Origin of the sequence: Magnetospirillum sp. XM-1, from assembly GCF_001511835.1 — a bacterium.
GTDB lineage: Bacteria > Pseudomonadota > Alphaproteobacteria > Rhodospirillales > Magnetospirillaceae > Phaeospirillum.
This window is the reverse complement of record NZ_LN997848.1, coordinates 1,403,988-1,460,360: the sequence shown is the minus strand read 5'-3', so window position 1 is coordinate 1,460,360 and position 56,373 is coordinate 1,403,988. Positions and strand designations below refer to the sequence as shown.

Below are 56,373 nucleotides of genomic sequence, written 5' to 3'. Positions count from 1 at the left end.
CCGGGCGACGGGGCCGGGTCCATCGACTGGCGCCGTTCGGCCCGCTCCGACCACCTCTATGTGCGCGAGACGGAATGGGCGGCGTCCCAGACCGTCTGGCTGTGGCTGGACGGCTCGCCCTCCATGCGCTGGCGCTCGGACACCGGCCTTCCCACCAAGCACGCCCGCGCCAGCCTGCTGGTCCTGGCGCTGGCCGCCCTGCTGCTGAGGGGCGGCGAACGGGTCGCCTGCCTGACCGGCGAGGCGCCGCCTTGCTGGGGCAGCGGAGCGCTGGGCCGCCTTGCTTTGGCGCTGGAGCGCGCCGGCGACGCGCCCCTTTCCCCGCCCGCCCGCCTGCCCCGCCACGCCACCCTGGTCCTGGCCGGCGACTTCCTCGATCCCCTGGACGACGTCGCCGCCCACATCGAATCCCTGGCTCAGGCGGGGGCGTCGGGCCATCTGCTGCAGGTGCTGGACCCCGCCGAGGAAAGCCTGCCCTATGCGGGGCGCCTGCGCTTCCTGGGCCTGGAGGGCGAGGGCGAGCTGGAGACCGGTCGGGCCGAGGATCTGCGCGCCGCCTATCAGGAGCGTCTTGCCGCCCGGCGCGACGCCTTGTCCGCCCTGGCCCGTTCCCTGGGCTGGAGCTTCGCCACCCACCGCACCGACCGCCCCGCAGCCCCCTGCCTGCTGGCCCTGGCGCAGAAAGTGGGGGGGCTGGCCCCATGATGGTCATCGGCGGCCTCACCTTCGCCGCCCCCTGGGCCCTGGCGCTGCTGGCCGGGCTGCCGCTGCTGTGGCGGCTGCTGCGCGTGACGCCGCCCCGGCCGCGCAAGGTGTCCTTTCCCGCCCTTTCCCTGCTGCTCGGCCTCGACACGGCGCGACGCCAGGCCGAAGCCACGCCGTTCTGGCTGCTGGCGCTGCGCCTCGCCCTGGCCGCCGCCCTGATCCTGGCCGCCGCCGGCCCCAGCCTCGCCCCCCATTCCCCCATCCGTGGCGACGGGCCGCTGTTGCTGCTGGTCGACGACGGCTGGGCGGCGGCGCGCGATTGGGACAGACGGCGCGAGCATCTGGACCAGGTGCTGGCCGCCGCCGAACGCTCGGGACGCCCCGTCGTGACGCTCGCCACCGCGCCGCCCGCCGATGGCGGGCCGGTCGCCCTGGGGCGGCTGATGCCGGCGGCCGATTCCCGCGCCCTGGCGGCGGGGCTGGAGCCCCGGCCATGGCCCACCGACCGCGCCGGGGCGCTGAAGGCCCTGGACTCCCTACCCTTCGACCGGGCGGGGCAAGTGGTGTGGCTGAACGACGGATTGGCCGACCCGGCGGACGGGGCCCTTTCGCGCCGCCTGCAGGGCCTGGGCGGCGGATTGGAGATCGTCACGGGGCGCAGCGGCCGCCTGCTGCTGCCGGGAACCCAGGCCGAACGGTTGGCCCCGGTCATCCGCCGCCTGCCCTCGGACGAGGCCGAACCCGTGGACATCCTCGCCCTGGACGCCAAGGGAACGGTCCTGGCGCGGGGCGAAGGCCGCTTCGAGGCGGGCCGCGCCACCACGGACATCCCCCTCGACCTGCCCACTCAGCTGCGCAACCGCCTGACCCGCCTGGAGATCGAGGGCGAGCGCTCGGCCGGCGCCACTCTGCTGCTGGACGAAGGCAGCCGGCGGCGGAGCGCAGGCCTAGCCGGCGGCGACCCGGCTTCCGCGCCGCTGCTCGACCGCCTGTATTACGTGGAGCGCGCCCTGGCCCCCCATGCCGAGCTGAAGCGGGGCGAGGTGGCGGAGCTGGCCGCCGATCCCGCCCTGGACGTGATCGTCCTGGCCGACGTGCCGCTGCCGCCCGGCCCCAACGCCGCCCGGCTGGCCGCCAGGGTCGAGCAGGGCGCCGTGCTGCTGCGCTTCGCCGGGCCGCTGCTGGTCCAGAGTGCAACCGATGATCCGCTGCTGCCGGTCCGCCTGCTGTCGGGGGGGCGCACCCTGGGCGGCGTGCTGTCGTGGACGACGCCCATGCGCCTCGCCCCCTTCCCCGAAGCCTCGCCCTTCCACGGGCTGGTCATCCCCGACGACGTGGAGATCCGCTCGCAGGTGCTGGCCGAGCCGGGGCTGGAGCTGTCGTCGCGCACCTGGGCCAGTCTGGCCGACGGCACGCCGCTGGTCACCGCCCACCGGCGCGGCAAGGGGCTGGTGGTGCTGATCCACACCAGCGCCAACGCCGAATGGGGCAATCTGGCCCTGTCGGGCCTGTTCGTGGACATGCTGCGCCGGATGACCGCCCTGTCGCAGAGGGGAAGCGGCGCGACCGTCCAGGCGGGAAAGCTGGCGCCGGCCGAGGTGCTGGACGGGCTGGGACGCGCGCACCCCGCCGCCGGTATCAATCAGCCGCTGGACCAGGGCGCCCTGGCCGCCACCTTGCCCCAGCCCCGCCATCCCCCCGGCCTGTATGGTCCGGCCGAGGGGCGGGTCGCCTTCAACCTGGGCCCCGCCTTGGCCCCGCCCGAGCGTTTCGTCCCGCCGCCCGGCGCCACCGGCACCCGGCTGGGCGAAAGCCGGCCCGGCCTGGATTTCCGCCCGCCCTTGGCTCTGGCCGCCCTGCTCCTCGCCCTGATCGACATGGCCGCCACCTTTACGCTGCGCGGCCTTTTGTGGCGGGCCGCCCTCGTTGCCGTCGCCCTGGGGGGGCCAAGCGAGACCAGGGCCGCCTCCTTCGCCCTGGAAGCCGGGCTCGCCACCCGGCTGGCCTGCATCGCCACCAAGGATTCCGCCCTCGACCGCCTGTGCCTGGCCGGCCTGCGCGGACTGTCGGCGCGTCTGGCCGAACGCTCCACCGCCGAGATGGCCGAGCCCATGCTGGTCGATCCCGACCGCGACCCGGTGGTGTTCTTTCCCCTGCTCTACTGGCGGATCACGCCCGGCCAGCAACCGCCCTCGGAGCAGGCAGCCGAGAAGCTCAACGCCTACATGGCCAAGGGGGGCGTGATCCTGTTCGACACCGGCGACGAGGGCAACGCCGGGGCCGGTCCCGATGCGGCCGAGCTGGAGCGCCTGCGCCGTCTGGTGGCCGGATTGGCCCTGCCGCCGCTGGTCCCCATGGGGCCCGACCACGTGCTGACCCGCTCGTTCTACCTGCTGAAGGGCGTGCCGGGACGCTGGGACGGCGCCACCTTGTGGGTCAGCCAGGGGGCCGAGGCCGGCAATGACGGCGTCTCGCCGGTGGTGCTGGGCGGCAACGACTGGATGGCCGCCTGGGCGGTGGACGAGCGCGGACGCCCCACCCATGCCGTGGTGCCGGGCGGCGAGCGCCAGCGGGAATACGCCTACCGCTTCGGCATCAATCTGGTGATGTACGCGCTGACGGGGAACTACAAGGCCGATCAGGTCCACCTGCCGGCCATCATGGATCGGCTGAAACGATGAGCTTTCATACGCTCGCCTTCGCCCCCCTGTTCCCTTGGCCGGTGATTGCCGCGCTGGGAGCCGCCGCGCTGCTGCTGGTCGGCATCGGCGTCTGGCGGCGGGCGTCCGGCACCGTGCTCCGCGCCGTGGTGCTGGCCATGCTGCTGGCCATGCTGGCCAATCCCCGCCTGCTGGCCGAAAACCGCACGCCGCTGGCCGACGTAGCCCTGGTGGTGGCAGACGAAAGCCCGTCCCAGGCCATCGGCGACCGCCCGGCCCAGACCCGGGCGGCGACCGACGAACTGACCCGGCGCCTCGGCCAGATCAAGGGGCTGGAGGTACGGATCGAGCGGGTGGGGGCGGAGCCGGGCGCCGACCGGGGCACAAGGCTGTTCGAGGCCGCCGAGCGGGCGCTGGCCGACGTGCCGCGCCGCCGGCTGGCCGGAGTGGCGCTGATCACCGACGGCCGCGTCCACGACGTGCCGGCCGATTTGGGCCGCTCGCTCGGCGCGCCGGTCCACACGCTGCTGACCGGTCGGCCGGGCGAGCGCGACCGCCGCCTGGTGCCCGGGGCCTCGCCCGCCTTCGCCCTGGTGGGAGAGAACGCCACCCTGGCCTTCCGCGTCGAGGACCAGGGGGCCAAGGGCGAGGCGGTGGTGGCGGTCCGCGTCGACGGCAAACCCTTCGCGGCGATCACCGTGCCGCTCAACCGCGACGCCACCCTGGAGGTGCCCATCCTCCATGCCGGGGCCAACGTGGTGGAGTTGGAGGCCGAGGCCGGGCCGGGCGAGCTGTCCCTGGTCAACAACCGCGCCGCCCTGTCCATTTCCGGGGTGCGCAACCGCCTCAAGGTACTGCTGGTATCGGGCGAGCCCCATGCCGGCGAGCGCACCTGGCGCAACCTGTTGAAGTCCGACCCGGCGGTGGATCTGGTCCACTTCACCATCCTGCGGCCGCCGGAAAAGGACGACCAGACCCCCATCCGCGAGATGAGCCTGATCAGCTTTCCCGTGCGCGAGCTGTTCGAGGAGAAGCTCTCCGAATTCGACCTGATCATCTTCGACCGCTACCGCCGCCGGGGCGTGCTGGCCCCGGCCTATTACCGCAACCTCGCCCGCTATGTGCAGAACGGCGGCGCCCTGCTGGCCGCCGTGGGGCCGGAATTCGCCGAGGCCGACGGCATCGCCGAATCCGCCCTGGCCGACGTGCTGCCGGCGCTGCCCACCGGAGCCAAGCTGGAGCGCGAGTTCCGCCCCCGCCTGACCGATGCGGGCCGCCGCCATCCCGTCATGGCCGGACTGGCCGGCACAAGGCCGGGCGATCCGCCCTGGGGCAGTTGGATGCGCCAGATCGAGGTGGGAACCGCCAAGGGCGCCACCTTGCTGTCGGGCATCGACGACCGCCCGCTGGTGGTGCTGGACCGGGTGGGCGAGGGCCGCGTCGCCATGGTGCTGTCCGACACCCTGTGGCTGTGGGCGCGGGGCTGGGAGGGCGGCGGCCCCCATGCCGAGATGACGCGACGCCTGGCCCACTGGCTGATGAAGGAGCCCGACCTGGAGGAAAGCGCCCTGCTGGCCTCGGTGGACGGCGGGCGGCTGGAGGTGGCGGCGCGCGGCGCCACCGGACCGGTGGACGCCACCATCATCGCGCCCGACGGCGCCCAGACGCCCATTTGGCTTCAACCCGACGACCAGGGCGTGGCGCGGGCAAGCGTGGAGGCGGCCCAGACCGGCCTGTGGCGCGTCGCCACCGCCGACGGCCGGGTCGCCCTGGCCGCCGCCGGCCAGGCCAATCCAGTGGAACTGGCCGAACTGGCGGCCACGTCCGAACGCCTCGCCCCCGTCGCCAAGGCCACCGGCGGGGCGCTGGCCTGGCTGGCCGAGGGCGGCGTGCCCGAACCGAAACGGGTGGCGCCCGGCTCGGTCGCCGGTGGTCCGGGCTGGATGGGCCTGGAGGAGAAGGGCGACTATGTGGTTGACGGAATTCGCGAAATCGCCCTGGCCCCCGCCCTGCTCCTGGCGCTTTTCGGCCTCGGCCTGCTGCTGGCGGCATGGCGAAATGAAACGAGGTGACGCATTTTTTGCCGGTCATCGGCAGATTCGATTTGGAATATCGGTCCGGCCGATGTAAGGAGTTCTTACCTATAGGTTAATGGGGGGTGGGCTGGTTAGACTTGCCCCGCTCTTCGACCGGGCAGGCCATCCGAAACGTGGGGGACGTCAGGACAGTGACCGAAAAGCGACTGATCCCGGCAGCCGGAAAGCGGCTTAAGGCGTTGCGTCGCGCCGCGTCCTGGGCCATTCCCGAATGGCAGGTCTTCATCCGCCGCCCCAACGGCACCGCCGAGCATTTCACCTTCACCCGCAAGCGCCAGCTGGTCCTGCTGGGCATCATGGCCGGCATCACGGTATGGGCGGGCATCGTCTCGGCCCTGTTGACCCGCCAGCCCGACGAGATCGCCGCCAAGGAACGCCAGCTGGACGAGATGATGGCCGCCACCCGCGCCGCCCAGTACCGCCTGGCCTCGTCGCAGAAGATGGTCGCCGACATCGCCCGCGAGGTGGATCTGGTCCATTCCAACGTGGTGGTGCTGGCCGAAACCAACGCCACCCTGGCCAAGGACCAGCCGCCCAAGAAGGTCGCCGTCCCGGCCAAGCGCGGCAAGAGCGGCGAGCCGGCCTTGAGCGACGACGGAGAGGAGGCGCGCGCCGTGCGCGAGCAGGTCCGCCGCCTGGAGGGCTCGCTGGAACGCCTGCGCGTCGCCTATTCCCAGGCGGTGCAGAACACCGACGCCGCCGCCCAGTCGCGCATCTCCGACACCGAGCGCCTGCTGGCCCGCTTAGGCCTTGACGCGTCGCGCCTGTTCGAGCGCCGCGACCGCGACGCCGGCCGTGGCGGCCCGTTCATTCCGCTCAACACCCTGACCGGCGACACCGGCCTGACCGGGCTGGTCGACCGCCTGGACCGCTGGAGCGGCATCAAGGCGGTGATGCAGAAGATGCCGCTGGGCGAGCCGCTGCACGAGGATTACGACCTCAACTCCACCTTCGGCACCCGCAACGACCCGCTGAACCGCCGCACCGGCGTGCACGAGGGCGTCGACCTCGGCGCTCCGCACGGCACCCCGATCTACGCCACCGGCGAAGGCGTGGTGGAGTTCGCCGGCCCCTGGGACCGCTACGGCCTGACCGTCGAGATCAACCACGGCAACGGCGTCGCCACCCGCTACGCCCACATGTCGCGCATCAAGGTCAAGGAAGGCCAGAAGGTGACGCGCTCGACCGTGGTCGGCCTGCTGGGCAACACCGGGCGCTCCACCGGCCCCCATCTGCATTACGAGGTCCGCGTCGCCGACGTGGCCAAGGATCCCCTCAAATTCATCGCGGCAGGTGAAAATGCTCCCAAAGCTTGGTAAGGCCCTTGGGGCGGTATCCGCCGCCACCCATTCCGCCCGTCATGGCAATAACGGCCTGCCCCTGTCGGTGATCGGCGCCGACGTGCGCATCGTCGGCAACATCTTCACCCAGGGCGAGATGCAGATCGACGGCCAGGTGGAGGGCGACATCTCCTGCCACCGCCTGCTGGTGGGCGAGGGTGCGCGCATCACCGGCGAGGTCACCGCCGAGACCGTGCAGGTCCATGGCGAGCTGAACGGCAAGATCAACGCCTCATCGGTGGTGATCGCCAAATCGGCCAAGGTCATCGGCGACGTGATCCAGGACAGCCTGGAGATCGAGGCCGGCGCCTCCATGGAAGGCCGTCTGGTGCGCAAGGCCGGCTCGTCCATCAAGGCGCTGGAAGCTCCGGCCGCCAAGGGCAACGGCGCTTCCGACCCCGCCGAGGCTCCGCCGCCGGCCAAGCCCGATCTCAACCAGGAAGCCGCCGGCACGGCATGATCACCACCTATCATGCCACCCCGGGTGGCGTGACCCCAGGGAGCGTGATCACGGGCGGGACCGAGCATGTGGGCCGCGAGGCCCTGTGGATCGACCTGCTCGCCCCCTCGCCCGAGGAGATCGCCCTGGTCGAGGCCCGCACCGGGCTGGATCTGCCGTCCAAGGACCGCATGCAGGAAATCGAGACCTCGTCGCGGCTGTCGCGGCTGGGCGACGCATTGGCGATGACCGTGCCGGTGCTGACCGGCGCCAGCGGATTCGAGCCGCGCAACACCGCCGTGACCTTCATCCTGAGCGGCACATTGCTGGTGACGCTGCGCCACGACACGCCGCACGCCATGGCCACCTATTCGGCGGCGCTGCCCGCGGCGCATCCCGTCCCGGTCAACGGCGGCGATGTGATGCTGGGCCTGATGGAAGCCATCGTCGACCGCATCGCCGACGTGCTGCAGGACCTGGGCGCCGGGCTGGACGGCATCTCGCACCGCATCTTCCACCAGCCCCACGGCCCCCAGCACCGCCGCCGCCGCGCCGGCTCGCGCGAGATGGAGGCCCTGCTGCGCACCATCGGGCGGACCGGCGACCTGTCGGGCAAGGCGCGGGAAACCCTGCTGGGCCTCAAACGCGCCACCGCCTTCCTGCCCCACGGCGAGGGCGCCATGGGCCTGAGCAACCTGCCCGACCGCCTGCGGGCCATCGACCAGGACCTGCACTCCCTGGCCGAATACACCGACTTCCTGGGCAACAAGATCAATTTCCTGCTGGACGCCACCCTGGGCCTGATCGGCATCCAGCAAAATCAGGTGATCAAGCTGTTCACCATCATGTCGGTGCTGTTCCTGCCCCCCACCCTGGTGGCCAGCTGGTACGGCATGAACTTCAAGATCATCCCGGAACTGCAGTGGGAACTGGGCTACCTTTGGGCCATCGGCCTGGCCGTGGTCTCGGCGGTGCTGCCCTACATCTACTTCCGCCGCAAGGGCTGGGTGTAGCTCAGCCCCCCTTGGCCGCCTGGGCCAGCCGGGCCTGTTCCGGGGCGTAGGCCGCACCTTGCCACAGCATGGAATAGGCGATCTCCTCGTTGCCGTTCTCGCACAATTCCAGCACCGACCTGAACAGCGGCTGGAAGGTGGCGGACCGGTGGGACTGCTCGTGCTCGGCGAAGCTGTTCCAGAAGGTGACGATCAGGGCTTCGCGCCCGGCCAGCGGCGAGCCGACCGCCTGGCCCACCGTCGAGCCCTCGTTGGAGATCATGCCCGAATTCAGGCAGACGAAGCCGCCGATGAAGCCGGTTTCCGAGTGCCAGGTCTTGACGTTCTCGCACAGCAGCGCCACCCGCTCCTCCAGGTCGTCCACCGTGAAGCCCGGGCGCAGCACCACCCGGTTGACCGTCACCACGCCGCCGGGCGGAAATCCATCGATCAGCATCCACGCCTCCTATATTCGATGATGCTGATATTGTGATTGCCGGGTAGGATTCAAGAGCGGCGCGCGCCGCGATCAGCCGCCATTGAGGCGGCGGCCAAGGGCGCGAAAAGCGCCCGCCCGGCGAGGGACGAACATAAATGGTTCAAGCCCCGCTCTTGCCGCCGCCGCTATCCTCGGGAAAGATGGCGTTATTCCAGGGGGAGCGGACATGGCGGCGGACACACCCTTACCACAGGCGCAGCGGGCCTTTGCCGCCGCCGCCCAGGCATGGCGGGACGGACGATGGGACGACGCCGAGCAGGGCTTCGCCACCGCCGCCCTGCTGGCGCCCGCCTGGGCGTCGGCCCACGCCAATCTGGGCGCCGTCCTGCGCCGCCAGGGCAAGCCGGCGGCGGCGGTGGCCAGCTATCGCCGCGCCATGGCCGTGGGCGGCGACGACGCCTCCACCTTGTCCAACCTGGGCAACGCGCTGCGCGACCTGGGGCGGCTGGAGGAAGCGGAGGCCGCGCTCCGCCGGGCCGTGGAGCTGGCCCCCGGCAATGGCGGCTACGCCTACAACCTGGCCCTGGTGCTGCGCGACCGCCGCAAGCACGAAGAGGCCCACGCCATGCTGAGCGAACTGGTGGCGGCCGAGCCCGACAACGCGGAAATCCAGTGGGACCTGGCGCTGGCCGACCTCTACATGGGCGATTACGAGACGGGCTTCGCCGGTTACGAATGGCGCATCAGGCTGGCCCGCAATCCCACCCGCCCCCTGCCGGGGCCGCGCTGGACCGGCGACGATCCCAAGGGCCGCACCATCATGCTGCTGGCCGAGCAGGGCTTTGGCGACGCGCTGCAATTCGTCCGCTACATCCCGCTGCTGGCGACGCAGGGCGCCAGGGTGGTGCTGGAATGCCTGCCCGAGCAGAGCGAATTGTTCGCCGGACTGCCCGGCCTGGCGGCGCTGGTGCCCAAGGGCGCCGCCCCGCCCGTCCATGATTGCTGGGCCCCCCTGGCCAGCCTGCCCCATCTGATGAAGACCCGCTTCGAGTCCATTCCGGCCCAGGTGCCTTATCTCAAGGCCCCGCCACGCCCCAATCTGCGCCTGGAGCCGCCGCCGGGCCAGAAGCTGTCGGTGGGACTGGTCTGGGCGGGCAAGACCACGCCGCGCGACCGCTCCTGGCCGCTGGAGGACTTGTTGCCGCTGCTGGCCGATCCCCGCGCCACCTTCTATTCGCTGCAGATGGGTCCGCGCGCCGAGGACCTGAAGCGCACCGGCATCGAGCGGCTGGTGCGCGACGCCGGCCCGGTGCTCAAATCCTTCGCCGACACCGCCCATGTGATGGAGCGGATGGACCTGATCATCACCATCGACACCTCGGCGGCCCATCTGGCCGGGGCGCTGGGCCGCCCGGTCTGGGTGCTGCTGCGCTACGTTTCCGATTGGCGTTGGCAAGACGAACCGCTAACGTCACCCTGGTACCCGACCATGCGGCTGTTCCGGCAGCCCGACCCCTCGGACTTCAAGACCCCGGTGGCCGAGATGGCCGCCCAATTGGCTTCCCTCATCGACGCCCCCCTCACCGACGAAAGACACTGACATGCTGATCGCCAAGGACACCGTCGTCACCCTGACCTACCGCGTCAGCGATTCCGACGGCAACATCGTCGACGAGGGCGCCGAGCCCATCATCTATCTGCACGGCGGCTACGGCGGCCTGTTCCCCCGGCTGGAGGAAGCCCTGGACGGCAAGGAAGCCGGCCACGAGCTGCACATCAAGCTGCAGCCCGAGGACGCCTTCGGCGAATACGACGCCGAACTGGTCAGCGTCGAGGAGGCCTCGCTGTTCCCCGACAACGTGGTGGTGGGCATGCAGTTCGAGCGCGTCATGGACGGCAACCAGGACGAGGCCATGCTGTTCTCGGTCACCGACGTGGCCGACGGCAAGGTGGTGGTGGACGGCAACCATCCGCTGGCCGGCATGGCGCTGGTGTTCGACTGCACCGTGGCCGAGATCCGCGCCGCCTCGGACGAGGAGGTCGAGCACGGCCATCCCCACTTCCCCGGCCATCACCACCACTGAGTCCAGGCATCATTGACTTAGAGCCAGCCCGGAGTATGTTCTGGGCCCCGTTTTCAGACCGTTCGAGCAGGAACCCGCCATGAGCTTCGCCGCCCTTGAAAAGACCATCGACGCCGCCTGGGAAGCCCGCGACGGCATCAACCTCCAGACCAAGGGCGAGGTGCGCGACGCCGTCGAGGCGACCCTGGCCGCCCTGGATTCCGGCACGCTGCGCGTCGCCCAGAAGACCGACGGCAAGTGGCTGGTCAACCAGTGGGCCAAGAAGGCGGTGCTGCTGTCCTTCCGCCTGTCGGACAACAAGGTGATGGGCGACGGCCCCGCCACCTGGTTCGACAAGGTCCCCACCAAGTTCGAGGGCTGGGACGATTCCCGCTTCCGCGCTGCCGGTTTCCGCGCCGTGCCGGGCGCCGTGGTGCGCCGCTCGGCCTTCATCGCGCCGGGCGTGGTGCTGATGCCCAGCTTCGTCAACCTGGGCGCCTACGTCGATTCCGGCACCATGGTCGACACCTGGGCGACGGTGGGCTCGTGCGCCCAGATCGGCAAGAACGTGCACATCTCGGGCGGCGCCGGCATCGGCGGCGTGCTCGAGCCGCTGCAGGCCGGGCCGGTGATCATCGAGGACAACTGCTTCATCGGCGCCCGCGCCGAGGTGGCCGAGGGCGTCATCGTCGAGACCGGCGCGGTGCTGTCCATGGGCGTCTATATCGGCGCGTCTACCAAGATCGTCGACCGCGAGACCGGCGAAGTGTTCATGGGCCGCGTGCCGGCCTATTCCGTGGTGGTGTCGGGCACCATGCCGGGCAAGCCCCTGCCCGACGGCACGCCGGGCCCCAACCTCTATTGCGCGGTGATCGTCAAGCGCGTGGACGAGCGCACCCGCTCCAAGGTCGGCATCAACGAGCTGCTGCGCGACTGATGACCCTTTCCGACCCCGTCCCGCTGGCCCAGGCCCTGATCCGCTGTCCCAGCGTCACGCCCGACGACGCGGGCGCGCTGGACGTGCTGGCCGGGGCGCTGGAAGACCTGGGCTTTGCCTGCCACCACGTCCGCTCGGCGACCGGCGGGCCGGAGATCAGGAACCTCTATGCCCGCTTAGGGACCGAGGCTCCCAACATCTGCTTCGCCGGCCACACCGACGTGGTGCCGCCCGGCAAGGGCTGGACGGCCGAGCCGTTCGGCGGCGCCCTTGACCAGGGCCGCCTGTTCGGGCGCGGCGCCGCCGACATGAAGGGCGCCATCGCCTGCTTCGTCGCCGCCGTGGCGCGCCTCAAGGCGGACGGGGGCCTCCGGGGCTCGGTCTCGCTCTTGATCACCGGCGACGAGGAAGGCCCGGCGGTGGACGGCACCGTCAAGGTGCTGGACTGGCTGGCGGCCAGGGGCGAGCGCATGGATTGCTGCATCGTCGGCGAGCCCACCAATCCGAAGACGCTGGGCGACATGATGAAGATCGGCCGCAGGGGCAGCCTCAACTGCCGCCTGACGGTGTTCGGCAGCCAGGGCCATTCCGCCTATCCCCATCTGGCCGACAATCCCATCCCCCGCCTGCTGGAGATCCTGCGCCGGCTGACGGAGAAGCCGCTGGACGAGGGCACGCCCCATTTCCAGGCCTCGACCCTGGCGCTGACCACGGTGGACGTGGGCAACCCCGCCACCAACGTCATTCCCGCCGAGGCCCGCGCCGGCTTCAACATCCGCTTCAACGACCTGCATTCCGGTGCGTCGCTGGAAAAATGGATCAGGGACACCGTCGCCCAGGTCGAGGGCGAGTGCGAGGTCAAGGTGGAGGTGTCGGGGGAATCCTTCCTGACGCCCCCCGGCCAATTGTCCGAAGCCATCGCCCAGGCGGCCTTCGAGGTGACGGGATTGCGGCCCGAGGCCTCCACCTCGGGCGGCACCTCGGACGCCCGCTTCATCAAGAACCACTGCCCGGTGGTGGAGTTCGGGCTGGTCGGCCAGACCATGCACAAGTCGGACGAGCACGTGGCCGTCGCCGACATGGAGGCCCTGACCGAGATCTACCGCCGCGTCCTCGTGCGTCTGGCGGAAGCGCCATGATCACCGCCGGCGACATCTTCGCCGGCGTTTTCGGCGCCTGGCGGCTGGCCCGGCGCGACCCCACCGGGCTGATCTGGTTCGACGCCAGCCCGCGCGGCTTCGTCAACTCCTTCTGGGGGCCGGCGCTGATCCTGCCCGGCTTTCTGGCGCTGAGGGCGCTGGACGGCAGTTTCGAGGACGATCTGGCCCGGCCGCTGGCCGTCGAGCTGATCGCCTACGTCATCGGCTGCGTCGCCTTTCCGCTCGCCATGAGCCACATCTCGGAAGGCCTGGAACGCTCCCACCTCTATTTCCGCTACATCGTCGCCTACAACTGGTCGCAGGTCATCCAGATGGCGGTGCTGCTGCCGGTGGGATTGCTGATTCATCTGGCGCCCGGCCACGGCATGGCGCTGCTCAACCTGGCCATGACCGTGGTGGTGCTGGTCTACCAGGCCTACGTCGCCCACCAGGCGCTGGACGTCAAGCCCAGCGCCGCCGGCCTGCTGGTCCTTCTCGACCTGTCGATTGGCGCCCTGGTCCAGATGGTCGCCGCCCGCCTGCTGGCATGAAAAACGGGCCGCTTCCCGTTGGCAAGCGGCCCGTTGGCTTCATCTTGCGGGCGAGACGCCCGCGCTCCGACCAATCGGAGCGCGGCCGTCCCGGCCGCATTCGCCCCCTACTTCGCGGCGGCGAGGGCGGCGTCGTAATTGGGCTCGTCGGCGATCTCGGAGACCAGCTGGGTATAGGCCACCTTGCCGCCCTTGATCACCACCACGGCGCGGGCCAGCAGGCCGGCCAGCGGGCCGTCGACGATCTTGACGCCATAGCGCTCGCCGAAGCCCTTGTCGCGCATGTCGGACAGGGACTGCACCCGCTCGAGCCCTTCCGCGCCGCAGAAGCGCTTGTGGGCGAAGGGCAGGTCGGCGGAGACGCACAGCACGGCGACGCTGCCCAGCTTGTCCAACTCGGCATTGAAGCGGCGCACCGAGGCGGCGCAGGTGGGCGTGTCGATGCTGGGGAAAATGTTGAGGACGACGGTCTTGCCGGCCACCGCATCCAGGCTCACATCGGCGAGATCAACGCCGGTCAGGGAGAAAGCGGGAGCGGCAGCCCCCACCGACGGCAGAGTGCCGTTGGTGTTGATGGGATTGCCCTTGAGGGTGATGGCAGCCATGGCGGAACCTCTGGTTTTGTTTTTGGAAAGGCTCGACTCTGCCCCAGGCGGGCCCGCCAGGCAACCGATCGTCGGAATAAGAGGCGAGAATTTTCAGCGACGCTTGATGGCGCCCCACACCAGCCAGGCGGTGATGGCCGGCCCGCAGATCAGCAGAACCCGGTCCAGCGCCACGGCGAAGCCCCAGCGTTCGCCGGTAAGAAGCAGGGCCTGCTTGCACTTGTAGCGCTGCTGGAAGCTGCCTTCGCAGGCCTTCATGCGTTCCTGCATGGCCTTGCCGGTGTGGTTGTCGAAAATCTCGTCGGGCATGTCCTGGACGAAGAAGGTCCAGGTGGAAAAGCCCAGCCACAGGCAACAGGCCAGCGTCACCAGGATGTCGCCCAGACGCCGTCGGCGTTTTGGATCGGCCAAACCCTCGGCAATGAAATCAGGCAGCAGGAGCGACATCGGCGGCATGGGTCTGGAATCCTTCGAGCCCTGTCACGCTAACAGGTCGCGGTTAAGGGACGATTAAATCCGGCGCCCACGCCCGGGTTATCACGTATCCCCCCTTCCGCAAGTCCCTTCACTTTGCAGCGGCTCGACGATATTGTGTCGCCAAGACAGAAAACGTCACATTTCTGGGAGGCGCAACACGGCTTCCGGTTGAGATGGGGAAGCCGCCGGTGCGTTTAACTCGGACTCGAATCGTCACCCGCCTGACGGCCGGCTTTGCCGCCGTGCTGATGCTGACCGTGATCATGGCCGGAATGGCGGTCCGCACCATGCTGATCATGGCCGACATGGCGGCGGACCTCTATGCCCATCCCTTCGCCGTCACCAACGCCCTGATGCAGGTCGAATCGCAGGTCAACGCCATGCGCGCCGACATGCTGAAGATGATCTACGAGCATTCACCCACTGACGTCTCCCAATTGGCGGGGCAGGTCGCCATCAAGGAGAACGAGATGGCCGCCAGCCTGGCGGTGATCCGCGCCCAGTACCTGGGGCCCTCCGATGATGTGAAGCGCCTGTCGGACAAGCTGGCCGAGTGGAAGACGGTGCGCGACCAGAACATCCGCCTGTGCCAGGCCGGCGAGTTCGAGAAGGCCGCAGAGAACTCCCGCCGGTTCGGGGTACCGCAGATCGCCGGCCTGCGCCGCGAACTGGCCGGCATCTACGCCTTCGCCCAGGACAAGGCCGCCGAATTCAACCGCCGCATCGTCGAGCGCCGCGACGCCGCGCTCCGCGACATCGCCCTGACCCTGGCGGGCCTGCTGCTGCTCGGCGCCGTGCTGGCGCGGCTCATCACCCGCTCCATCGCGGTGCCGCTGGGCCAGTTGCGCGACGTCATGCACCAGCTGGCCGACGGCGACCTCTCCGTCGCCATCCCCAACCACTCGCGCGTCGCCGAGGTGGCCCGCATGGCCGCCGCCGTCGAGGTGTTCAAGCGGGCGGCGCAGCGTCTGGAAAGCGACGGCTGGATCAAGGACGGCGTGGCGCGCCTGTCCCCGGCGCTCCAGCAGGTGGATACGCTCGCCGAATTCGCCTCCACGGCCCTCGACTTCCTGGTGCCGCTGTCGGGCGCGGGCGTCGCGGTCTTCCACGGCCGCCCCTCGGCCAGCGGACGCTTCGTGCGCATGGGCGGCTGGGGCCTGTCGCCGTCCCACCACCAATTGCCGGACTCCTTCGCCCTGGGCGAGGGCGTCGCCGGTGAGGCGGCGCGCGGCGGCCAGCCCATCCTGATCCAGTCGCCGCCCGAATCCTGGCTGAACGTGGCCTCGGCCACCGGGGCCGCGGCGCCGGCCGAGATTCTGGTCGTCCCCGTCATGTCGCGCGGCGCGGCCCTGGCCGTGCTGGAATTCGCCAGCTTCACGCCGTTCAGCGAGGCCCAGCGGGCGGTGATCGAGGCCGCCCTGCCGGTCCTGGCCCTCAACCTGGAAATCCTGGCCCGCAACATCCGCACCCAGGACCTGCTGGAGGAGACCCAGACCCAGGCGGAAGAGCTGCGGACCTCGGAAGAGGAACTGCGCACCCAGAGCGAGGCGCTGCAGGTGGCCAACGAGGAGCTGCGCGTCTCGGAAGAAGAGCTGAAGGTCCAGCAGGAGGCCTTGCAGGCCGCCAACGAGGAACTGCGCCTGAAGACCGAGGCCCTGGAGGAACGCAGCCAGGCGCTGGAGGACTCCCGCGCCGAGGCCGACCGCCGCGCCGCCGAGGTGGAACAGGCCAGCCGCTACAAGTCCGAATTCCTGGCCAATATGAGCCATGAGCTCAGGACGCCGCTCAACAGCGTGCTGATCCTGGCCCGCGACCTGGCCGAAAACGAGGCCGGCAACCTGTCCCCCGACCAGACGGAATCGGCCCGCGTCATCCATGACAGCGGCACCCATCTGCTGGCCTTGATCAACGACGTCCTCGACCTGTCCAAGGTGGAGGCGGGCAAGATGACCCTGGCTCCGGTGGCGGTTCCCCTGGCCGATCTGGCCCAGGCAATCCGGGGGCGCTTCGCCCCGGTCGCCGCCGACAAGGGGTTGGACTTCCAGGTGGAGGTGGCGCCCGACCTGCCTGAATCGCTCTTTGCCGATCGCGGCAAGATCGAGCAGATCGTCAACAATCTGGTCAGCAACGCCATCAAGTTCACCGCCCAGGGCGGCGTCACGATCCGCCTCGCCACGGTGGCGGATGGCGGCGCCCTCACCCTGTCCGTGGCCGACACCGGCATCGGCATCGCCGAGCAGGACCGCCAGCGGATCTTCGCCGCCTTCGAACAGGCCGACAGCAGCACGTCGCGCCAGTTCGGCGGCACCGGCCTGGGCCTGACCATCTCGCGCCGGCTGGCCCGCCTGATGGGCGGTGACATCACCCTGGAGGACAACGGCGAACGCGGCAGCATATTCACTTTGACTCTGCCGCTGAACGGCGGGACGATTCCACCCCACCCTTGCGCGCCGCAATCGCCGCCCGCGATCGTCGAGGCTCCCGTATCGGAACTCGCCCCCGCCGACGCCCCCACGGCGGATGGAAAGCTGCTGCTGGTCATCGAGGACGATCCCGTTTTCCGGCGCGTCGTCTGCGAACTGGCCCAGGCGAAGGGCTTCGCCACCATCACCGCCGCCGACGGCAAGACCGGCCTGGATATGGCGCGCCTGCGCCGCCCCGGCGGCATCGTGCTCGACATCGGCCTGCCGGGCATGAGCGGCTGGGAGGTGATCGAAGGCCTCAGCCGCTCGCCCGAGACCCGGGGCATCCCGGTCCACGTGATCTCGGCCGGGGACGAACCGTCCAAGGCGGCCCGGCTGGGAATCGTCGGCCACCTGACCAAGCCGGTCAGCCGCGAGCAGATCAACGACGTCTTCGAGGTCCTGCTGCGGGCCGGATCGGCCACCGGACGCCGCCGCCTGCTGCTGGTGGACGGCAACGAGGTCAACCGCACCACCATCCGCCAGACCCTGGCCGGCCTGGACCTGGACATCACCATCGCCGAAACCGGCGCCCAGGCCCTGGAGCGGATCGCCAAGGAGACCTTCGACTGCATGGTGATCGATCTGGCGCTGCCCGACATGCAGGGCGCCGAAATCCTGGAACGGGCCGAGCGCGCCGGGCCGGGCCTGCCGCCGGTCATCGTCTATTCCAGCGCGGAACTCAGCCAGGAACAGACCCTCAGCATCCGCGAATTCACCGACAGCATCGTCATCAAGGGCGCGCGCTCGTCCGAGCGCCTGCTGGATGAGGTCGGGCTGTTCCTGCACGCCATCGAGGCCAGGGCCAACGGCAAGCCCAAGGCCAGGCCCCCCGCCGAGGCCGTCGACACGGCGCTGGCCGGGCGCACGGTGCTTCTGGTCGACGACGACATGCGCAACGCCTTCGCCCTGTCCAAGGTACTGCGCGCCAGGGGCCTCAAGGTCCTGATCGCCCAGGATGGCGCCAAGGCGCTCAGCCATCTGCAGGCCCGCGAACACATCGATCTGGTGCTGATGGACATCATGATGCCCGGCATGGACGGCTATCGCGCCATGGGCGAAATCCGCAAGGACCCGCGCTTCGCCAGGCTGCCCATCATCGCGCTCACCGCCAAGGCCATGCCGGGGGACCACGACCGCTGTCTGGCCGCCGGCGCTGACGACTATCTGACCAAGCCGGTGGACATCGAAATGCTGCGCCTGGCCATGGCGAAGGCGATCGAGCGGAGCGGCCATGCCGACCCGCACTGACCGCCTGCGCGCCCTCGAGGTGGACCTGTTCGTCGAGGCCCTGGCCCGGCGGCACGGCTATGATTTCAGCCATTACGCCAAGGCGTCGCTGCGCCGCCGGGTCTCGGCCCTGGCCATGAACCAGGGGTGTACGACCATCGCCGAGCTGCTGCCCAGGGTGATCCACGACGACAGCCTGCTGCCCACCATCCTGGCCACCCTGTCGGTGCCGGTGACCGAGATGTTCCGCGATCCGCCGGTCTTTCGGGCCGTCGCCGAGCGGCTTTTCCCGGTGCTGGCCACCTATCCCCGCCTCAACATCTGGCAGGCGGGCTCGGCCACCGGCGAGGAGGCCTATTCCCTGGCCATCCTGCTCGAGGAGGCCGGGCTGCTGCACAAGGCCCAGATCTACGCCACCGACATCAACGACGCCGCCATCGCCAAGGCCGAGGAGGGGATCTTCCCGGCCGAGCATGTGGCGCGCCATGACGCCGCCTACCGCAAGGCCGGCGGCGCCAGAAGCCTGTCCCACTATTTCAGCCTGGGCTACGGCTTCGCCAAGATCAGCGGCGCGCTCAAGGACCACATCTCGTTTGCCCATCACAATCTGGTCTCGGACGGCGTATTCTGCGAAGTGAACATGGTGATGTGCCGCAACGTGCTGATCTACTTCGACAAGAAGCTGCAGGACCACGTGCTGGGCCTGTTCGCCGCCAGCCTTTCGCGCGGCGGCTTCCTGTGCCTGGGCACGCGGGAGAACCTGGGAGGATCGGCGCAGGCGCACCACTTCTTCGCCATCGACAACGACCTGCGCCTGTTCAAGAAAAGCGGAGAGCTGGGGTGAGGCGGATCGAGGCCGTGGCCATCGGATGTTCGGCGGGCGGGATCAAGGCCCTGCACGACATCCTGCCGCACTTGCCCGCCGACTTGGGGGTGCCGGTGATCGTCGTCTGCCATTCCGGCCCTTCGGCCCGCGACCTGCTCAGTTCCGTGCTGGCCCGCGACTGCGCCCTGCCGGTGTCCGAGGCCGAGGAGCGCGCCCCCGCCTTGCCCGGCCGCGTCTATGTGGCGCCGCCCGACTATCACCTGCTGGTCGAGCCCGACGCCACCTTCGCCCTGTCGGTGGAAGCCCGCATCAATAACGTGCGCCCCGCCATCGACCCTTTGCTGGAATCGGCGGCGGAAGCCTGGGGCGAGGGATTGCTGGCGGTGCTGCTGACCGGCTCCAACGAGGACGGCGCCGCCGGCATGGCCGCCGTGCGCGAGGCGGGCGGCACCTGCATCGTCCAGGATCCCGACGACGCCGCCGCCGACACCATGCCGCGCGCCGCCATCACCCATGGCGGGGCGGACTGGATCGCGCCGGCGGACCGCATCGCCTTTCTCGTCGCCTCGCTGTGCCAGGCGTCCCTTCCCTCCCAGGACCACGCCCCATGAGCGCAATCCGGCCGAAGATCCTCATCGTCGACGACACGCCGGCCAATCTCCTGGCTCTCGGCAAGATCCTGAACAAGCTCGACGTCGAGGTGATCGAGGCCGCCAGCGGCAACGACGCCCTGATCCACTGCCTGGAACACGATTTCGCCCTGGCCCTGCTCGACGTCAACATGCCGGGCATGGACGGCTACGAGCTGGCCGGGCTGATGCACGACGAGCCGCGCACCGCCCAGGTTCCCATCATCTTCCTCACCGCCGCCTATTCCGACGAAATACACCGCCGCAAGGGCTATGACGTGGGCGCGGTGGAGTACATCCAAAAGCCCGTGGACGACTTCATCCTGCGGTCCAAGGCCCGCGTCTTCCTCGACCTCTATCTCAGCCGCCGGGCGCTGGAAGCCGAGCTGGCGCGCAGCACCGCCATGACCCAGGTTCTGAGAGAGAGCGAGGCCCGCCTGCGCCACGCGGTGTCCGAAGCCCCCATCCCCATCATGATCCACGCCGAGGACGGCGCCGTGGTGCTGCTCAGCCGGGTATGGACCGAGCTGACCGGCTATACCGCCTCGGACATCCCCACCGTCAAGGATTGGACTGCGCGGGCCTATGGCGCCAAGGGCGAGGAGATCGCCCGGCGCATCAAGGGCCTGTACGCCCTGGAAGGCCCTCGCGCCGAGGGCGAGCACGAGGTGATCACCGCCGACGGCTCGGTTCGGGTGTGGGATTTCCGCTCGGCGCCCATCGAGAAGCTGCCCGACGGCCGCCGGCTGGTGATCAGCATGGCGGTGGACGTCACCGACCGCCACCGCGTCCAGGAGGAACTGGCGGGCAAGACCTCCGAGCTGGAACGCTCCAACGCCGATCTGGAGCAATTCGCCTATGTGGCCAGCCACGACCTGCGCGAGCCGCTGCGCATGGTCAATTCCTTCCTCGGCCTGCTGGACAAGAAGTTCGGCCCCGCCCTGAACGACGAGGCCCGCGAGTATATCGGCTTCGCCCGCGACGGTGCCAAGCGCATGGATTCGTTGATTCTCGATCTGCTGGACTACTCGCGCATCGGCCGCAACGCCCTGCCGGAACAGGCCGTCGACCTGGGGCTGGCCCTGGCCACCGCCCGGTCCAACCTGACGGTCGCCATCGAGGAAAGCGGCGCCACCCTCGAACTGCCCCAATCCCTGCCGGCGCTGTGCGTCGACATGGGCGAGTTCGTGCGGCTGTTCCAGAACCTGATCGGCAACGCCATCAAGTACCGCTCGCCCGACCGGGCGCCGGTGATCTCGGTCACCGCCACGGCCCTGCCCAACGCCTGGGAGTTCCGCGTCGCCGACAACGGCATCGGCATCGAAGCCCAGTACTACGACCGCGTCTTCCAGATCTTCCAGCGCCTGCATTCCCGCGCCGAGACGGCGGGAACCGGCATTGGCCTCGCCGTCTGCAAGCGGGTGGTCAACCGCTATCGCGGCCGCATCTGGGTGGAATCCGTGCCGGGCGAGGGCAGCACCTTCTGCTTCACCCTGCCCGTTCCCAAACCGGGGATGTGACTCTGGAATCTGTCTGAGTTTGGTGGAAGCGGCTTTCCATTTCGTCACCCTCGGGCTTGACCCGAGGGTCCATGGATGGCCGGGTCAAGCCCGGCCATGACGAGGAGAGCAGGGGTTCCCACCCAACCGGCCCCCCCCTACCCCTTGGGCACGCCCGAGGTGGTCGAGTGCTCGAAATGCAGCGCCTCGCCGGGATGGACCACGTCGTGGGCCGAATGGGCGACACGGGCGGCCTCGGCGAAACCCGCCAGGATCAGCTTCAGCTTGCCGGGATAGGTGCAGATGTCGCCGGCGGCATAGATGCCCGGCGCATCCGTCGCCCCGGTGGCGGGGTCGACGGCGATCAGGTTGCGGTCCATGCCGAGATTCCACTGGGCGATGGGGCCGAGTTCGCTGGACAGGCCGTAGAAGGGCAGCAGCACGTCGGCGTCGAGCCGCTTGGCCTCGCCTTCCAGGGTGGCGACCACCACCGCCGACAGCCGGCCGTTTTCGCCCTCCAGGGCCTGCAGCTGATAGGGCACCACCAGCTCGACCGCGCCGGATTCGGCCAATTGCTTGAGGCGCGCCTCGGATTCGGGGGCGGCGCGGAACTTGGGCCGGCGATGCACCACCATCACCTTGGCGGCCACCTCGGCCAACGAAATGGCCCAGTCCACCGCCGAATCGCCGCCGCCGGCGATCACCACATTCTTGCCGCGGAAATCCTCGCGCCGGCGCACCAGATAGAACACGCTGGTGCCTTCGTATTGCGCCAGCCCGTCCAGCGGCGGGCGGTTGGGGCCGAAGGCGCCGCCGCCAGCGCAGACGATCACGGCCCGCGCCGCGATGGTCTCGCCGTTGGACAGGCCGCACAGCCAGCGCCCGTCCTCCAGGCGCGACAGCGTGCTCACCTGGGTGTCGAGGTGGTAGGTGGGGGCGAAGGGCGCCGCCTGCTCGGTCAGGCGCTCCACCAGATCGGCGGCCAGGATCGAGGGATAGCCGGGAATGTCGTAGATGGGCTTTTCCGGATACAGCGCCGAAAGCTGGCCGCCCACCGCCTCCAGCGCGTCGACCACGTGGCAGCGCACCTTGACCATGCCGCACTGGAACACCGCGAACAGGCCCACCGGGCCGGCGCCGACGATCACCGCATCGGTTTCGTGCATGACGGACATGGGGTCTCCTTACCAGACAAACTTGGAAATGGCGGCGACGGGCGTCTCGCCGTGATGGCGGGCCAGCTCGGCCAGCCGGACCGGGTCGGCGGTCTCGCCCCACTTGATGCCCAGCTCGTCGGCGTGAATGCCGCCGGTAACCAGCACCGCGTCGAAGCCGCCGGCCCGCGCACCCCTTATATCCGTGTGCAGCGCGTCGCCCACCGCGCAGACGCGCGAGCGGTCCTCGATGCCGAGCGCCGCCAGCGCCACGGCGTAGATGGCCGGATCGGGCTTGCCCCGGCTCACCACCTGCCCGCCCATGTCGGCGTAGCGGTCGGCCAGGGCTCCGGCGCAGGTGATGCGCTTGCCCTGGCGGATGACCACGTGGTCGGGATTGGCCGAGACCATGGGCAACCTTCGGGCCAGGGCGCGCTCCAGGACGGACTGGTAGTCCCCCACCGTCTCGCCGATCTCGACCGGTCCGGTGTTGAGCACGAAATCGGCCCGATCAAGATCGACCGACCGGTAAGTCAGAGTGTCGAAGACGTTGCGGTCGCGCTCCGGCCCCAGGTGGTAGAGGGCGTCGCCCAAGGCGGCGAAGACCGGATCGCTGCGGCGCTGCAATTCCAGATACACCGCCTCGCCCGAGGACAGCACCTCGTCATAGAGGTCCCGCGCGATGCCCATCCGGGTCAGCTGCTCGATCAGGGCGGCCGCCCTTCGCGGCGCGTTCGACAGCATGATGGTGCGCTTGCCCGCCGCCTTGAGCGCCGCCAGGGTCTCGGCCACGCCGGGATAGGCGACGACGCCGTCGTGGATCACCCCCCACAGGTCGAGCACGAAACCGTCATAGCGGTCGGCGACCGCCGACAGGCCGGAGATCTGGACGATCACAATCCATGGCCCCGATGGTCGGCGCCCACCGCCTCGGCGATGGTCTTGAAGCCGTCGCGGGCCAGCAGGTCGACCATCTCGCGCTTGATGCGGGTGACCAAAGCGGGGCCTTCGTAGACCATGGCGGAATAGAGCTGGACCAGGGAGGCGCCGGCCCGGATCTTGGCGTAGGCCTCCGAGCCCGAGGCGATGCCGCCGACGCCGACGATGGGCAGCTTGCCCCGGGTCAACTCGTAGACCCGGCGCAGCATGGCGGTGGAGGATTCGAACAGGGGCGCCCCCGACAGGCCGCCGGTCTGGCGCGCATTGGCCGAGCGCAAGGATTCGGGCCGGGCGATTGTGGTGTTGGAGACGATCAGCCCGTCCAGCGCGCCGTCCAGCGCCACGGCGGCGATGTCGGAGAGATCCTCCCAGGCCAGGTCGGGGGCGATCTTCAACAGCAGCGGCGGCGCGCCCGACGGCATGGCCGAGGTCAGCGCGGCGCGGGTGCGGCCCACCAGGGCGGCAAGCTGGTCCTTGCCCTGCAGCGCCCGCAGGCCAGGCGTGTTGGGCGACGAGACGTTGATCACCAGATAGTCGGACAACGGCGCCAGGCGGGCCGCGCCCTTTTCATAATCGGACGCCGCGTCCTCGGTGTCCTTGTTCTTGCCGAGATTGGCGCCGACGATGCCGGTCCTGGGCCGCGCCGCCAGCTTGGCCGCGACGAAATCCAGGCCCTGATTGTTGAAGCCCATGCGGTTGATCACCGCCCGGTCCTCGGGCAGCCGGAACATGCGCGGCTTGGGATTGCCGGGTTGGGGCCGGGGAGTCACCGAGCCGATCTCCACGAAGCCGAAGCCCTGGTCCAGCATGGCGTCGGGAACCTCGGCGTTCTTGTCGAAGCCGGCGGCCAGCCCGACCGGATTGGGAAAGTCGCGGCCCCACAGCCGGACCTTCAGCGCATCGGGGTTGTAGATCGGCTGCTTCGGCACCAGACCGGCCTTCAGCAGGCCAATGGTCATACCATGGGCGGTCTCGGCGTCGAGCAGGCGGACCAGCGGTCCGGCGAGGCGGAAATAGTCCAAGGCTCAGTCCTCGATGGCTGGAAAGACGTGGACGCCGTCGGCGCCCAGCGTCAGGTCGGACACCCATTTCACCGCCGACAGCGGTAGGGGGCCGTAAAGATGGGGAAATAGCTGGCCGCCCCGCGACACTTCCCACCTGAGCGCGTCGCTCAAAAGTTGCGGATCGACAGCGACAATCACCAGATCGTCCTGGCCGGCACGATGCTTGGCGACGCTGGCCCGAACCTGATCCGGGCCGGAAAAATGGATGAAACCGTCGGCCGCGTCCTGGGACGAGCCACCATATACCCCTGTCGTCTGGGCATATTGCCACTCGGTCCGACGGCATACATGATAGATGGTGTGGGGCGTGCTCATGGCGGCGGAACATACTGGAAGATGCGGCCGAAGGCTAGGGTGGCGCTTTTTGACGTGAACGCAGCGCCGGACGGCATTGCACATTTTTTCGTGGCGGCGACGCCACTTGTTTGCGACCATGTCGCAGATGGGCAGCGGCAATGAATTTTGGCCGGGAGATCCATGGTGGGGACGAGATGAAGATTCTTATCGCCGATGACCATGAACTGTTTCGTGACGGGCTTCGCCACGTCCTCGATCAGTTCGAAGGGCCGCCCACGATCATCGAGGCCAGCGACTTCCCTCAGGCCATCACCGCCGTCCAGGCGGAAAAGGATATCGACATCGTCCTGCTGGACCTGACCATGCCCGGCATGGCCTGGGCCGAGGGACTGGCCAAGCTGAAGGAATTGCTGCCGTCGGAAGTGCCGGTCATCGTGCTGTCGGCCTCGGACGACCGCCGCCACGTGCTGCAGGCGGTCAACATGGGCGCCGCCGGCTTCATCCCCAAGACCTCGTCGTCCCGCGTCATGCTCTCGGCGCTGAAGCTGGTGCTGTCGGGCGGCGTCTACCTGCCGCCGGCCCTCTTGGACCAAAGTGGCCCCGGCGGCGACGACGGCGCGCCGGTGGCGGGCGAAACCGCCATCGCGGCGCTGACGCCCCGCCAGCGCGAGGTTCTGGCCCTGCTGGGCCAGGGCAAGTCCAACAAGGAAATCGCCCGCGTGCTGGAACTGGCCGAGGGAACGGTCAAGCTGCACGTCACCGCCATCCTGAAGGCCCTCAACGTCAACAACCGCACCCGCGCGGTGGTTGCCGCCTCGCATCTGGGGTTGACGCCCCCCGATGCCGCCCCCTGAACCGGGAACTTTCTGGCACCGACTTGACGCCGCCGAAACCCGCGCCCGCCTGGGCTGCGGGACCGAGGGCCTGAGCGAGGACGAGGCCGCGGCGCGTCGTCAAAGCGTTGGCTTCAACCGCCTGCCGGAAAAGCCGCCCCGCCCCGCCTGGGCGGTCTTCCTCGACCAGTTCCGCAACCTGCTGACCCTGATGCTGCTGGCCGCCGGCTTGGCTGCAGGGCTGGTGGGCGACACCACCGACATGGTGGTGGTGCTGGCCGTCACCCTGTTCAACGCCACGCTGGGCTATGCCCAGGAGCGCCGCGCCGGACGCATGCTGGGTGCGCTGAAGGCCATGCTGGCCCAGAAGGCCCGCGTGCGCCGCGCCGGAACGGAAAGCGTGATCGCCGCCGAAGGACTGGTGCCCGGCGACCTGGTGCTGCTCAAGGCCGGCGACCGGGTGCCCGCCGATGGGCGGCTGGTGGACGGCCAGGACGTGGAGGCGGACGAGGCGTCGCTGACCGGGGAATCCGAGCCGGTGGCCAAGACAACCCAGGCGCTCGACCGTGACGCCGTGCCGCTGGCCGAGCGGGTCAACATGCTGTTCATGAACACGGTGGTGACCCGGGGCCGGGCAGAAATGGTGGTGACCGCCACCGGACCGGCCACCGAGATGGGCAAAGTGGCCGCCCTGCTCGACGCCGCCGGCGAGGGCCAGACGCCGCTGCAGGAGCGCCTCGACCAGCTGGGCCGCCGCCTCTCCCTGATCGCGGCCGTGGTGGTGGCCTTCGTCCTGGTCCAGGGCTTGGCAACGGGCGAGCCCCTGGCCCAGGTGCTGCTGACCGCCGTCGCCCTGGCGGTGGCCGCCATTCCCGAAGGCCTGCCGGCGGTCGTCACCGTCACCCTGGCGCTCGGCATGGTGCGCATGGCCGGCCGGGGCGCGGTGATCCGCCGTCTGGCGGCGGTGGAGACCCTGGGGTCCACCAGCGTCATCTGCTCGGACAAGACCGGCACCCTGACCCTGGGGCGGATGACCGCCCTGGAGGGCTGGGCCTTGGAGCGCGCCCACGCCTTCGCCGGCGATGACCGACCGGTCGGCCTTGAATCAGCCCTGGCCCCGGCCGGGCTGTGCACCGAGGCCCGCCTCAACCCCGCCACGGGCGAGGCGGTGGGCGACCCGACGGAGGTGGCGCTGCTGCGCCTGGCCGAGCGGGCCGGAGCGCTGCCGGAGCCGGGACGCTGGCGGCGACTGGCGGAACGGCCCTTCAGTTCGGACGCCAAGCTGATGGCCACGCTGGACGGCGACGGCGCGGCCTGCCTGCTGTCGGTCAAGGGCGCGCCCGACCGGGTGCTGGACCTCTGCGACTCCCTGCTGACCGAGACCGGCCCCCGGCCGCTGGACGAGGAAGCGCGCCAGGCCATCGCGGCCAGGATGGAGGAAATGGGCGGCCGCGCGCTGCGCGTCATCGCGCTGGCCGCCCGCCCGGCATCGCCGGACGAAGACCTCGCCACCGGGCTGAAAGGCCTGACGCTGCACGCCCTGATCGGGCTGGCCGACCCGCCGCGTCCCGGTGCCGCCCAGTCCATCGCCACCTGCCGCGCCGCCGGCATCACGGTAAAGATGATCACCGGCGACCACCGGGTGACGGCGGGTGCCGTGGCCCGCGAACTGGGGCTGGACGGCGAGGTGGTGTCGGGCGCCGACCTGGATTGCATGAGCGATGCCGAGTTGGCCGAACGGGTCGCCGCCATCACCGTGTTCGCCCGGGTGACGCCCGAGCACAAGGTGCGCATCGTCCAGGCCCTGAAGGCACGCGGCCACGTCACCGCCATGACCGGCGACGGAGTCAACGACGCCGCCGCCCTGCGCAACGCCGACATCGGGGTGGCCATGGGACGCACCGGTTCGGACGTCACCCGCGAGGCCGCCGCCATGGTGCTGACCGGCGACGATTTCTCCACCGTGGTCGGCGCGGTGCGCGAGGGACGGATCATCACCGACAACATCGTCAAGTTCGTCCGTTTCCAGCTGTCCACCAATATCGGCGCGCTGCTGGCCGTGCTGCTGGCCCCCTTGTGCGGCCTGCCGGTACCGTTCAGCCCCATCCAGATCCTGTGGGTCAACATCATCATGGACGGGCCGCCGGCCATGGCGCTGGCCTTCGACCCGGCGCGGCGCGGCCTGATGGAGCAGCCGCCCCGGGGCCGCGACGCCCCCATCCTGCCGCTTTCGCGCCTGGCGCGGCTGTTCGGCTTCGGCCTGCTGATGGCGCTTTGCACCCTGGGCGTGCTGTGGTGGGAAGGCGGCGCCGGCCAGGACATGGTCCGCGCCCGCACCATGGCGTTCACCACCTTCGTGCTGTTCCAGGTGTTCAACGTCTTCAACGCCAGGGTCGGGGCGGAAAGCGCCTTGGGGGCCGCCGCCCTGGCCAACGGCAAGCTGTGGACGGCGCTGGCCGGCATTCTTGCCCTGCAGGCGGTGGCGGTGCATTGGGGACCGGCCCAGGCGCTGTTCCACACCACCGACCTTGGCCCGGCCGAATGGGCGATCGCCGTGGCGCTGGGCGCTTCGGTGCTGGTGCTGGAGGAAATGCGGAAACTGGCTCTCCGGTTGCCGCGACTGTCATCCTGAGGCGTAGCCGAAGAATGACAAGGAGTGCTCAGCTCAGCGAGCGGGACAGGATGTCCTGAAGCTGGCGGCCGTTGACCGGCTTGTGCAGGATCGGGGTGCCCTGGGCCTCCGCCTCCTTGAGGCCTTCGCCGGTGACCGTGGTGTCGCCGGTGACCACGGCGCCGGGAATGCCCGCGCCGAAATTCTGGCGCAGCATGGTGATGGCGTCGGTGCCGGTCTGCCCGTCGCGCAGACGGAAATCGGACAGGATGAAGCCCGGGGCCTCGCCGCCTTCTTCCTCGATCAGGGCGACGGCCTCGTCCGCCGACTGGGCGGCAATGACGCGGTAGCCCCAGCTTTCGAACAGCATCTGGTAACCGGCGAGAACGATGGCCTCGTCCTCGATGACGACTACCAGGGGCGGCAGGCCGGCGATGTCGCGGGCCTGCGGTGTCCGTCCTTCCGCTGTCATCATGGCAAATTCCAATCCGTCATCCCGCTTACATGATGCTCGCGAAGCCGTTCCAAGTGAATTGCACGGTGGTCATAACCCACTATACACAACGCTGGTGGGGCCAGAACCGCCTGTCAGGGTAGGTGAAGGGTTGCTTTGCCGGGTCGATTCGTCCTTTACTTCCCCAACCAACCCGCCCCCGGGAGAAAGCCTGTCCGATGACCGATACCATTGTGTTGCCCGCCGCCGGCGCCATGACCGAAGCCGACATCGACCCGACCCTCGATCTTGTCGCCGAGATCGACCGCCTGCGCAAGGAACGGAATGCTGTGATTCTTGCCCATTATTATCAGGAGGGCGAGATTCAGGACCTGGCGGACTTCGTCGGCGATTCGCTCGACCTGTCGCGCAAGGCGGCGGCCACCGACGCCGACGTCATCGTGTTCTGCGGCGTGCGCTTCATGGGCGAGGTGGCCAAGATCCTGTCGCCGTCCAAGCTGGTGGTGATCCCCGACGCCGAGGCCGGCTGCTCGCTGGAGGAATCCTGCCGCGCCGAACCCTTCCGCGCCTTCCGCGCCAAGCACCCCGACCACATCGCGGTCACCTACATCAACTGCTCCGCCGAGGTGAAGGCGGCGTCGGACGTGATCGTCACCTCGTCCAACGCCGAGGCCATCATCCGCCAGCTTCCCGCCGACCGGCCGATCCTGTTCGCCCCCGACCGTCACCTGGGCGCCTACATGCAGAAGAAGACCGGGCGCGAGATGACGCTGTGGCCGGGCAGCTGCATCATCCACGAGCAGTTCTCCGAGAAGGAGCTGGTCAAGCTGAAGGTCCGCCACCCCAAGGCGCTGGTGGCGGCGCACCCGGAATGCCCGGAAACCATCCTGAAGCATGCCGACCACGTGGGCTCGACCCGCAACATCCTCGACTTCGTGCTGAACAGCCCGGAGAAGGAATTCATCATCGCCACCGAGCAGCACATCATCCACCAGATGAGCAAGGCCGCTCCCGACAAGACCTTCATCCCGGCGCCCGGCGCCGATGGCGGCTGTTCGTGCTCCAACTGCCCGTTCATGGCCAGGAACACGCTGGAGAAGATCTATCTCTGCCTGAAGAACGACGCCCCCGCCATCACCGTGCCGGAGGAGTTGCGCGTCGCGGCCCTGAAGCCCCTGGAGCGCATGCTGGAGATGAGCAAGTCGGTTCCCATGTCGGGCGAGAAGACCAATGCGGCCTGAGGTTGACTGGGATGATGCGCGCCGCGTGATCCTGGCGGCGCTGGCCGAGGATACGGGCGCGGACAAGGGGGGCGAGGGCGAGGACATCACCTCGGCCTCGGTGATTCCCGCAAGTCTCCGCTTCAAGGGCGTCATGGCGGCGCGCCACACCATGGTGGTCGCCGGCATGCCGGTGGCCCAGGAGGTGTTCCGCCTGGTGGTGCCCGAGGCACGCTTCACCGCCATGGTCAAGGACGGCGACAAGGTCGAGGCCGGCGCCAAACTGGCCGAGATGGAAGGCCCGGCCCGCGGCCTGCTCACCGCCGAACGCACCGCGCTCAACCTGCTGCAATTGCTGTCGGGCATCGCCACACTGACCCGTCAGTATGCCGAGCGGATCGAGGGCACCGGCTGCACCCTGCTCGACACCCGAAAGACCATTCCCGGCCTGCGGCGGCTGTCCAAATACGCCACGCGCTGCGGCGGGGCGAAGAACCACCGCATGGGCCTTTACGACGGCGTGCTGATCAAGGACAACCACATCGCCGTGTGCGGTTCCATCGGCGAGGCGGTGCGCCGCGCCAAGGCCGACGGGCGGCCCAATATCGAGGCCGAGTGCGACACGTGCGACCAGGTGGCCGAGGCGGTGGCCGCCGGGGCCGACATCGTGCTGTTGGACAACATGGGACCCGACGTGCTGCGCCAGGCCGTCGCCATCGTGGCCGGACGGGCCAAGACCGAGGCGTCGGGGGGCGTGACGCTGGACACCATCCGCGCCATCGCCGAGACCGGCGTGGATTTCGTCTCGGTGGGACGCATCACCCAATCGGCGCCTGCCGTCGATATCGGGCTGGACTGGAGCTGACATGACGCGCACCGCCGATCCTTATGATTTGCTGGTCATCGGCTCGGGGGCTGCGGGGCTCTCGGTGGCGCTGGGCGTGCTGGCCCACAAGCCTGGGGCCAGGGTGGCGGTGCTGGCCAAGAACGACCTGTCGGAAGGCAGCACCAAATACGCCCAGGGCGGCATCGCCGCCGTGCTGGACGCCGCCGATTCCACCGAATCCCACATCGCCGACACGCTGAACGCCGGGGCGGGCATCTGCGTCGAGCCGGCGGTCCGCGCCGTGGTCGAGGGCGCGCCCGAGGCCATCCGCTGGCTGATCGATTGCGGCGTGCTGTTCGATCATGAAGGCGACGACCTGCACCTGACCCGCGAAGGCGGGCATTCCCACCGGCGCATCGTCCATTCCGCCGACGCCACCGGCAAGGCGGTGGAGATGGCGCTGGAGGCCCGCATCCGCGCCAGCGGGGCCGACCTGTTCGAGCACCACAACGCCGTCGACCTGATCCGCGAGAAGCTGCCCCAGGGCCGCCAGGGCCGCTGCATCGGCGCCTATGCCCTGGACCGCCGCGACGGCCGCGTCCACCGCTTCGCCGCCCGCAACGTGGTGCTGGCCACTGGCGGGGCGTCACGCGTCTACCTCTATTCCTCCAATCCCGACGGCTCCACCGGCGACGGCATCGCCATGGCCTGGCGCGCCGGCTGCCGCGTCGCCAACATGGAATTCAGCCAGTTCCACCCCACCTGCCTCTACCACCCCAAGGCCAAGTCCTTCCTGGTGACCGAGGCGGTGCGGGGCGAGGGCGGCCTGTTGCTGCGCCCCGACGGCACCCGCTTCATGGACGAGTACGACGCCCGCGGCGAACTGGCGCCCCGCGACATCGTGGCGCGCGCCATCGACGACGTGATGAAGCGCCTGGGCTGCGAGTGCGTCTATCTCGACATCAGCCACAAGCCGGCCGATTTCGTGAAGGCCCACTTCCCCACCGTCCATGCCGAGGCGCTGAAGTTCGGGATCGACATGACCAGGGAACCGCTGCCGGTGGTGCCCGCCGCCCATTATACCTGCGGCGGCGTGCTGACCGATCTTGCGGGCCGCACCGACGTGGACAACCTTTACGCCGTGGGCGAGGTGGCCTTCACCGGCCTGCACGGCGCCAACCGCATGGCGTCCAACTCGCTGCTGGAATGCCTGGTGCTGGGCGCCGCCGCCGCCAAGGACATCGCCGCCCGGATCGGCACAATCTCCGACATCCCCGACATCGCGCCGTGGGACGAGACCTGGGTCACCGATTCCGACGAAGAGGTGGTGGTCGCCCACAACTGGGACGAACTGCGCCGCTTCATGTGGGACTACGTGGGCATCGTGCGCTCCACCAAGCGGCTGGAACGGGCGCGCCACCGGGTCAAGCTGCTTAAGGACGAGATCGACGAGTATTACGGCAGCTTCCGCGTCACCTCGGACCTGCTGGAACTGCGCAACCTGTCCATGGTCGCCGACCTGATCATCCGCTCGGCCCTGGCCCGGCGCGAAAGCCGGGGCTTGCACTTCACCATCGATTTCCCCACGCTCGACAGCATCGCGCCGCCGCAGAACACGATCCTGGTGCCCAAGAACTTCTCCATCCGCCGCGTCGATTGAAGCGAAAGGCCCGCCCATGAACAACTCCGCCCGCCGCGTCATCTTCCCCAAGGGCGCCACCGTGTTCGCCGAGGGCGAGCCGGGCACCACCGCCTATGTGGTGGAATCGGGCCGCGTCGCGGTGTTCAAGACGGTCAAGGGCAAGCGGGTCGAGATCGGCGACGTCACCCAGGGCGGTATCTTCGGCGAGATGGCGCTGATCGACGACCATCCGCGCATGGCCTCGGCGGTGGCCGAGGAGGAGACCGCCTGCGTCATCATCGGCAAGGAGCGCCTGTCCGAACAGCTGGATAAGGCCCCCAAGGGCGTCAAGGTGATCGTCAACGCCCTGTTGGGCAACATCCGGGCCATGGGCGCCGAACTGGCCGAGGCCACGGTGATCCTGGCCCATGACGCGGATTAGCCGGCCATGAAGCGCCGCGCCCTGCTCGCCGCCCTGCTGGTCCTGCCCGCATCCGCCCTTGCGTCCGAAAAGAAGGACGACAAGAAGAAGGAAGAGAAGAAGAAGGAGGGCAAGGGCGCGCCTTTGCCCATTCCCACCAAGGGCCAGCGTTACGCCCGCATCCCCACCATTGCGCTCGAGCTGTGGGACGGCTACGGCAATTTCCACCTGTCCACCGTGGACCTGCTGCTGCTGGTGCCGGAAGAGGCCAAGTTCTCCGAGAAGGTCATCTCGGACAAGATGCGCAAGGTGCTGAACGGCATTCCCTACGAGGAATACATGAGCGGCAACCCGGCCCCCATGATCAAGGCCTCCATGCTGGAACTGGTGCGCAAGGAACCCGGCTGCGAGCAGACCATCGACGTGCTGATCGCCAAGATGCTGTTCCGCTGACGCGGGACGCCCTTACTCGCCCGCCCCGAAGAATTCCAGCTGCCACTCCATCTCGGCCACCGACAGCGGGTGGTCGCCCTGCATGGGGGTGAGCACCTTGCCGACCGAAAGGCGCAACAGCTTGCTCTGCAGTTGGGTGCCGAAGCCGGCGGATAGTCCCGCCTTCCAGGTGACCGCCACCATGCCCTTGGCGCTCTTGGTGTAGACCACCTTGCGCACCGCCTTAGGCGGCAGTTCCGACAGCACCGCCAGGGCGGCGGTGACGAAGGCGTGATCGCCGGAGGACAAGGCGGTGTCCACCGCCGTCTCGTTCAACTGGCCGGCGGCGTGGAGCGCCCGGGCCCGCTGCAGGGCGGCCGCCTCGTCGGCGTCGCGCTTGGCCTCGCCCTTGGCGCCGGCATCGCCCTCGATCTCGTCGATGCGACGCGACACCACGGCGGCCACCGCGGCCACGGCGTCGGCGTCCAGATCCTTGCGCGCCGCCAGGGTCTGCAGCAGGTTGGCGGCGACGAAGCGGGCCAGCTTCTGGGCGGTGCGGGCCGACAGCTGCGGCCGCTCGACCATGGGCCGGTGCCAGGCCTCGATATCGGCGGCGCGGTCGGCCAGACGGTCCAGGGTCTCTTCGCGGATCTGGGCGGAAGGGTTGCCCAGCAGCACGGCGATGGCGTCCACGTCGTCGGTGGCGGCGATGGCGTCGGCCACCTTGACGTTGACCACCGAGCGCCGCGAGATGCAGGCCAGGGCGCCGGGAATGGGGCCGGCGCCGATGATCTCCAACAGGTCGTCGTCGGTCAGCACCGGCGAGAATTGCAGCACCGGCCCGGCCACCACCAGTTCGGCGTCACGGGCCAGACGGCGGATGACGTCGGGCGGCGCGCCGGCCACGTCCTGGAGTGCCTCGGCCAGAATCTGGCGCACCTTGGGGATCTGGTCGCGGGCCAGCATCTCCAGGGATTCGAAGGTCATGCGGCGCAGGCGGTCCTGCTCGTGCGCCGACAGGCCGGGGGCCACGCGGGCGATCTTGGCGGCCAGGTCGCCGCGCACCGCGTCGTCGGCATCGGTGGCGAGCAGCAGGTTGGCCTGGGCCGGGGCGTGGGGATTGGCCGCCACCTGGCGGCGCACCTCGGCGTCGGTATCCTCGGCCAGGAAGTAGAGGATCTCGGCCTTGACGTCGTCACGGCCGGCCACCTCGGCGCGGACCTTGGAATCGGGGTGGGCGGCAAGCTGCTTCGCCTGTTCGTAGTCCAGCGGCCCCTTGCGTCCGCCGCCGCCGAACAGCCGCTTGAGAAACCCTCCGCTCACGCGTCCCCCTTCCCGCCGCCGGAGGGCGGCACGACATGCGAAGCGCCGAAAGGCGGCGCGATGTGCCAGGCGCCCTTGCCGGTGCGCTTGACCTGATACATGGCCTTGTCGGCCCGCGCGATCAATTCCTCGATGGTTTCCTTTTCGCCGCCCGCATGCACCGCCACGCCCAGCGAGCAGCCCAGGGGCTTGTCCGGTCCGCCGGAGAAGCGGTCCAGATCCTTGGCGGCCTCCAGCAGGTCCTGGCAGCGCTTGACGGCGATGCGCTCCTCGGCGGCTTCCAGCCAGATGGCGAATTCGTCGCCGCCCAGACGCGCCACCAGATCGATGGGCCGGGTGTGCTGCAGCATCAGGTCGCGCACCGCCAGCAGCGCCTCGTCGCCGGTCTGGTGGCCGTGGACGTCGTTGACCGCCTTGAAATTGTCCAGGTCCACGTAGATCAGGGCGGCGGGGCGGCCCTCTCGCTTCAGGCGGTGGAAGCGCCGGGCGATCTCCTCGAAGAAGGCGCGGCGGTTGAACAGGCCGGTCAGCCCGTCGGTGCGCGACAGCTTGACCATGCGCTCGTGGTTGGTGATCTGCTCGGCGGCCAGTCCCACCTGGTTGGCCACGTCGTCGATCAGCAGGCGGTCGTCGTCGCTCCAGGCGGCGCGGCTCATCTGCCGCCACAGCAGCACCGCGCCGTTGATGGAATGGCGGTAGCGGCACACGCTGGCCAGAACCCGCCACTCGCCCAGATCGGAATCGTAGTGGTCGGTGGATTCGAAGGTGTCGAGCACCGCCTTCGCGTCGCCGAACTGGCCGTAATCGGCCGACAGCGCGAAATCGGAATCGTCGGACTGGATGCGGAAGATCTGGCAGCCGGTGGCGCCCAGCGCCCGGGCGGTGGCCTCGGCCGCCGCCTTCAGCATGTCGGCGGGATCCACCTCGTCCCTGATGGTGCGCACGATGTAACTGAGCAGCCGCTCGCGGTTGTTGGCGCGCGACAGCGCCGCGTCGCGCAGGCGTTCCTGGGTCACGTCGCGGCAGACGCCGCGCGCGCCGCGCCACTCGCCGCCATCGCCGCGGATGGGGGTGGACGACGCCAGCAGGCAGAGCGGCTGGCCGTCGCTTTGGCGCATCCACACCTCGATGTCCTCGACGGGCGACAGCGCCTCGAACGGTCCGGGGCCGTGGGTGTCCTCCTCCTGCAGCACGAACTCGGCGGGGCGCCGCCCCACCAGCTCGTCGGCGGCAAAGCCCAGCGCGCCCTTGGGGCTGACGAAGACGAAGCGGCCGTCCGCCCCGGTCTCCCAGGCGAAGTCGCTGGAAATCTCCACCAGATCCTTGTAGCGCTGGCGCGATTCCACCAGGGCGGCCCGCAGGTTGCGCTCCAGCGTCACGTCGCGTCCGAACAGGATGATCTGGCCGTCATCGGCCGGAATGGAGACCAGATCGAGGATCAGGGTGCCGCCAGTGGCCAGCGGCAGGCTCTCCACCGAGGTGGCGCCGGGCTGGGCCAGCAGGGCCGACAGACAGGCCAGCCGGTCCTGGGCCACCGCCTGGGCCAGGGCCTCGCCCCGTCCGTTGGCGGTGACGATGGCGCCGTCGCGGCCGAGCAGCACCGCCGGACCGGGCAGGGCATTCAGCCCATCCGCCCCCAGGGCCACGCCGGAACGCCCCCGTTGCGGTGATTTTCCTTTCGGCACGTCGCCCGCTGCACTCATCTGGTCGTGCCCCAACTCTTCTTGCCGCCCATCCTCCTTACCATAGGTATGGGCGCTTAACGATCCCCTAAAGGGGGTGGCTTGCCTTGGAGAGCGGAGCGCGCTACCTCTTGCCCATGGACAAGGATTTTCCCGATCTGTCGCGCATCGAAACCTGGGTCTTCGACCTGGACAACACGCTCTATCCGGCGTCGTCCAGCCTGTTCCCCCAGATCGACGTGCGCATGCGCCGCTTCATCGCCGAGCGCCTGCACCTGTCGCTGGACGACGCCTTCGCCCTGCAGAAGCGCTACTACCGCGAATTCGGCACCACGCTGCGCGGCCTGATGCTGATGCACAAGATCGAGCCCGACGCGTTCCTGGCCTTCGTCCACGACATCGACTGCACCGTGCTGGACGCCGCGCCCCGCCTCGACGCCGCCCTGGCCGGACTTCAAGGGCGCAAGCTGATCTTCACCAACGGCTCCGAGCGCCACGCCGAGAACGTGCTGGCCCGGCTGGGGCTGACCCGACATTTCGAAGGCATCTTCGACATTCGGGCGGCGCGCTTCATCCCCAAGCCCCAGCCCGAATGCTACCAGCTGATGATCGACCGCCACGCCGTCGACCCCAAGGCCGCTCTGATGGTCGAGGACATCCACCGCAACCTGCGTCCCGCCGCCGCCATCGGCATGACCACGCTGTGGGTCAGGGAGGACGGCCACCCCGACACCGAGGTGCTGGGCCAGGACACGGGCGACCTCGCCCACGTCCACCACATCACCGACGACCTGGCCGCCTGGCTGGAGCGGGCCTCCGCCAAGCCTTAGGTCGAATTACGATGAGCGTGACTCGTCGCTATTTGGATAGGCCCAAAGGGCCGCGCCGCTTATGCGGCGGGAGCCAAGCCGCCACAGGCGGCGCCTGGCGATTGAGGGCGATGCGCTGATCGGTTCCGATCAGTGCAACTTGGTATTAGGCAGCGGCGATGGACTTATCTTTCCGGCGCGTGATCTGAAGCTGCCCGTCGCCGCCCTTGACGTAGGCGGTCTTGCCCACCGCGAGATTGTCGAGGATGGTGACCAGGGCGCGGGGAATGGCCGCGAATTCCTTGGAACCGCGACTGCCCGAATTGTACGTGGCGATGGCCGCGCGGATCTGATCGCGCGTTACCGGCTTTCCGTCGTTTCCGATCATCGGCACCCCCAATAAAGGTTAATAGTGCGGCGGAGGCTTCTCGTCTTGCTGCGAAGGCGCATAACCGGCCTCCGCCGCGGCAAGGCGAGCGCGCAGACGGCGAATCTCGGCCGTGAGAGTGTCGATGGTCTGCCCCTGCTGCGCCACCACTTCGGACAAGTCCTCCGCCATGACCTCATGGTGGGAAAGCCGGCTTTCGAGGGCGACAAGACGCCGGCTCACTTCGTCGTCCCAGGCCTCGTCAGTCATTGCCGATCCCTCTTCCATCGCCGAGAAGCCCAATTCCCCGACCGAGTCCCATGCTTTGGTGGCCCCTGCCGGAATCGAACCGGCACGCCCGAAGGCGAGCGATTTTAAGTCGCTTGCGTCTACCAGTTCCGCCAAGGGGCCTTGGGGAAGTGGGGCTCTTATAACTCAGCCTCGCCCATGCCCCAAGCGCAGGTTGGTCGAAAATGGTCAGACCAAATCATCCATTGCTAATATTAAGACATTTGGATTAAATAATATTCACCCTTTATGGGGGATTTATTTTACATCTTACGCGTTCCTGGCGTGCGAGACGGACACCCTGGGCCACCGGGACAGCTGTGCTCCGCCATGGAACGGACGCAACGTTTCAGGGGAAGGAACGGATAATCCATGGCCTTTGGAATTGCCGCGCGTTTCGGCGCCGCCCTGGTCGCCATGTCGGTGGGCACCGCCGCCACCTTGGGCTGGTTCAGCAACAACCATGCGGTATCGCTGATCGAGCAGGCCGAGCAGCGGGAATTGATGGGCCGCTTCGAGCAATTGTCCGACGCCATCGGCGGCTCGGCCGATCAGGCCCGGGCCATGGCCGCCCTGGTGGCCAACCTGCCCGGCATCGCCCATCTGGTCGCCACCGGCGGCCGCGACGCCCTGGCCGCCCAGATGGTTCCCGCCTTCAAGGCCATCGCCGCCCCCTTCGGAATCGAGCAGTTCCAGTTCCATACGCCGCCCGCCACCTCGTTCCTGCGCGTCCACGCGCCCGCCAAATTCGGCGACGACCTGTCGGCCATCCGCCAGACCGTGGTGGAGACCAACGCCACGCAAAAGCCCACCCACGGCCTGGAATACGGCGTGGCCGGACTGGGGGTGCGCGGGCTGATGCCGCTGTTCGACGAGGGCCGCCACGTGGGATCGGTGGAGTTCGGCCTGTCCTTCGGCCAGCCCTTCTTCGCCGACTTCAAGAAGGCGTTCGGCGTCGACGTGGCGCTGCACGTCAAGGCCAAGGACGAGTTCAAGGTCTTCGCCGGCACCATCGCCACCTCGGCGCTTTCCCCGGCCGAGATCGCCGCCGCCCTGGGCGGCCGGGACGTGATCAAGGCCGTGGAGAACGACAAGGGCGGCCGCGTCGCCGTGCTGGGCCGCGCCGTCAAGGATTACGGTGGCAAGCCGCTGGGCGTGGCCGAGATCGCCATGGACGCCTCCCACTACGCCGCCCAGCTGTCCGATGCCCGCCGGACCATGATCGGCACCATCCTGGGGGCCGCCGTCGTGGCGGTGATCCTGGGCATCCTGCTCAGCCACTCCATCACCGGCCCGGTGCTGGCCATGAGCGCCGCCATGGACCGCATCGCCCGGCGCGATTTCCAGGTCGACATCCCCGGCCGGGAGCGCAACGACGAAATCGGCCACATGGCCCGCGCCGTCCATGTGGTGCAAAAGGAGGTGGAGCGCACCGCCGAGCTGGAGGCCGCCCAGCAGAAGAGCCTGACGGAACTGGAACGGGGGCAGAGATCCCTCAAGGATGGCATGCAGCTGCAGTTGGAAGGCATCGTCGAGGCCGCCATGCAGAGCAACGAGGCCGGCGTGGTGCTGGCCCGCATGTCGGGTTCGGTCCGCCGCGCCTCGGAGCAGAGCCAGTCCATCGCCAGCGCCATCGAACAGCTGGTGGCCTCGGTCAACACCATCTCGCAATCCTCGGAGATCGCCGCCGGCGAGGCCTCGGACGCCGAAGCCGCCGCCCAGGAGGGCGTCGCCGCCACCGCCACCGCCCGCCAGGCCATGGACGGGCTGCTGCAGGCGGTGTCCGATGTGGGCGCCAAGATCGAGGCCCTGTCCGGGGCCTCGGACCAGATCGCCGCCATCACCAACCAGATCGAGGACATCGCCGGCCAGACCAACCTGCTGGCCTTGAACGCCACCATCGAGGCGGCCAGGGCGGGAGAGGCCGGAAAAGGCTTCGCCGTGGTTGCGGGCGAGGTCAAGACCCTGGCCAACCAGACCGCCAAGGCCACCATCGACATCCGCTCGCGCATCGAGGCCCTGGTCAGCGACATGGACGGCGCCCGCCAGTCCATGGAACGCTCGCGCGGCGCCGCCAACGACGGCATGGCCGCCGTGGGCCAGGTGACCGGCGGGCTGGAATCCATCGCCGGGCGCATCGACGGGGTGACCCGGCGCATGCACGACATCGCCGGCATTCTCAGCCAGCAGAACGCCGCGGCGGCCGAGGTTTCGGCCGCCACCGGCGAGATCGCCAATCTCTCCGAGCACAATCTGGAGGAAATCGCCCAGGTGCTGGGGGCCATGACCGAGGCGGCGGGCGTTCTGGACCGCCGCGCCGAGGATTTCGCCAAGCTGGGCACCGCCGAATCCCTGCTGCAGGTGGCCAAGAACGACCATATCCGCTTCAAGCGTTCCATCATCGACCGCATCATGGGCCGCAACGAGCTTACACCCGACAAGCTGGCCGACCACCACACCTGCCGCCTGGGCAAGTGGTACGACACCTTGAAGGACGAGCGGCTGACCGGCCTGTCCGCCTATGCCCGCCTGAAGGAACCCCACCAGGCGGTCCACGCCCACGGCAAGCGGGCGCTGGAACTGCATGCCCGGGGCGAGGTGGAAGCCGCCATGGCCGAGGTGGACCTGCTGAACGACACGTCGCACCAAGTCCTCGCCCTGCTGGAGGAAATGGCCGACGCGTTGCGCCGGGCGGCCTGAAAACCGGCATTCCTTCGACTCCAAACCGGCCCGCAACATTGACAGATCGCGGGCCGGCCTCTATCTCTTGCCGGTCGCGATTGGCCCCTTCTGCGGGCCTGCTCTCTTACCTTGGGGAAGCTTCATGTTCGGCGCCCTTGCCCGGCGGATCTTCGGAACCGCCAACGACCGAGTTCTCAAGCCGCTGAAAAAGCATGTCGAGGCGATCAACGCCTTGGAGCCGGCCTTCGAGAAGCTTTCCGACGACGAACTGAAGGCCAAGACCGCCGAGTTCCGCCAGCGCCTCGAGAACGGCGTCGAGTTGGACGACCTGTTGGTCGAAGCCTTCGCCACGGTCAGGGAAGCCGCCAAGCGCACGCTGGGCCAGCGCCATTTCGACGTCCAGCTGCTGGGCGGCATGGTCCTGCACCAGGGCCGCATCTCCGAGATGCGCACCGGTGAAGGCAAGACCCTGGTGGCCACGCTTCCGGTCTACCTCAACGCGCTCTCGGCCAAGGGCGTGCACGTGGTCACCGTCAACGATTACCTGGCTGCCCGCGATTCCGAGTGGATGGGCCAGATCTACCGTTTCCTCGGCCTCACCGTCGGCGTCATCACCCACGGCCTGGACGACCTCGAGCGCCAGCAGGCCTATGCCTGCGACGTGACCTACGGCACCAACAACGAGCTGGGCTTCGACTATCTGCGCGACAACATGAAGTTCCGCCTGGAGGAAATGGTCCAGCGGCCCTTCAACTACGCCATCGTCGACGAGGTCGACTCGATCCTGGTGGACGAGGCGCGCACGCCGCTGATCATCTCGGGCCCCACCGAGGACAATTCCGAACTCTACCGGCTGGTCGACAAGCTGATGCCGTCCCTGGTGCCCGAGGATTTCGAGAAGGACGAGAAGGTGCGCGCCGTGACGCTCACCGACCGCGGCACCGAACACGTGGAAGAGATGCTGCGCGCCGCCGACCTGATGAAGGGCACGCTGTACGACATCGGTAACGTCTCCCTGGTCCATCACGTCAACCAGGCTCTGCGCGCCCACAAGCTGTTCACCCGCGACGTGGACTACATCGTCAAGAACGACAAGGTCGTCATCATCGACGAGTTCACCGGCCGCATGATGGAAGGCCGCCGCTATTCCGAGGGCCTGCACCAGGCGCTGGAGGCCAAGGAAGGCGTCACCATCCAGAACGAGAACCAGACCCTGGCCTCGATCACCTTCCAGAATTACTTCCGCCTGTATCCCAAGCTGGCCGGCATGACCGGCACCGCCATGACCGAGGCCGGCGAGTTCGCCGAGATCTACAACCTCGAAGTGGTGGAGATTCCCACCAATCTGTCCGTCAGCCGCAAGGACCACGACGACGAGGTCTATCGCACCGCGCGCGAGAAGTACGAGGCCATCGTCACCCTGATCGAGGATTGCCGCACCCGCATGCAGCCGGTGCTGGTGGGCACCACCTCCATCGAGAAGTCCGAGCTGCTGTCGGACATGCTGAAGAAGAAGAAGATTCCGCACCAGGTGCTGAACGCCCGCTACCACGAGCAGGAAGCCTATATCGTCGCCCAGGCCGGCGTGCCCGGCGGCGTGACCATCGCCACCAACATGGCGGGCCGCGGCACCGACATCCAGCTGGGCGGCAATCTGGACATGCGCACCAGGATGGAGCTGTCCGAGATCACCGATCCGGCCGAGCGCGCCAAGCGCATCGAGGGCCTGAAGGCCGAGATCGAGGCCAACAAGCAGAAGGTGCGCGAAGCCGGCGGCCTCTACGTGGTCGGCTCGGAACGCCACGAATCCCGCCGCATCGACAACCAGCTGCGCGGCCGTTCGGGCCGCCAGGGCGATCCGGGCGCGTCGAAGTTCTTCCTGTCGCTGGAAGACGATTTGATGCGCATCTTCGGCTCGCAGCGCATGGACGGCATGCTGCAGAAGCTCGGGCTGAAGGACGGCGAGGCCATCGTCCATCCCTGGATCAACAAGGCCCTGGAAAAGGCCCAGCAGAAGGTCGAGGCCCGCAACTTCGACATCCGCAAGAACCTGCTGAAGTTCGACGACGTGATGAACGACCAGCGCAAGGTCATCTACGAACAGCGCAAGGACCTGATGAGCGCCGACGACGTCTCGGAAGAGATCGTCGCCTTCCGCCACGAGGTCATCGCCGAGATGGTCGCCCGCTGCATCCCCGAGCGCGCCTATGCCGACCAGTGGGACGTGGCGGCGCTGCACGAGGAAGTGCTGCGCGTCTTCAACCTGGACCTGCCCATCGCCGATTGGGCCAAGGAAGAAGGCATCGCCGACCAGGAGATCCGCACCCGCATCACCGACCACGCCGACCGCAAGGCGGCGGCCAAGGCGGCGGAATACGGCCCCGACACCATGCGCATGGTCGAAAAGAGCATGCTGCTGCAGATCCTCGACCAGGCGTGGAAGGAACACCTGCTCCAGCTCGACCACCTGCGCCAGGGCATCTCCTTGCGCGCCTACGCCCAGCGCGACCCCTTGAACGAGTACAAGCGCGAAGCGTTCAACATGTTCGAGCAGATGCTGCTGGACCTGCGCGAGCGCGTCACCTCGATCCTGGCTCACGTCCAGCTGCGCTTCTCCAACGACGAGGAAGCCGAGCAGGCCCTGACGCCCCAGCGCCCCGCCCGCACCCGGGAAAGCCGCGAGGATCCCGCCTTCTCGGGCGGCGAGGCCGCCTCGGTGGCCTTCGCCCAGCGCAACACCGCCGTGGACCCCAACGATTCCACCACTTGGTCCTCGACGCCGCGCAACGCGCCCTGCCCCTGCGGATCGGGCAAGAAGTACAAGCACTGCCACGGGGCGGCGGGCTGAACCAGCCTTGATGTGGTCATAACCGGGCCTTGAATTCGAAAGTCCGCCTCGCCCCCCTCCCGCGCGGGAGGGGCGGGCCTTTGTGTTCGCCCCCCTGCAATTCTCTGGGCCATGCGAGGAGCGGCCGCCCCGGCGATACCCTCTCCTCGACAAATTTGGCTAGCCGGAATCAATATCTTAAAATATTCTAAATACTGCTGGATGGGGAGGCGGTCAAAATTTTGACGGGCTGCCCGTGGTGTCTGTTGCCATCGGCGCCTAGACTCAGTCTTTTTCAAGATCGCCCTAGAGCGGCGAACCTCAAATATGAAATGCGCTGTCATGCAAAGCACGGCGAAGTATCTTTCGGCCTCGGGCGGTTGCCATAGGCGCCAGAAAGACTCTTTGTTTTAGGCTGAGGGTGACAGCCCGTCTCCGATTTAGCGTTCGACGCTCTAAATTGTCAGAAACTACTTTGAGAAACTCCGCCGATCCACGCCCAGCCGAACTTAATGATGTCGCTGCCATCGATGAAACGAGGAGTGAGACATGAAGAAGATCACACGCTGGGCAGGCTTGGGCGCCGCCGCGGCCTTGGCCGCCTGCGCCACCCCTGCGGACGTCTCCGACGTTTACAAGGTCCTGGCCTCCCCCACGCCTGCGGGCACTCCCTTCACCCAGGCCCTCTTTCAGGAATATAAGGCCTACACGCTGCAGCAGGCCGTCCCCGAAGTGGAATGGCGCGACGCCTCACTGACGGCCCGCAAGGCCTTGCGCGTTGCGGCCGGCGAAGTGGTTCAGCCGGATGAACTGACCCTGCGGCCGATTCCCGGCCCACGCCAGCCGGAACTGGGCGCGGCCCGCGGCCGTCTGGTGTCGTATCTTGCCTCCGGGGCCACCGAGCGGGTTCCCGCCGCCGCCGCCAAGGCCCAGGTGGCCTTCGATTGCTGGCTGGAGCAGGAGGCAGAAGGCAATGCCGCCGCCCCCTGCCGCACCACCTTCCTGGCCCATGAGCCGATGCTGAAGAAGCCGGCCCCCACCAACGCCATGGCCGCCGAGGTGCGCCGCTCGTTCTCGGTCGCCTTCGACTCGGGGTCGGCCAAGCTGTCGTCCCAGGCCCTGCAGACGGTGAAGGAAGCCGCCGCCGCCCAGGCGCAGTTCCATGCTCCCATGGTTTCGGTGACCGGCCATACAGACACGGTCGGCACCGCCGAAGCCAATATGCGGCTGGCCCGGCACCGTGCCGACGCGGTCGCCGGCGCCTTGGCCAAGGAAGGCGTCCCGCCCGGAATGATTTCCGAAGCAGCCCTGGGCGAGGGCGGCCTTGCCGTCGCCACCCCCGACAATAAAGGCGAGGCCAAGAACCGCCGCGTCGAAATCGCCTTGTCTGGAACGCCCTGGTCCCGCGGCTACGGCTACGGCGGTTATGCCTACGGCGACCGTGCCGGCTACGGCCATGGCTGGGGCAATTGGGGCCACAACGCCTATGTTGTCTTCTTCACTCCCGGCTCCAGCCGGCTGGGCACCCACGACATCGAGCGCCTGAAGGCGGTCGTGGCCGCCCAGAAGGATCTGAAGCCCAAGTCCGTTCGGGTCATCGGCTTCACCGACAGCACCGGATCAGCGGCGACCAACACCCGTCTTGCCCGCGAACGGGCCCAGGCGGTGGCTGCCGAGATCGGCCGGCTGGGCGGCTCGGCCGCAGCGGTGGAAAGCGCGCCCGGCGGCGGATGGGGACCCGGCCATGACGGGCGGGCCCGTCGCGTCGAGATTCTCTTCGACTTCTGATCGACCCGGCTGCCGGCGCACCGGCCCCCAAGGGGTCGGACCAGCGCCCGGCCGCATACGACTGTGGGAGCAAACATGATGAAGACATCCCGTATCGCCGCGATGGTCGCCTGCCTGATGCCCGCTCTGGGCGGATGCTCGGGCATCTATTACGCCAGCGAGGCCAAGCCCACCAACCTGGTTCCTCCCGGCGAGCTGCGCTTCAATGCCGCCGCCATTTCCTACCAGAACGACCTGACCACCCTGGTCGGCACCATCGCCGTCTACAACAAGGCGGAGAAGAGCCTGCAGGTGCTGGAGCCGGTGGCCAATGCCTTCGATCCCCGCACCCGACCGGTGGTCGAAACCGTCAACCAGACCCTTTACAAGTCGGTGATCACCTCCGACTTCGTCACCGACGTGCCGCTGATCAGCGCTGCGCTGAAGGACGCCGGCGGCCAGGATCTGGAGGTGACGGTCACCGACGAGGCCCACGGCATGGTGCCCAACTACTCGCCGGATATCATCAACCATCTGGGCAGCCGCTATCGGCCCACCAATGCCCAGGAGGAGATCGTCTACGTCACCGACGTCTGGCAGCGCCGCTTCAACGCCGCCCTGCTCACCGCCGTCCCGCACAGCGGCTGGACCGCCAACGAGGGTGTGGTGGTCTACAACACCAAGACCTACGCCCGGACGGATGCCTTCAAGGACGGCCGCTACCTGACGGTGACGGTGGTTCCCTTCTCCAGCCCCGCCGACGGTCTCCCCGCCCTGGCCAAGGCCCCCCTGCCCGCCTCTGCGGTGGCCGTGATCAAGCCGCAGATCGCCAATCCCTACGCCTATACCTGGCGCGGCGACCATTGGCGTCACCACGGATGGCATGGCAAAGGGTATGGCTGCGGTTACGGTTATGGCGACCGCTGCCCCCGCGCCAAATAGGACCGAATGGAAGCGATGCGGAGCGGGCCGGAAACGGCCCGCTCTTTTTTGGTCATGCCTAACAAAAAGGGCGGGAAGCCTTGGCCTCCCGCCCTTGATCTTGTCCGGATAAGGACCGCTTAGCGGGTCGGAACCGGGGTCTCGCCGGTGTAGTCGTAGAAGCCGCGGCCGGTCTTGCGGCCCAGCCAGCCGGCCTCGACATACTTCACCAGCAGCGGGCAGGGGCGGTACTTGGTGTCGGCCAGGCCGTCATGCAGCACCTGCATCACCGCCAGACAGGTGTCCAGGCCGATGAAGTCGGCCAGTTCCAGCGGGCCCATGGGGTGGTTGGCGCCCAGCTTCATGGCGGTGTCGATGCAGGTCACCGAGCCGACGCCTTCGTACAGGGTGTAGACCGCCTCGTTGATCATGGGCAGCAGGATGCGGTTGACGATGAAGGCGGGGAAGTCTTCGGCCGAAACCGGCTTCTTGCCCAGCTTCAAGGTCATCTCGCGCACCAGGGAGAAGGTCTCCTCGCTGGTGGCGATGCCGCGGATCAGCTCGACCAGCTGCATGACCGGCACCGGGTTCATGAAGTGCATGCCCATGAACTTGGCGGGGCGGTCGGTGGCGGCACCCAGGCGGGTGATGGACAGCGACGAGGTGTTGGACGCGATGTGGGCCTCGGGCTTCAGCACCGGGCAGAGCTGGGCGAAGATGGCCCGCTTGATCTTCTCGTCCTCGGTGGCGGCCTCGATGACCAGATCGCTGTCCGAGAAATCGGCATAGGCGGTGGTCGGCTTGATGCGGCCGAGCGTGGCGGCCTTGTCGGCCTCGGTCAGCTTGCCCTTGGCCAGGGCGCGGTCCAGGTTCTTGGTGATGGTGCCAAGACCCTTCTTCAGGGCCTCTTCGTTGATGTCCAGCAGGATCACGTCAAAGCCGGCGGCGGCGCAGACATGGGCGATACCATTGCCCATCTGGCCCGCGCCGATGATACCGATCTTCTTGATAGCAGTCATTGTAGGCTCCCGGATGGTAGGGCGTTTGCCGTTGGGCAGGTTGATTGATGGTTACTTGTTCAGCTCGGCGGCCAGTTCAGGCAGGACCTTGAAGAGGTCGGCGACCAGGCCGTAATCGGCGACCTGGAAGATGGGAGCCTCTTCGTCCTTGTTGATGGCGACGATGACCTTGGAATCCTTCATGCCGGCCAGGTGCTGGATGGCGCCCGAGATGCCGACGGCGATGTAGAGGTCGGGGGCGACGATCTTGCCGGTCTGGCCCACCTGGAAGTCGTTGGGGACAAACCCGGCGTCCACGGCGGCGCGGCTGGCACCGACCGCGGCGCCCAAGCGGTCGGCCACGGCTTCCAGCAGGTGGAAGTTGTCGCCCGACTGCATGCCGCGACCGCCCGAGATGATGATGCGGGCCGCAGTCAGCTCGGGCCGCTCGGACTTGGACAGCTGGCTGCCCACGTAGGCGGACAGGGCCGGATCGGCGGCGGAAGCAACCGCCTCGACCGCAGCGGAACCACCTTCGGCCTTGGCGGCCTCGAAGCCGGTGCCGCGCACGGTGATCACCTTGACGGCATCCTTGGACTGCACGGTGGCCAGCGCGTTGCCGGCATAGATGGGACGCACGAAGCTGTCGGCCGACACCACCCCGGTGATCTCGGAGATCTGGGCCACGTCGAGCAGCGCCGCGACGCGGGGCGCCACGTTCTTGCCGCCCGTGGTGGCGGGGGCCAGAATGTGGCTGTAACCGCCGGCGAGGCTCACCACCAGGGCGGCCAGGGGCTCGGCCAGGGCGTTGGCGTAAAGCGGCGCGTCGGCGGCCAGCACCTTGGCGATTCCGGCGATCTTGGACGCGGCCTCGGCCACGGCGCCGATGCCCGACCCGGCCACCAGCACATGGATGTCGCCGCCGATCTTCGACGCGGCGGAGACGGTGTTCAGCGTGGCGGCCTTGAGAGCGCCGCCCTCGTGCTCGGCAATGACGAGAACGGTCATGATCAGATCACCTTGGCTTCGTTCTTGAGCTTGTCCACCAGGGCGGCCACGTCGGCCACCTTGATGCCGGCGGAGCGCTTGGGCGGCTCGGCCACCGAAAGGGTCACCAGCCGGGGCGCCACGTCGACGCCCAGGTCGGCCGGGGAAACCGTGTCGATGGGCTTCTTCTTGGCCTTCATGATGTTGGGCAGCGAAGCGTAGCGCGGCTCGTTGAGGCGCAGGTCGGTGGTCACCACCGCCGGCAGCTTCAGGCTCACCGTCTCCAGGCCGCCGTCGATCTCGCGGGTCACCGTGATGGACTCGCCCACGATCTCCACCTTGCTGGCGAAGGTGCCCTGGGGACGGCCCAAGAGCGCGGCCAGCATCTGGCCCACCTGATTGCTGTCGTCGTCGATGGCCTGCTTGCCCAGGATGATCAGGCCGGGGGCCTCCTTGTCCACCAGGGCCTTCAGGACCTTGGCGACGCCCAGGGGCTGAACCTCGTCATCGGTCTGGACCAGGATGCCCCGGTCGGCGCCCATGGCCAGCGCGGTGCGCAGCGTCTCCGACGCCGCCGCCGGGCCGACGGACACCACCACCACCTCGGTCGCCTTGCCGGCTTCCTTGAGGCGCACGGCTTCCTCGACCGCGATCTCGTCGAACGGATTCATGGAGAACTTGACGTTCTGGGTCTCGACACCCGAACCATCCGACTTCACCCGGATCTTCACGTTGTAGTCGATCACCCGCTTGATCGCGACCAGGACTTTCATTTGTCTTTCAATCCTCTAATCCGGAGTGCGGATAAATCGGCATCGCCGGGCGGAATTTGCTATTGCATCGCACAATATGACGAGAGGTTAGGGTTGTCAACGCGCACCCCCCGGCACCCAAAGGACGTCGGCGGCGCCATTGCCGTTGGCGAGGCGGGCCAGGACAAACAGCAGGTCCGACAGACGGTTGGCGTAGATGATGGCGGCGGGATTGACCGCCTCGGCCTCGGCCAGGGCGACCATCAGGCGTTCGGCGCGGCGCACCACGGTGCGGGCGTGGTGCAGGTGGGCGGCCAGCGGCGAGCCGGCGGGCAGGATGAAGGACGTGAGCGGCGCCAGCTTCTCATTGGCCGCATCGATCTCCGCCTCCAGCCGGTCCACCTGGGACTGGACGACGCGCAGGCGCGTGCCCTCGGCCTCGTCGGCGGCGGCCGGCGTACACAGGTCGGCCCCCAGGTCGAACAGATCGTTCTGCAGCAGCTCCAAGAGGCCCATCATTTCGGGACCGGCATGCAGGCGGGCCAACCCGATCACCGCATTGGCCTCGTCCACGGTGCCGTAGGCCTCGACCCTGAGATCGTGTTTGCCCACCCTGGCACCATTGCCCAGTGAGGTCTTGCCCTTGTCGCCCGTCCGGGTATAGATGCGCGTCAGCGTGACCATCGCCTCGTTTCCTTGCTGTCTGCTTGAAAAGGTTTATGACACGGGGAGGTGAGAAACCTCTATACTCGGCTTTCATCGAACGGCATCGAATTTCCGGCACCATGCGTCTATCCCCCATCATGAGCGGCTATATCGGGCGTCAGTTCGCCTCGGCTTTCGCCACGGTGCTGATGGTGATTCTGGGGATCATCTTGCTGTTCGACGTCATCGAGCTGATCCGCCGCGCCGCCGCCCGCCCCGATCTGGGCATCGCCCCCATCCTGCTGATGGCGTTCTTCAAGCTGCCGCAGATGCTGCACACGGTGCTGCCCTTCGCGGTGATGATCGGCGCCATGGTGTGCTTCTGGCGCCTGACCCGCACCCACGAACTGGTGGTGGCCCGCGCCGCCGGCATCTCGGCCTGGCAGTTCATCACGCCGGTTCTGTTCGTCGCCGGCATCTTCGGCGTATTCGAGATCACCGTCTTCAACCCCATGGCGGCGGCCATGTACGGCCGCTACGAGCGCCTGCAGGACGAGCTGCTGGCCAACAGGCCCAGCGCCTTCGACCTGTCCGAGGGCGGGTTGTGGCTGCGCGAGCCCCATAACGACGGCGAGATGGTGGTCTATTCCGAATCCGTGCGCCAGGAAGGCCTCGTCCTGCACATCAAGGACGCCCAGTTCTTCCTGTACGACCGCCCCGACCACTTCCACCAGCGCATCGCCGCCGAGAGCGCCTCGCTGGTGGACGGCACCTTCGAGGTGCGGCGCGCCTGGGTGATGGAAGGCGGCAAGCCCTCGGTCTTCCTCGAGCAGCTGCGCATTCCCACCCAGCTGACGCTGTCGCGCATCCACGATAATTTCGCCGCGCCGGAAACCCTGTCCTTCTGGCAATTGCCGGGATTCATCCGGTTCTTCGAGCGGGCCGGCTTCACCGCCAACAAGCATCGCCTCTACATGCAGTCGCTGCTGGCCTCGCCGGTGCTGTATTGCGGCATGGTGCTGATGGCGGCGGTCTTCTCGCTGCGCCCCAACACCAGGTCGGGCGGATTGCTGGCCCGCATCGGCGCCGGCGTGGCGGCCGGCTTCGCCGTCTACTTCTTCTCCAAGGTGATCTACGCCCTGGGCCTGTCGGCGACCCTGCCGCAGACCCTGGCGGCCTGGACGCCGCCGGCGTTCGCCGGCCTGATCGGATTGTCGGGGCTGTTCCACCTCGAGGACGGTTGATGGCGCCTGGCCTGCTGCGCAACCCCTGGACCTGGGCAATTGCCGCCCTGGTGCCCCTGGTGCTGTTTCCACGCATCGACATCGGCGTCTCGGCCCTGTTCTTCGATGCGACGACCCGCAGCTTTCCCTTCCGGGTTCACCCCCTGGGGGAATTCGCCCGCAAGACGCTGCCCATCTTCCTGTTCGCCGCCGCCGGATTGATCGGCCTGGCCGGAGCCGTCTCCTTGCTGCTCAGGCGTCCGGTGGCCGGCATCCGCCCACCCATGGCGCTGCTGGTGGTGGCCTCCCTGGCGCTCGGCCCCGGCCTGGTGGTCAATATGATCCTCAAGGACAATTGGGGACGGGCGCGGCCCTCGACCATCACCGAGTTCAATGCCGGCTACCAGCCGGACCGCCGCTATACACCGGCCCTGGCCATGTCGGACCAGTGCGAGGACAATTGCTCGTTTCCCTCGGGCCATGCGGCGCTGGGCTTCTGGACGGTGTCGCTGGCCCTGCTGGCCCCGCCCGGCCGCCGTCGTGCCGCCATGGCCGCCGCCTTCGCCTTCGGCGCCGCCATGGGACTGGTGCGCATCGCCCAAGGCGGGCACTTCATTTCCGACGTCGCCTTTTCCGGCGTCATCGTCGTCGGGATCAGCATGGGGTTGTACCGGCTGATTCGCCCCGATCACCGCAGTGCAGCACAAAAAAATAGTCATTCAGAGGCCGTTGACGCCCCGTAAGCCCCTATGCGGACGCCTGATTCTCAGGTAATGATATAGGTTCAGGCTGACCTTGGCGCGCACGGGCCGGGCGGAATGCCCTCGCGTGGGTGCGGGGGATTTTGTTTACTTACGACGAGAATGACACATGGCATGGAACCGAGATAATCATGGCAGGGGCGAGCGCGGTCGCGGTCGTCGGGACGACTTTGGCGAACCGGCTTTCGATCCGCGCCCGTCGCGGCCGATGGCACCGAGCTCTTTTGACCGTCAGATGGTCAGTCAGGCGAACGTCAGCGCCACTGTGAAGTGGTTCAATGCCTCCAAGGGCTTCGGCTTCGTCGCCCCCTCCGATGGCAGCCCGGACGCCTTCCTGCACATTTCCGCTCTCGAGCGCGCCGGCCTGACCCAGGTCGCCGAAGGCGCCACCCTGGTGGTGGATCTCGGTGCCGGCCAGCGCGGCCCGCAGGTGGTGATGGTCCATGAAGTGGACAGCACCACCGCCACCCCGCGCGCCCCGCGCCGGGAAGAGCGCGGCCCGACCCAGACCGTCGAAGGCGTGGTCAAGTTCTTCTCGGCCGAGAAGGGCTTCGGCTTCGTCGCCTGCGACGAGGGCGGCAAGGACGTGTTCGTTCACGTGAAGGCGCTGGAGCGCTCCGGGATCAAGACCCTGGAATCCGGTCAGCGCGTTCGCGTCACCACCACCCTCGGGCTCAAGGGCCCGCAGGCGGATACGGTCGCGATCCTCTAGGTCGTAAAGCCAGGCCCTCCCCCCCCTATACGGAGGGCCTGGTACGATCTCGAGGAATTTCGCTTGATCCGAATCCGGCATTCTGGTACCACAATGCTCATTACTGCTTTGTCTCCCTGAGATTGGGCGGGACACGGTGATGAGCCGGGTCCCGCCACTTTTTTTACCCCCCCCGAAATTTTGTTGCGCCCGCCACCTTGTTCACGCAAGTAAGTGGTAACCGCATCCATGCTGCATTGCACAAAAACCTGTCGCATTCCGCCCCCGATTCGGTGCAGACTGTTTCTCGAGGGGATGCCTGACCTAAGGACTTGGGCGAGGAATTTGGAATGCTTGGACCCGCGGAACTTCGCGAAATCTACGACTGCCTCAAGGGCATGGGACTGGAGCCGGTGCGCGTCGCCGATGGCCGCAGCCCCTATATCAACCCCGCCTATGCCGCCGGCAAGGCCCTGACCAAGGCCGTGCGCGCCGCATCGCCCCTGCCCGTCGTGGTACCGCCGGCCGCCGGGGCCCCCGACAAGGCGAAGTAGGGGCGCCCAAGCCAAATCCGGCTACGTCGGATCAGAGCGGCACGCGCCAAATCGGGACCGTCTCTTCGTGTCATGGCCGGGCTCGCCCCGGCCATTCACGTGGAGGCGGGCGCCAGGAAGGCTTGCCGGCCTGGCATCACAGGCAGCTCCGCAGCCCCTCGCGGTAGGTGGGGTAGAGCAGGCGGACGCCCAACTCCCGCTTCATCCGCCCGTTATCCACCCGCTTGTTGTCGGCATAGAAGCTGAGCGCCATGGGCGACAGGGTTGCCTTAGCCTCTTCCCAGGCGATTTCCGGCGGCGGCTCCGCCCCCAGCAGGGCGCAGGCGTGGGCGATGACGTCCTGGGGCGGCGCGGCGTCGTCGTCGCACAGATTGTAGATTGCGCCGGGATGGGGACGGGCCAGCGAGGCCCGTACGGCGGCGGCGATGTCGTCCACATGGATGCGGCTGAACACCTGGCCGGGCTTGACCACCCGGCGGGCCTGTCCGGCGCGCACCGTGTCCACCGCCGAGCGGCCGGGACCGTAGATCCCCGCCAGCCGGAAGATGTGAGCGCCCAGGGCCCGCCAGCGCGTCTCGGCGGCCAGCCGCCGGCGCGAACGGTCGAGGCCGGGATTGGGCGGCGTGTCCTCGTCCACCAGCCCGCCGCCATGGTCGCCATAGACGCCCGTGGTGGAGAGATAGCCGATCCAGGCGGGAGATGCCGCCCGGATGGCGCCCTCCATCTGGTCGAGCACCGGATCGCCGTCGGCATCGGGCGGCACCGAGCACAGCACCGCGTCGATTCCGTCCAGGCAATGGGGCGGCAGCGGGTGCTGGCGGTCGAAGGGCAGTACCCGGACGCCCGGACAGTCCACCGCCTCGCCCGAGCGGGTGGTGCCGGCCACCTCCCAGCCCGCCTCGACCAGCCGGCGGGCGATCACCCGGCCGGAAAAGCCCAGCCCGAACAGGAAAAATCGCTTGGCCATCTCTCTTTCCTTGCACCGTCCGCACAATCGGCGAGACTACCGCCCCATGAGACCATACGCCATCCCCCTGCTGCTGTTGCCGCTGCTGTGGCTGCCCGCCCCCGCCCCGGCCCAGACCATCGATTCCAAGATGGAATACCGCACCTGCCTGAACCTGGCCCGCGCCAAGCCCGACGAGGGCTGGGAAGAGGCGCTGGCCTGGGCGTCGCTGGGCGGCGGCGAGCCGGCGCGTCATTGCGCGGCGGTCGCCCTGATCGGGCTGGGCAAGTACGAAGAGGCGGCCAAGCGCCTGGAAGCCCTGGCCTCCTCCAGCCGGCGCGAGGAAGCCATGCGCGCCGAGATGCTGGCCCAGGCCGGACAGGCCTGGCTGCTGGCGGGCAAGCCCCAGTTGGCCCTGGCCGCCCAGGACACCGCCCTGAAGCTGGTGCCCGGCCATCCCGAACTGATGCTGGACAAGGCGGTGACGCTGGCCTCGGCCAACCATTACGCCGAGGTGGCGGAATTGCTGAGCGCCCTATTGAAGACCCAGCCCAACCGCATCGAGGCCATGGTGCTGCGCGCCGTGGCCTACCGCTATCTGGACAAGCTGGAACTGGCCAAGGACGATCTGGCCCGCGCCCTGGTGCTCGACCCCACCTTTCCCGACGCGCTCTTGGAGCGCGGCATCATCCGCCGCCTGGAGGACGACCAGGCCGGCGCGCGCGAAGACTGGATGAAGGCCATCAACGCCGCCCCCGAAAGCTCCGCCGCCGACACCGCCCGGCGGAACCTGGAGATGATGGACGTCAAGGTGAAGTAAGGGACAGCGTCATGGCCGCGCTTGACGCGGCCATCCACGCGGCTCCGCAACAATGTTATCGGACGCGGCGAATCCCGCAGAGCCCTATGGATGCCCGGATCAAGTCCGGGCATGACGGAATCGGGGAAGAAGCCTTTCGCGACGGCGCTTACAGCCGCCGCGCTTCCTCGTCCTTGGTGAGCGTGGTCAGCGCCAGGGCGTGAACCCGGCCGGCCAGTTCCTCGGCCAGCAGGGCGTTGACCATGCGGTGACGCTCCACCCGGCTCTTGCCGGCGAAGGCCTCGGAGACGATTTCCAGGCGGAAATGGCTCTCGCCCTGCGGATTGTGCCCGGCATGCCCGGCATGGCGGTGGGATTCGTCGATGATGTCGAGCCTGGACGGAGCCAGCCCGTCCTCGAGTTTCTTGCGCATCACCGGTGTCACCTGCATTTCCATACCCTCATGCCGATTTGAACCCTCCCCAATTGGGGCCAGTCGGGCCCGCCGTCAAGAGGCGGTTCGACAGGGGCGCAATTTCCGCTCACGCCTTGCCTTGGCGCTTTCGAGCCTCCATTATGAGCTTTGCCATGAAAGCGACCAACGCCCGCAGATCCTGGCGGCCGGCCTTCGGCCCCGCTCCGGCGCAACCGGCCACCCGCCGCTGCGACCATCCCGGCTGCGCGCTGGAAGCCGAATACCGCGCCCCCCAGGCCCGCGACCGGCTGACCGACTACTACTGGTTCTGCCTGGACCACGTGCGCGAGTACAATTTGGCCTGGAACTACTACGCCGGCATGGGCGCCGAGGAGATCGAGGCCGAGCTGCGCAAGGACACCACCTGGCAGCGCCCCACCTGGCCGCTGGGCATCCAGGGCGCCAAGCGCAAGTTCGCCTATACGATCCACGATCCCTTCGAGGTGTTCGAGGATGCCGCCACCGAGGAGGCGCGGCCCAAGGCCCGCGTCCCCACCCCGGAGGAGGAAGCCATGGCGGTTCTCGAGCTTAACCCGCCGCTCACCGCCGAGACGCTGAAGGCCCGCTACAAGGAGCTGGTCAAGCAGCACCATCCCGACGCCAACAACGGCGACAAGGATTCCGAGGAGCGCTTCAAGCGCATCAACCACGCCTACAACACCTTAAAGCTCAGCCTGAGCCAGTAAGCAGCCCCCCAAGGACGAGAGTATGACCTCCAAGACGCAAAGCCCGCTTGCCTCCGACCATCCGCTCGCCATGCCCGACACCGAGGTGTCCGCCCGCGAGGTGTTCGGCATCGACATCGACATGATGGTCCCCGCCTTCTCGGTGGGCAGCGAGCATGTGCCCGACGTGGACCCGGCCTACCGCTTCGATCCCGACACCACCAAGGCCATCCTGGCGGGCTTCGCCTATAACCGCCGCGTCATGGTCCAGGGCTATCACGGCACCGGCAAGTCCACCCATATCGAGCAGGTGGCGGCGCGCCTCAACTGGCCGTGCATCCGCGTCAACCTGGACAGCCATGTCAGCCGCATCGACCTGATCGGCAAGGACGCCATCGTGGTCAAGGACGGCAAGCAGATCACCGAATTCCGCGAAGGCATGCTGCCCTGGGCCTTGCAACACCCCTGCGCCCTGGTGTTCGACGAATACGACGCCGGCCGCCCCGACGTGATGTTCGTGATCCAGCGCGTCCTCGAGGTGGAGGGGCGCCTGACCCTTCTCGACCAGAACCGGGTGATCCGGCCGCACGCCGCCTTCCGCCTGTTCGCCACCGCCAACACGGTGGGCCTGGGCGACACCACCGGGCTCTATCACGGCACCCAGCAGATCAACCAGGGCCAGATGGACCGCTGGAACATCGTCGCCACGCTGAACTACCTGGCCCATGACGACGAATGCTCCATCGTGGTGGCCAAGCTCAAGGATTACGACACCCCCGAAGGCCGGGATCTGGTGTCCAAGATGGTCATGCTGGCCGACCTCACCCGGTCGGGCTTCATGAACGGCGACATCTCGACGGTGATGAGCCCGCGCACGGTGATCACCTGGGCCGAGAACACCCGCATCTTCGCCGACCACGGCTACGCCTTCCGCGTGACCTTCCTCAACAAGTGCGACGAGGTGGAGCGGCCCATCCTGGCCGAGTACTACCAGCGCTGCTTCGGCACGGACCTGCCCGAAGGGCCGGCCCGCATGCTGGCCTAAGGGCCTGGGGAGAGATCTTGCAGCAAAACCCCACGGGTAAGGACGGCAGCAGGGGCGAAAGCATCGGCGACACCATCCGCCGCGCCACCGCCGCCACCCTGAAGGCCATGTCCGGCAAGCCCGAACTGGATGTGGGCTTCGCCGCCGGCAACGGCAGCGTGAGGGGCGCGGAAATCCGCCTGCCGGCGCCGCCGCGCACCATTTT

53 protein-coding genes and 1 tRNA gene (2 of these 54 running past the window's edge) are annotated in these 56,373 nt (G+C 68.3%); 35 read left to right on the top strand and 19 right to left on the bottom strand.

Features of this window, described 5'->3' with window-relative positions; all coding sequences use genetic code 11:
• The 6 genes from XM1_RS06970 to XM1_RS06945 all read left to right on the top strand — a co-directional run.
• Positions 1-705: the 3' portion of a DUF58 domain-containing protein gene (locus XM1_RS06970; RefSeq protein WP_068431824.1), read on the top strand. 189 nt of this gene lie to the left of the window's left edge; 705 of the gene's 894 nt are visible here — the last part of the coding sequence; its start codon lies off the left edge, out of view; the stop codon is at positions 703-705.
• The gene (locus tag XM1_RS06965; protein ID WP_068431821.1) at positions 702-3,386 is read left to right on the top strand and encodes a DUF4159 domain-containing protein; all 2,685 of its coding nucleotides are present in this window, start codon (positions 702-704) and stop codon (positions 3,384-3,386) included. The genes XM1_RS06970 and XM1_RS06965 overlap by 4 nt, the downstream gene beginning before the upstream one ends.
• Positions 3,383-5,437, top strand: coding sequence for a hypothetical protein (locus XM1_RS06960; RefSeq protein WP_068431816.1), 2,055 nt, complete (start codon positions 3,383-3,385; stop codon positions 5,435-5,437). The genes XM1_RS06965 and XM1_RS06960 overlap by 4 nt, the downstream gene beginning before the upstream one ends.
• 155 nt (positions 5,438-5,592) lie before the next feature.
• A complete protein-coding gene (locus XM1_RS06955; RefSeq protein WP_231920714.1) occupies positions 5,593-6,780 on the top strand; it encodes a M23 family metallopeptidase in 1,188 nt (395 codons plus the stop codon).
• The gene (locus tag XM1_RS06950) at positions 6,761-7,261 is read left to right on the top strand and encodes a polymer-forming cytoskeletal protein (RefSeq protein ID WP_068431810.1); all 501 of its coding nucleotides are present in this window, start codon (positions 6,761-6,763) and stop codon (positions 7,259-7,261) included. The genes XM1_RS06955 and XM1_RS06950 overlap by 20 nt, the downstream gene beginning before the upstream one ends.
• A complete protein-coding gene (locus XM1_RS06945; RefSeq protein WP_068431808.1) occupies positions 7,258-8,253 on the top strand; it encodes a magnesium transporter CorA family protein in 996 nt (331 codons plus the stop codon). The genes XM1_RS06950 and XM1_RS06945 overlap by 4 nt, the downstream gene beginning before the upstream one ends.
• Before the next feature lies 1 nt (position 8,254).
• On the opposite strand, the gene XM1_RS06940 is transcribed toward XM1_RS06945, so the two are convergent.
• Positions 8,255-8,689: a ligand-binding protein SH3 gene (locus XM1_RS06940; RefSeq protein WP_068431805.1), complete on the bottom strand. Its 435-nt coding sequence runs from the start codon at positions 8,687-8,689 to the stop codon at positions 8,255-8,257.
• Positions 8,690-8,897: 208 nt separating this feature from the next.
• On the opposite strand from XM1_RS06940, the gene XM1_RS06935 reads away from it, so the two are divergent.
• From XM1_RS06935 to XM1_RS06915, 5 genes are all read left to right on the top strand, one after another.
• Positions 8,898-10,271 carry a tetratricopeptide repeat protein gene (locus XM1_RS06935; RefSeq protein WP_068431802.1) on the top strand — a complete coding sequence of 458 codons (1,374 nt, stop codon included), beginning with the start codon at positions 8,898-8,900 and terminating at the stop codon, positions 10,269-10,271.
• A gap of 1 nt (position 10,272) precedes the next feature.
• Entirely contained in the window at positions 10,273-10,755 is a 483-nt protein-coding gene (locus XM1_RS06930) for a peptidylprolyl isomerase (RefSeq protein WP_068431799.1), read from the top strand.
• A 79-nt stretch (positions 10,756-10,834) separates the two neighbouring features.
• On the top strand, positions 10,835-11,671 hold the full coding sequence (gene dapD / locus XM1_RS06925) for a 2,3,4,5-tetrahydropyridine-2,6-dicarboxylate N-succinyltransferase (RefSeq protein WP_068431794.1): 837 nt from the start codon (positions 10,835-10,837) through the stop codon (positions 11,669-11,671).
• On the top strand, positions 11,671-12,810 hold the full coding sequence (gene dapE / locus XM1_RS06920; protein ID WP_068431791.1) for a succinyl-diaminopimelate desuccinylase: 1,140 nt from the start codon (positions 11,671-11,673) through the stop codon (positions 12,808-12,810). The genes dapD and dapE overlap by 1 nt, the downstream gene beginning before the upstream one ends.
• The gene (locus XM1_RS06915; protein ID WP_068431787.1) at positions 12,807-13,361 is read left to right on the top strand and encodes a hypothetical protein; all 555 of its coding nucleotides are present in this window, start codon (positions 12,807-12,809) and stop codon (positions 13,359-13,361) included. The genes dapE and XM1_RS06915 overlap by 4 nt, the downstream gene beginning before the upstream one ends.
• Before the next feature lie 107 nt (positions 13,362-13,468).
• On the opposite strand, the gene tpx is transcribed toward XM1_RS06915, so the two are convergent.
• Both tpx and XM1_RS06905 read right to left on the bottom strand, forming a co-directional pair.
• Positions 13,469-13,966 carry a thiol peroxidase gene (tpx, locus tag XM1_RS06910; RefSeq protein ID WP_068431784.1) on the bottom strand — a complete coding sequence of 166 codons (498 nt, stop codon included), beginning with the start codon at positions 13,964-13,966 and terminating at the stop codon, positions 13,469-13,471.
• Between the two features lie 93 nt (positions 13,967-14,059).
• Positions 14,060-14,422, bottom strand: coding sequence for a hypothetical protein (locus XM1_RS06905; protein WP_068431781.1), 363 nt, complete (start codon positions 14,420-14,422; stop codon positions 14,060-14,062).
• A gap of 209 nt (positions 14,423-14,631) precedes the next feature.
• Here XM1_RS06905 and XM1_RS06900 point away from each other — a divergent pair, with 209 nt between their 5' ends.
• Genes XM1_RS06900 through XM1_RS06885 form a run of 4 tightly spaced genes read left to right on the top strand, consistent with a single transcriptional unit; the run spans position 14,632 to position 21,110 of the window.
• Entirely contained in the window at positions 14,632-18,156 is a 3,525-nt protein-coding gene (locus XM1_RS06900; protein WP_172821892.1) for a response regulator, read from the top strand.
• Complete coding sequence (locus XM1_RS06895; protein ID WP_068431775.1) at positions 18,140-18,979, top strand: protein-glutamate O-methyltransferase CheR; 840 nt, start codon at positions 18,140-18,142, stop codon at positions 18,977-18,979. The genes XM1_RS06900 and XM1_RS06895 overlap by 17 nt, the downstream gene beginning before the upstream one ends.
• The gene (locus XM1_RS06890; RefSeq protein ID WP_068431772.1) at positions 18,976-19,572 is read left to right on the top strand and encodes a chemotaxis protein CheB; all 597 of its coding nucleotides are present in this window, start codon (positions 18,976-18,978) and stop codon (positions 19,570-19,572) included. The genes XM1_RS06895 and XM1_RS06890 overlap by 4 nt, the downstream gene beginning before the upstream one ends.
• A complete protein-coding gene (locus XM1_RS06885) occupies positions 19,569-21,110 on the top strand; it encodes an ATP-binding protein (protein WP_068431769.1) in 1,542 nt (513 codons plus the stop codon). The genes XM1_RS06890 and XM1_RS06885 overlap by 4 nt, the downstream gene beginning before the upstream one ends.
• 137 nt (positions 21,111-21,247) lie before the next feature.
• Here the strand turns inward: XM1_RS06885 and XM1_RS06880 are convergent, their stop codons facing one another.
• From XM1_RS06880 to XM1_RS06865, 4 genes are read right to left on the bottom strand one after another with little or no spacing between them, the layout of a single operon-like run.
• Positions 21,248-22,264: an NAD(P)/FAD-dependent oxidoreductase gene (locus tag XM1_RS06880; protein WP_068431766.1), complete on the bottom strand. Its 1,017-nt coding sequence runs from the start codon at positions 22,262-22,264 to the stop codon at positions 21,248-21,250.
• A gap of 9 nt (positions 22,265-22,273) precedes the next feature.
• Positions 22,274-23,140 (bottom strand): TIGR01459 family HAD-type hydrolase, encoded by an 867-nt coding sequence (locus tag XM1_RS06875; RefSeq protein WP_068431763.1) that lies wholly within the window; start codon positions 23,138-23,140, stop codon positions 22,274-22,276.
• A complete protein-coding gene (locus XM1_RS06870; RefSeq protein ID WP_068431759.1) occupies positions 23,137-24,204 on the bottom strand; it encodes a quinone-dependent dihydroorotate dehydrogenase in 1,068 nt (355 codons plus the stop codon). Before XM1_RS06870 ends, XM1_RS06875 begins: the two co-directional genes overlap by 4 nt.
• A gap of 3 nt (positions 24,205-24,207) precedes the next feature.
• Entirely contained in the window at positions 24,208-24,561 is a 354-nt protein-coding gene (locus XM1_RS06865; RefSeq protein WP_068431756.1) for a DUF952 domain-containing protein, read from the bottom strand.
• 176 nt (positions 24,562-24,737) lie between these two features.
• Here XM1_RS06865 and XM1_RS06860 point away from each other — a divergent pair, with 176 nt between their 5' ends.
• Both XM1_RS06860 and XM1_RS06855 read left to right on the top strand, forming a co-directional pair.
• Entirely contained in the window at positions 24,738-25,397 is a 660-nt protein-coding gene (locus XM1_RS06860; protein ID WP_068431753.1) for a response regulator transcription factor, read from the top strand.
• A complete protein-coding gene (locus XM1_RS06855) occupies positions 25,384-28,008 on the top strand; it encodes a cation-transporting P-type ATPase (RefSeq protein WP_068431750.1) in 2,625 nt (874 codons plus the stop codon). Before XM1_RS06860 ends, XM1_RS06855 begins: the two co-directional genes overlap by 14 nt.
• Before the next feature lie 28 nt (positions 28,009-28,036).
• Here XM1_RS06855 and XM1_RS06850 read toward each other — a convergent pair whose 3' ends face one another.
• The gene (locus XM1_RS06850; protein WP_231920713.1) at positions 28,037-28,462 is read right to left on the bottom strand and encodes a response regulator; all 426 of its coding nucleotides are present in this window, start codon (positions 28,460-28,462) and stop codon (positions 28,037-28,039) included.
• 197 nt (positions 28,463-28,659) lie between these two features.
• Between XM1_RS06850 and nadA the strand changes: the two genes are divergently transcribed.
• Genes nadA through XM1_RS06825 form a run of 5 tightly spaced genes read left to right on the top strand, consistent with a single transcriptional unit; the run spans position 28,660 to position 32,982 of the window.
• On the top strand, positions 28,660-29,682 hold the full coding sequence (gene nadA, locus XM1_RS06845; RefSeq protein ID WP_197603108.1) for a quinolinate synthase NadA: 1,023 nt from the start codon (positions 28,660-28,662) through the stop codon (positions 29,680-29,682).
• Positions 29,672-30,526: a carboxylating nicotinate-nucleotide diphosphorylase gene (gene nadC, locus XM1_RS06840; protein WP_068431745.1), complete on the top strand. Its 855-nt coding sequence runs from the start codon at positions 29,672-29,674 to the stop codon at positions 30,524-30,526. The genes nadA and nadC overlap by 11 nt, the downstream gene beginning before the upstream one ends.
• Position 30,527: 1 nt before the next feature.
• The gene (nadB, locus tag XM1_RS06835; protein ID WP_068431742.1) at positions 30,528-32,147 is read left to right on the top strand and encodes an L-aspartate oxidase; all 1,620 of its coding nucleotides are present in this window, start codon (positions 30,528-30,530) and stop codon (positions 32,145-32,147) included.
• 16 nt (positions 32,148-32,163) lie between these two features.
• Positions 32,164-32,550 carry a Crp/Fnr family transcriptional regulator gene (locus XM1_RS06830; RefSeq protein WP_068431739.1) on the top strand — a complete coding sequence of 129 codons (387 nt, stop codon included), beginning with the start codon at positions 32,164-32,166 and terminating at the stop codon, positions 32,548-32,550.
• Between the two features lie 6 nt (positions 32,551-32,556).
• Positions 32,557-32,982, top strand: coding sequence for a hypothetical protein (locus tag XM1_RS06825; RefSeq protein ID WP_068431736.1), 426 nt, complete (start codon positions 32,557-32,559; stop codon positions 32,980-32,982).
• A 12-nt stretch (positions 32,983-32,994) separates the two neighbouring features.
• On the opposite strand, the gene XM1_RS06820 is transcribed toward XM1_RS06825, so the two are convergent.
• Positions 32,995-34,284: a DUF2336 domain-containing protein gene (locus XM1_RS06820; protein ID WP_068431733.1), complete on the bottom strand. Its 1,290-nt coding sequence runs from the start codon at positions 34,282-34,284 to the stop codon at positions 32,995-32,997.
• On the bottom strand, positions 34,281-35,987 hold the full coding sequence (locus XM1_RS06815; RefSeq protein WP_068431729.1) for a diguanylate cyclase: 1,707 nt from the start codon (positions 35,985-35,987) through the stop codon (positions 34,281-34,283). Before XM1_RS06815 ends, XM1_RS06820 begins: the two co-directional genes overlap by 4 nt.
• Positions 35,988-36,103: 116 nt before the next feature.
• Between XM1_RS06815 and XM1_RS06810 the strand changes: the two genes are divergently transcribed.
• Positions 36,104-36,796, top strand: a complete 693-nt coding sequence (locus tag XM1_RS06810; protein WP_068431726.1) for a pyrimidine 5'-nucleotidase — start codon at positions 36,104-36,106, stop codon at positions 36,794-36,796.
• Between the two features lie 145 nt (positions 36,797-36,941).
• On the opposite strand, the gene XM1_RS06805 is transcribed toward XM1_RS06810, so the two are convergent.
• From XM1_RS06805 to XM1_RS06795, 3 genes are all read right to left on the bottom strand, one after another.
• Complete coding sequence (locus tag XM1_RS06805; RefSeq protein ID WP_068431723.1) at positions 36,942-37,163, bottom strand: hypothetical protein; 222 nt, start codon at positions 37,161-37,163, stop codon at positions 36,942-36,944.
• 18 nt (positions 37,164-37,181) lie between these two features.
• The gene (locus XM1_RS06800; RefSeq protein WP_068431720.1) at positions 37,182-37,412 is read right to left on the bottom strand and encodes a SlyX family protein; all 231 of its coding nucleotides are present in this window, start codon (positions 37,410-37,412) and stop codon (positions 37,182-37,184) included.
• A gap of 56 nt (positions 37,413-37,468) precedes the next feature.
• Positions 37,469-37,553: transfer RNA gene (locus XM1_RS06795), tRNA-Leu, on the bottom strand.
• A gap of 249 nt (positions 37,554-37,802) precedes the next feature.
• Between XM1_RS06795 and XM1_RS06790 the strand changes: the two genes are divergently transcribed.
• The 4 genes from XM1_RS06790 to XM1_RS06775 all read left to right on the top strand — a co-directional run bounded on the left by XM1_RS06790 (position 37,803) and on the right by XM1_RS06775 (position 45,648).
• Positions 37,803-40,130 carry a cache domain-containing protein gene (locus XM1_RS06790; protein ID WP_068431717.1) on the top strand — a complete coding sequence of 776 codons (2,328 nt, stop codon included), beginning with the start codon at positions 37,803-37,805 and terminating at the stop codon, positions 40,128-40,130.
• A 124-nt stretch (positions 40,131-40,254) separates the two neighbouring features.
• Entirely contained in the window at positions 40,255-42,960 is a 2,706-nt protein-coding gene (secA, locus tag XM1_RS06785) for a preprotein translocase subunit SecA (RefSeq protein WP_068431714.1), read from the top strand.
• 528 nt (positions 42,961-43,488) lie between these two features.
• Positions 43,489-44,727, top strand: a complete 1,239-nt coding sequence (locus XM1_RS06780; RefSeq protein ID WP_068431711.1) for an OmpA family protein — start codon at positions 43,489-43,491, stop codon at positions 44,725-44,727.
• 75 nt (positions 44,728-44,802) lie between these two features.
• Positions 44,803-45,648 (top strand): hypothetical protein, encoded by an 846-nt coding sequence (locus XM1_RS06775; protein WP_231920712.1) that lies wholly within the window; start codon positions 44,803-44,805, stop codon positions 45,646-45,648.
• Positions 45,649-45,767: 119 nt separating this feature from the next.
• Here XM1_RS06775 and XM1_RS06770 read toward each other — a convergent pair whose 3' ends face one another.
• From XM1_RS06770 to XM1_RS06755, 4 genes are all read right to left on the bottom strand, one after another.
• A complete protein-coding gene (locus XM1_RS06770; RefSeq protein WP_068431708.1) occupies positions 45,768-46,646 on the bottom strand; it encodes a 3-hydroxybutyryl-CoA dehydrogenase in 879 nt (292 codons plus the stop codon).
• Positions 46,647-46,697: 51 nt separating this feature from the next.
• Positions 46,698-47,633: an electron transfer flavoprotein subunit alpha/FixB family protein gene (locus XM1_RS06765; RefSeq protein WP_068431706.1), complete on the bottom strand. Its 936-nt coding sequence runs from the start codon at positions 47,631-47,633 to the stop codon at positions 46,698-46,700.
• Positions 47,634-47,635: 2 nt separating this feature from the next.
• Positions 47,636-48,385, bottom strand: coding sequence for an electron transfer flavoprotein subunit beta/FixA family protein (locus XM1_RS06760; RefSeq protein WP_068431703.1), 750 nt, complete (start codon positions 48,383-48,385; stop codon positions 47,636-47,638).
• A 96-nt stretch (positions 48,386-48,481) separates the two neighbouring features.
• Positions 48,482-49,048 carry a cob(I)yrinic acid a,c-diamide adenosyltransferase gene (locus XM1_RS06755; RefSeq protein ID WP_068431700.1) on the bottom strand — a complete coding sequence of 189 codons (567 nt, stop codon included), beginning with the start codon at positions 49,046-49,048 and terminating at the stop codon, positions 48,482-48,484.
• Positions 49,049-49,149: 101 nt separating this feature from the next.
• Between XM1_RS06755 and lptG the strand changes: the two genes are divergently transcribed.
• From lptG to XM1_RS06735, 4 genes are all read left to right on the top strand, one after another.
• Entirely contained in the window at positions 49,150-50,253 is a 1,104-nt protein-coding gene (gene lptG / locus XM1_RS06750; protein ID WP_068431697.1) for an LPS export ABC transporter permease LptG, read from the top strand.
• Positions 50,253-50,975 (top strand): phosphatase PAP2 family protein, encoded by a 723-nt coding sequence (locus XM1_RS06745; protein WP_068431694.1) that lies wholly within the window; start codon positions 50,253-50,255, stop codon positions 50,973-50,975. The genes lptG and XM1_RS06745 overlap by 1 nt, the downstream gene beginning before the upstream one ends.
• 127 nt (positions 50,976-51,102) lie before the next feature.
• A complete protein-coding gene (locus tag XM1_RS25205; RefSeq protein WP_082700404.1) occupies positions 51,103-51,705 on the top strand; it encodes a cold-shock protein in 603 nt (200 codons plus the stop codon).
• A gap of 329 nt (positions 51,706-52,034) precedes the next feature.
• On the top strand, positions 52,035-52,238 hold the full coding sequence (locus XM1_RS06735; protein WP_068431687.1) for a hypothetical protein: 204 nt from the start codon (positions 52,035-52,037) through the stop codon (positions 52,236-52,238).
• Between the two features lie 136 nt (positions 52,239-52,374).
• Here the strand turns inward: XM1_RS06735 and XM1_RS06730 are convergent, their stop codons facing one another.
• Positions 52,375-53,205 (bottom strand): SDR family oxidoreductase, encoded by an 831-nt coding sequence (locus tag XM1_RS06730; protein WP_068431684.1) that lies wholly within the window; start codon positions 53,203-53,205, stop codon positions 52,375-52,377.
• A gap of 46 nt (positions 53,206-53,251) precedes the next feature.
• Between XM1_RS06730 and XM1_RS06725 the strand changes: the two genes are divergently transcribed.
• A complete protein-coding gene (locus XM1_RS06725) occupies positions 53,252-54,004 on the top strand; it encodes a tetratricopeptide repeat protein (RefSeq protein WP_068431680.1) in 753 nt (250 codons plus the stop codon).
• Positions 54,005-54,152: 148 nt separating this feature from the next.
• On the opposite strand, the gene XM1_RS06720 is transcribed toward XM1_RS06725, so the two are convergent.
• Positions 54,153-54,416 carry a BolA family transcriptional regulator gene (locus tag XM1_RS06720; RefSeq protein WP_082700699.1) on the bottom strand — a complete coding sequence of 88 codons (264 nt, stop codon included), beginning with the start codon at positions 54,414-54,416 and terminating at the stop codon, positions 54,153-54,155.
• A 143-nt stretch (positions 54,417-54,559) separates the two neighbouring features.
• On the opposite strand from XM1_RS06720, the gene XM1_RS06715 reads away from it, so the two are divergent.
• The 3 genes in view from XM1_RS06715 to cobT are tightly spaced (at most 22 nt apart) and all read left to right on the top strand, a layout consistent with a single transcriptional unit that may run on beyond the window.
• Positions 54,560-55,144, top strand: coding sequence for a J domain-containing protein (locus XM1_RS06715; RefSeq protein ID WP_082700403.1), 585 nt, complete (start codon positions 54,560-54,562; stop codon positions 55,142-55,144).
• 22 nt (positions 55,145-55,166) lie between these two features.
• Positions 55,167-56,168 (top strand): cobaltochelatase subunit CobS, encoded by a 1,002-nt coding sequence (gene cobS / locus XM1_RS06710; RefSeq protein WP_068431674.1) that lies wholly within the window; start codon positions 55,167-55,169, stop codon positions 56,166-56,168.
• Positions 56,169-56,185: 17 nt separating this feature from the next.
• Positions 56,186-56,373: the 5' end (the start) of a cobaltochelatase subunit CobT gene (gene cobT, locus XM1_RS06705; RefSeq protein WP_068431671.1), read on the top strand. The gene runs 1,702 nt beyond the window's last position; 188 of the gene's 1,890 nt are visible here — the first part of the coding sequence; the start codon lies at positions 56,186-56,188; its stop codon lies beyond the right edge, outside the window.

Coding starts and splice junctions, on each gene's coding strand:
- XM1_RS06965 (WP_068431821.1), top strand. CDS start 702: ATGATGGTCATCGGCGGCCTCACCTTCGCCGCCCCCTGGGCCCTGGCG.
- XM1_RS06960 (WP_068431816.1), top strand. CDS start 3,383: ATGAGCTTTCATACGCTCGCCTTCGCCCCCCTGTTCCCTTGGCCGGTG.
- XM1_RS06950 (WP_068431810.1), top strand. CDS start 6,761: ATGCTCCCAAAGCTTGGTAAGGCCCTTGGGGCGGTATCCGCCGCCACC.
- XM1_RS06945 (WP_068431808.1), top strand. CDS start 7,258: ATGATCACCACCTATCATGCCACCCCGGGTGGCGTGACCCCAGGGAGC.
- XM1_RS06940 (WP_068431805.1), bottom strand. CDS start 8,689: ATGCTGATCGATGGATTTCCGCCCGGCGGCGTGGTGACGGTCAACCGG.
- XM1_RS06935 (WP_068431802.1), top strand. CDS start 8,898: ATGGCGGCGGACACACCCTTACCACAGGCGCAGCGGGCCTTTGCCGCC.
- XM1_RS06930 (WP_068431799.1), top strand. CDS start 10,273: ATGCTGATCGCCAAGGACACCGTCGTCACCCTGACCTACCGCGTCAGC.
- dapD (WP_068431794.1), top strand. CDS start 10,835: ATGAGCTTCGCCGCCCTTGAAAAGACCATCGACGCCGCCTGGGAAGCC.
- dapE (WP_068431791.1), top strand. CDS start 11,671: ATGACCCTTTCCGACCCCGTCCCGCTGGCCCAGGCCCTGATCCGCTGT.
- XM1_RS06915 (WP_068431787.1), top strand. CDS start 12,807: ATGATCACCGCCGGCGACATCTTCGCCGGCGTTTTCGGCGCCTGGCGG.
- tpx (WP_068431784.1), bottom strand. CDS start 13,966: ATGGCTGCCATCACCCTCAAGGGCAATCCCATCAACACCAACGGCACT.
- XM1_RS06905 (WP_068431781.1), bottom strand. CDS start 14,422: ATGCCGCCGATGTCGCTCCTGCTGCCTGATTTCATTGCCGAGGGTTTG.
- XM1_RS06895 (WP_068431775.1), top strand. CDS start 18,140: ATGCCGACCCGCACTGACCGCCTGCGCGCCCTCGAGGTGGACCTGTTC.
- XM1_RS06885 (WP_068431769.1), top strand. CDS start 19,569: ATGAGCGCAATCCGGCCGAAGATCCTCATCGTCGACGACACGCCGGCC.
- XM1_RS06880 (WP_068431766.1), bottom strand. CDS start 22,264: ATGTCCGTCATGCACGAAACCGATGCGGTGATCGTCGGCGCCGGCCCG.
- XM1_RS06865 (WP_068431756.1), bottom strand. CDS start 24,561: ATGAGCACGCCCCACACCATCTATCATGTATGCCGTCGGACCGAGTGG.
- XM1_RS06860 (WP_068431753.1), top strand. CDS start 24,738: ATGAAGATTCTTATCGCCGATGACCATGAACTGTTTCGTGACGGGCTT.
- XM1_RS06855 (WP_068431750.1), top strand. CDS start 25,384: ATGCCGCCCCCTGAACCGGGAACTTTCTGGCACCGACTTGACGCCGCC.
- XM1_RS06850 (WP_231920713.1), bottom strand. CDS start 28,462: ATGATGACAGCGGAAGGACGGACACCGCAGGCCCGCGACATCGCCGGC.
- nadA (WP_197603108.1), top strand. CDS start 28,660: ATGACCGATACCATTGTGTTGCCCGCCGCCGGCGCCATGACCGAAGCC.
- nadC (WP_068431745.1), top strand. CDS start 29,672: ATGCGGCCTGAGGTTGACTGGGATGATGCGCGCCGCGTGATCCTGGCG.
- nadB (WP_068431742.1), top strand. CDS start 30,528: ATGACGCGCACCGCCGATCCTTATGATTTGCTGGTCATCGGCTCGGGG.
- XM1_RS06830 (WP_068431739.1), top strand. CDS start 32,164: ATGAACAACTCCGCCCGCCGCGTCATCTTCCCCAAGGGCGCCACCGTG.
- XM1_RS06825 (WP_068431736.1), top strand. CDS start 32,557: ATGAAGCGCCGCGCCCTGCTCGCCGCCCTGCTGGTCCTGCCCGCATCC.
- XM1_RS06815 (WP_068431729.1), bottom strand. CDS start 35,987: ATGAGTGCAGCGGGCGACGTGCCGAAAGGAAAATCACCGCAACGGGGG.
- XM1_RS06810 (WP_068431726.1), top strand. CDS start 36,104: ATGGACAAGGATTTTCCCGATCTGTCGCGCATCGAAACCTGGGTCTTC.
- XM1_RS06805 (WP_068431723.1), bottom strand. CDS start 37,163: ATGATCGGAAACGACGGAAAGCCGGTAACGCGCGATCAGATCCGCGCG.
- XM1_RS06800 (WP_068431720.1), bottom strand. CDS start 37,412: ATGACTGACGAGGCCTGGGACGACGAAGTGAGCCGGCGTCTTGTCGCC.
- XM1_RS06790 (WP_068431717.1), top strand. CDS start 37,803: ATGGCCTTTGGAATTGCCGCGCGTTTCGGCGCCGCCCTGGTCGCCATG.
- secA (WP_068431714.1), top strand. CDS start 40,255: ATGTTCGGCGCCCTTGCCCGGCGGATCTTCGGAACCGCCAACGACCGA.
- XM1_RS06780 (WP_068431711.1), top strand. CDS start 43,489: ATGAAGAAGATCACACGCTGGGCAGGCTTGGGCGCCGCCGCGGCCTTG.
- XM1_RS06775 (WP_231920712.1), top strand. CDS start 44,803: ATGATGAAGACATCCCGTATCGCCGCGATGGTCGCCTGCCTGATGCCC.
- XM1_RS06770 (WP_068431708.1), bottom strand. CDS start 46,646: ATGACTGCTATCAAGAAGATCGGTATCATCGGCGCGGGCCAGATGGGC.
- XM1_RS06765 (WP_068431706.1), bottom strand. CDS start 47,633: ATGACCGTTCTCGTCATTGCCGAGCACGAGGGCGGCGCTCTCAAGGCC.
- XM1_RS06760 (WP_068431703.1), bottom strand. CDS start 48,385: ATGAAAGTCCTGGTCGCGATCAAGCGGGTGATCGACTACAACGTGAAG.
- XM1_RS06755 (WP_068431700.1), bottom strand. CDS start 49,048: ATGGTCACGCTGACGCGCATCTATACCCGGACGGGCGACAAGGGCAAG.
- lptG (WP_068431697.1), top strand. CDS start 49,150: ATGCGTCTATCCCCCATCATGAGCGGCTATATCGGGCGTCAGTTCGCC.
- XM1_RS06745 (WP_068431694.1), top strand. CDS start 50,253: ATGGCGCCTGGCCTGCTGCGCAACCCCTGGACCTGGGCAATTGCCGCC.
- XM1_RS25205 (WP_082700404.1), top strand. CDS start 51,103: ATGGCATGGAACCGAGATAATCATGGCAGGGGCGAGCGCGGTCGCGGT.
- XM1_RS06735 (WP_068431687.1), top strand. CDS start 52,035: ATGCTTGGACCCGCGGAACTTCGCGAAATCTACGACTGCCTCAAGGGC.
- XM1_RS06730 (WP_068431684.1), bottom strand. CDS start 53,205: ATGGCCAAGCGATTTTTCCTGTTCGGGCTGGGCTTTTCCGGCCGGGTG.
- XM1_RS06725 (WP_068431680.1), top strand. CDS start 53,252: ATGAGACCATACGCCATCCCCCTGCTGCTGTTGCCGCTGCTGTGGCTG.
- XM1_RS06720 (WP_082700699.1), bottom strand. CDS start 54,416: ATGCGCAAGAAACTCGAGGACGGGCTGGCTCCGTCCAGGCTCGACATC.
- XM1_RS06715 (WP_082700403.1), top strand. CDS start 54,560: ATGAGCTTTGCCATGAAAGCGACCAACGCCCGCAGATCCTGGCGGCCG.
- cobS (WP_068431674.1), top strand. CDS start 55,167: ATGACCTCCAAGACGCAAAGCCCGCTTGCCTCCGACCATCCGCTCGCC.